A 47,178-nucleotide genomic window follows, 5' to 3' on the forward strand; every position below is an offset into this window, starting at 1 on the left:
GTCTGACGGAGTTGCGTGCACGGCCCCCCGGGCCGGGTACGCAGCTCCGTCAGACGCCGACCTAAAGGCGATCCCGCCCGCGCCGACGAAGTCGGCGCCATCAAATACAGATCCCGCCGCGCCGACGGAGTCGGCGCCAAAGACAAGGATCAAGACATGCGTGTTCTTGGCTACCTGGACGGTTCCGTAGCCGATCCGGACGACCCGGCGATCAAGGTCGCCGACCTCGGCCTGCTCCGCGGCGACGGGGTGTTCGAGACGGTCCTGATCGAGGACGGCGAACCGCGGGAACTGGACCTGCACCTGGACCGTCTCGCCCGGTCGGCCCGGATGACGGAGCTGCCCGAACCGGACGACGCGCAGTGGGAACGGGCCATCCGCGCGGTGATCGACCACTGGCCCGACGACAGCGAAATCGCGATGAAACTCATCTACACCAGGGGATTGGACGCCGAGCCCGACTCCCCTCCGACGGCTTTCGCGCTCGGGCTCGAGATCAGCCCGAGGATGATGCGCGAGCGCACCGAGGGCATCGCCGCGATCACCCTGGAACGCGGCGTCGAACCGGGCCTCGCCGAACGCGCGCCGTGGCTCCTGCTGGGCGCGAAGACGCTGTCGTACGCGGTGAACATGGCCGCTCTGCGCGAGGCTGATCGCCGTGGTGCGTCGGACGTCATCTTCACCGCGACCGACGGTTCGGTGCTGGAAGGCCCGACGGTCTCGGTGGTGCTGGTACGCGGCCGGACGCTGTACACGCCGCCGCCGATCATCGGCATCCTGCCCGGGACGACGCAGGCCGCGGTGTACCGGGGAGCGGAGAGGGCTGGTTTCACCGCGAAGATCGAGACGCTGACCGTGGACGATCTGCTCTCGGGGGACGGGGTTTTCGTCGCGTCGTCGGTGCGCAAGCTGACCCGGGTGCATACCTTGGACGGGAAAGCGCTGCCCGACTCGACCGAATTGCACCGCGAATTGAGTGCGGCTTATGAGTCGGTGTACCGGTGAGGATCTTGCTTGCTCGGCGCGGGAGCGGGCAAGATCGGGAGTGACGATTTCGCTTGCTGGGCATTTCTGGTGGGCGATGGGCGGGGATATTCCGGCGAGCTCGGACGTCGCTTCGGTGTGGTTCTGGCGTTGGTCGCGTCCGGGGGTGGCTCGGGGAGGGGTTCGATGAGCGACGAATCGGTTCTGCTGGCCGGTTCCGGTTCGCCAGGGATTCCCCGGGCGGACGCCGCGTCATGACTGCTCGCCTTGCTTCCTCGGTCCTCGATCAGGACACCCTGCTGCGCGCCGAGCCGATCCTGGCCGTCGGTCCGCCCGTCCCTTATTCGCCGGAACTTCTCGTCGCGGAGGCCACCGTATGACTGCCCGTCCTGCCTCCGCACCTCCCGAACGCGGGAACCCGTTGCGGCCCGCGCTCATTCTCGTCGGCGTTCTGCTGATCGCGACCAACTTGCGTGCCGCGATCACCAGCCTTGGCCCGATCCTGAGCCTCGTTCAAGCTGATCAGGGGCTTTCGTCGGTAGCCGCGTCTGTGCTGGTCAGCGTGCCGCTCATCGCGTTCGCCGGGTGTTCGCCGATCGCGCCCAAGGTCGCCGCGAAGCTGGGGCTCGAGCGGGCGCTCGGTGCGGCGGTGTTGCTGCTCGCGGTCGGGATTCTCTTGCGTTCCACGCCGCCGCAGGTGTTGTTGTGGGCTGGGACGGTGTTGCTCGGGGTTGCGATCGCGATCCTGAACGTCTTGCTGCCCGCGCTGGTCAAACGTGATTTTCCCACTCGGATCGGGCCGATTACCGGGACGTACACGGCGGTCCAGTCCGGCGTCGCCGCGGTTGCCGCCGGGGTGGCGGTTCCGCTGGCTGGGCAGGACGCTGGCGGGTGGCGGTTGTCGTTGGGGATCTGGGCTGGGCTCGCGCTGGTGGCGCTTGGGTTTTTTCTGCCGCAGTTGCGTCGTTCCGCGGCTGTTCCGGCGCTCGCGCGGGCGACTGGCGCGGCGCGGCCTTGGACTAGTGCGTTGGCTTGGCAGGTCACGCTATTTATGGGGCTGCAGTCGCTGGCCTTCTATGTGTTGGTGACCTGGTTGTCCTCCATTGAGCATGCTGCGGGTATCAGTTCGGTGACTGCCGGGTTTCATCAGTTGCTGTTCAATCTTTCCGGGCTGGTCGGGAGTCTGGTTTGTTCTGCGCTTATTCATCGGTTGCCTGATCAGCGGGTCGTCGCTGTTGTTGGCTCGTTGCTGTTGACGACTGCGTTGACCGGGTTGCTGGTCGCGCCTGGGGTTGCGGTGGTGTGGGCTGTTCTCGCTGGGTTTGCTGGCGGGATTACGCTGGCGCTGGCGTTGTCGCTGTTTGGGTTGCGTACTAAGGATTATTCTGACGCTGGGGCGTTGTCCGGGATGGCTCAGTCGGCGGGCTATACGCTTGCCGCGGTTGGGCCTATTGCTATTGGCGCGATTCATGATGTTGCTTCTTCTTGGACGCCTGCGCTGGGGGTGTTGATCGGGTTGGCGTTGGTTCAGACTGTGTTTGGGGGGCTGGCTTCTCGGCCTCGGACTGTTGGGTGATCTTTTCGTCAGCCTTGGTTGCGTGGGGCACCCCGAAGGTTGATTGTGTGAGGTTCCCCCGGTGTGCCGGACACCCTGATCCTTGGCTTCGGCTTGGGGAAGGATGTGTTTGTGTCTGGTTCGTCGAGGTATCCGCAAGAGTTCCGGCGGGACGCGGTCGCGTTGGCGCGGTCGTCGTCGCGTCCGTTGGCGCAGGTGGCTCGTGAGCTGGGGGTGAATCACGAGACTTTGCGTACGTGGGTGCGGGCCGCCGACCGCGCCGACCGGGCCGCCGCAACGGGCGGCGAGGCGGCCGAGGGGGAGCTGCGCGCGTTGCGCAAGCGGGTCGCGGAGCTGGAGAAGGAGAAGGAGATCCTGCGGAAAGCGGCCGCCTATTTCGCGCAGGAGATGGGTCGTTGACCCGCAGCTACCGGTTCATCTCCGCCCACCGCGACACTTTCGGTGTCGCCCGGCTGTGCCGTGTCCTCGGGGTCCGCCGCCCGGGGTTCTACGAATGGCTCGCCGCCGCCCCGGCCCGGCAACAGCGGGCCGCGGCCGAGGACCGACTGGCGTCTGAGATCGCGGGGATCCACGCCGCCCACCGGGGCGCCTACGGCAGCCCGAGAATCACCGCCGAACTGCGCCGCCGCGGCGAGACGGTCAACCACAAGAAAGTCGAACGGATCATGCGCGAACGGCGGATCGCCGGGACCACCCGCCGCCGGCCCCGGTCGCTGACCAGACCGGACAAGACCGCGGCCGCGCCGGACCTGATCGGCCGCGACTTCACCGCCGACGCCCCCGGCAAGCGGCTCGTCGGGGACATCACCTACCTGCCCACCGAGGAAGGCTGGCTCTACCTCGCCACCGTGCTCGACCTGCACACCCGCGAAATCGTCGGCCACGCCCTCGCTTCGCACATGCGCGCCGACCTCGTCTGCGACGCGATCACCCTCGCCGCGGACCGCAGCCTCGCCGGCCCGGGCGCGGTGTTCCACTCCGACCGCGGCACCCAATACGCCTCGGCCGAGTTCCGTGCCGCCCTGGCCGCGCTCGGCGTCCGGGCTTCGATGGGCCGGACCGGGTCCTGCTACGACAACGCCGCCGCCGAATCCTTTTTCGCCACCCTCAAAACCGAGATCGGCACCCGCTCCTGGACCACCCGACACCAAGCCAGGCAAGCGGTATTCGCCTACCTCGCCTACTACAACCACCACCGACTGCACTCCACCCTCGGCTACCGAACACCCCACGAAACCCGCCTCAGCTACAGTCCACGCAACACCCACGCAGCATGAAACCCGGTGTCCGATCCCCGGGGGAAACCTCAGTGACTACGGCGCGGGGGTGCTTGTCAAGGCGGGAAAGATGCCTTGACAAGCGCCCCCGTGCCGTGTTTTTGGCTTCGTATCGGGGTTGGGGGTGGGGTGGGTGCTTTGCTGGGTGGGTGCGTTGGCTGCGGTTCGCGGTGGGGCGGGGCTTGCGCCCCAATGTGGCATTGGGTGCATGTGACGCACCGAATGCCGCATTGGGTGCGTGGGATGCACCGAATGTGGCGTTGGGGCGCATCGCGGCGGGCGCGGGCGGTTCGTGAGGGGAACCCTGAGGGAATCAGAGTCCCTCAGGGTTCCCCTCACGGACTTGGTTCAGGGGAGCAGTGCGGCGATTCCGTCCAGGACTCGTTCCAGGGCGAAGTCTTCGGGGGCGGCGGCTGGGAACTCGCGGGACTCCGCTAGCTCGGCCAGGTGCGGGTAGTCGCCTTCGGTCAGGCGGGGGTGCAGGAACGCTCGCACCTCGGCTACGTACTCGGTCGATTCCGGCGAGTCCGGGTCGGCGACCGTGCGCCGGCGGTCCGCGGTGGCTCGCACTACTGCCGAGATCAGTTCTGCGCACGACAGGGCGTCCACAGTGGACAAACCGGCCTCAACGAAGATCGCTAGGAGCTGCTCGGTCCAGCGGAGGCGGTGTGGGGTCAAGCCCTCGCGGACGTCCAGCAGCCACGGGCGGGCGGCGTATCGCTTGGTCGCTGCGTCGGCCCAGGTGCGGACGGCGGAGCGCCAGTCCAGGCCTAGGGGAGCGGCGGGAGGTGGGCCGAAGCCTGCCTCGGCCAGGAGGATCAGCAGCTCGTCTTTCGAGCTCACGTAGCGGTACAGCGCGTTGGTCGTCAGGCCTAGCGCGGACGCGATGTTCGGCAGTGACGCGGCTGTCAGGCCTTCGGTGTCGGCCAGTTCGACAGCCGCGGCTACCACCGCCTCCACGGTGTGCGACGGCTTCGGTCCTCGGCGGGGACGGGGGGCGTCCAGCCAGGCTGGGGTCAGGCCCGGCGGCAGGGCTCGGGGATCGGGCTCGATCGGCATCTTTCGCTCCGGTACGTCTTTCAGTAAACTGTGCAAGTCTTACACTGATCTGGTCTGGGGGCGAGCCAACGTGAGCGAGACCAACCGGTTCGGGTTCGGGAAGGTCACCGAACTGGATCGGAAGCTGGCGGCTACCGAGGTTGAGCACGCCCGTTCCGAAGGGGTCTGCGACGGGCAGGAAGCGGCCCGCAGGCTGGCCCGGATTCGGCTCGCCGGGTCGCACGCGGCGTTGCGGGCCGCGGTCGAGGGGCGTGCCTCGGCATCGCCGCCGCCGCTGCTCGAGGCCGCGCCGAAGCTCGCGTTCGGGCTTTGGGTGCTGGTCGCGGCGGTCAACACGCTGATCTGGTTCGGCATCGGGGTGATCGGCGGGCAGTGGGATCCGCTGTGGCTGCTCTGGGTCTATCTGGGCGGCGGAGTGCTGGTCGCGGGCGTGTGGAGCGTCCGCGACTTCGACCGGCGGGCGCGGGCCACGGCGGGCCGGGCGTCCTGAGCGAAACCCCTGGGGTTCCCCCATCCGCGGGAGTCCGCTAAACTGTTCAAGCCTTACACAATTAATCCCGACTCCGTCGAAGCCGTATTGGGGGGCCTCATGTCGGAGAGCACCGAGAAGACCCGCTCCGGGAGCGGACTCGCTCGCCGAATCGTCACGATCGCCTGGGCCGCCATCACCGGCGTCCAGTTCGTGATCTGGCTGCTGATGAGCCTCATCAGCATGTCCTTCAAGTCGCCCTTCTGGCTGTGGACGCTGGGCGGGGGCGCGATCGTGCTCGCGGTCTGGTGGTCGCTCGAGCGCCGCGGTTCCGGGAACGGAACGGAGTGAACGACGTGCCCACCACCACTTCCGTGGCAACACCGGTCCAGCTGGACGCGGTGCACAAGACCTACGGCCGCGGCGAGAGCGCCGTCGAAGCGCTCGCCGGCGTGTCCGTCGCCTTCCCGGCAGGCACCTTCACCGCGGTGATGGGCCCGTCCGGTTCCGGCAAGAGCACGCTGCTGCACTGCGCGGCGGGGCTGGACACGCCGACCTCGGGGCAGGTCACCCTCGTGGGGACCGACCTCAAGGGCAAGAACGAAACCCAGCTCACCGAGCTGCGCCGCGAGCACGTCGCGTTCATTTTCCAGTCGTTCAACCTGATGCCGGCGCTGAACGTGGAACAGAACGTCACGCTGCCCACGCTCCTGGCCGGCCGCACGCCGGACAAGGCGTGGGTGGACCAGGTGATCGCGCGCGTCGGGCTGTCCCAGCGCGTGAAGCACCGGCCCGGCGAGCTGTCCGGCGGACAGCAGCAGCGCGTCGCGATCGCCCGCGCGCTCGCGGCCCGCCCGGCCGTGGTGTTCGCCGACGAGCCGACCGGCGCGCTCGACACCACCACCGCGCTCGAGGTGCTCGGCCTGATGCGCGAGCTGGTCAGCGCGGGCCAGACCATCGTGATGGTCACCCACGACCCGGTCGCGGCGTCCCACGCGGACAACGTGCTGTTCCTGGTCGACGGGCGGATCGTCACGCAGATGACCACGCCCAGCGTCGACGCGGTCGCGAGCACCCTGGCGCACCTCGGCGAGCAAGCGAGGAGGCAGCGGTGAGTTCGCGGCGAGTGGTGCTCGCGCTCGCGCTGTCGAGCCTCCGGTACCGCGCGGCGGCGTCGCTCGCGTCGTTCGTCGCGATCTTCATCGGCTGCGGTCTGCTGATCGCGTGCGCCGGGCTGTTCGAGACGGCGATCGTGCTGAAGGCAGCGCCGGAACGGCTGTCCGCGGTGCCTCTCGTGGTCGGCGGATCCGCCGGGTTCAAGCTGCCGGACGAGGAATCCCAGGTCGTCCCGTACGCCGAGCGTGCGGTGCTGCCGGAGGACCAGGTCGCGAAGATCTCCGCGGTGCAGGGCGTCCGGCAAGCGGTGCCGGACGTGTCGTTCGCGACCGTGCTGCTGCACGACGGCGCGCCCGCCGCGTCGGGTGCGTCTGTCCTTTCCGGACACGGCTGGGATTCGGCCTCGCTGGGCGGATACAAGCTCACCGAGGGCGCGGCGCCGAACACGCCGGGGCAGGTGGTCATTGACGCGACCACCGCGTCCGCGGCTGGCCTGCACGCGGGTTCGGCGGTCGACCTGGCGGTGAACGGGCAGCGGCAGTCGTTCCAGATTTCCGGGATCGCACAGCCGTCGCAGACTGTGCGCGCGCCCGCGTTCTTCTTCTCTGTCACCGACGCCCAGCGGTTCAACCCGCATCCCGGCACGGTCGGGCTCGTCGGCGTTTTCCCGACTGACGGGGTCGACGCGGCAGACCTGGCGGGCAAGATCTCCGCGCAGGTTCCCTCGCTCACCGTACTGACCGGCGACGACCGCGGTTCGGCCGAATTCCTCGGCGTGAGCGGAAGCCAGCTGCCGCTGATTCTGCTCGCGGCGGTGTTCGGCGGCATGGTGCTGGTCGTGATGGCGCTGGTCGTCTCCGCGACGATCAGCCTCACCGTCCGGCAGCGGCAGCAGGAACTCGCGCTGCTGCGGGCGACCGGGGCGACGCCGAAACAGGTGCACCGCATGGTCGTCATGGAGACGATGGCGGTCGGCGCGGTCGCCGCGGTGTGCGGGGCGTTCCTGGGCAGCCTGCTCGGGAACTGGATCTTCAGCACCAGCGGCTCGCTCGGCATCGTGCCGGACGAACTCGCCTTCACCCAGGACATCATCGCGTTCGCCGGCGGGATCGTCGTCACGCTCGCGATCACCTTCGGGGCCGCGTGGTTCGCCGCGCTGGCCGCCGCGCGGGCCCGGCCCATCCAGGCGCTGGCCGAAGCGGCGATCCCGGGCGTCAAGGTGAACGCGATGCGCCGCATGGGCGCGCTGATCTGCGGTGCGGCCACGGTTTTGCTGGCCGTGACCACGATCTTCATGCCCGCCGACACGGCGGCGGCGATCGGCGGACCGGCGGTGCTCACCGGGGCGATCGGCGTCGCGCTGCTCGGTCCGGAGATCATCGCCTGGGTGGTGGACCGGTTCGGTCCGTTCGTGCGCCGGGTCGCCGGCCGCGACGCCACGCTCGCGGTCATCAACACCCGGGCGCGGGCGGTCGCGTTCGCGGCGGTGCTCACGCCGATCACGCTCGCCAGCGCGGTCGCGCTCGGCAACGTGTATTCCGAGACCACCGCCCAAAAAGCGCAGATCGCCGCGTACGCCGGGCAACTGAAGGCGGACGCGGTGGTCAGCTCGACCGCGGGCGGGTTCTCCCCGGACGAGCTCGCGCAGATCCGCAGCACGCCAGGGGTTTCGACCTCGTCGCCGCTCGTCACCAGCTCCGGCTGGGTCGAGGAGCCCTACGACGGCAACGGAAGCGACCCGCTGCGGCTGATGGGCGTCGCCGCGCAGGACCAGGGCGGCACGGTACTCGCCACCGAGGTCACCGAAGGCTCGCTGACGCAGCTGCGCGGGAATTCCGTGGCGCTGCCCGCGTCGGTCGCCGAAAAGCTGGAAGTCAAGGTCGGCTCCACCATCAAGATGCGGCTCGGCGACGGGGCGCAGGTCCCGGTGACCGTGGTCGCGCTGCTGGACAGTCCGTCCAGCTACGCGAGCATGATCTTGCCCGCGGATCTCCTGGCCGCGCACACCACCAGCGGCCTGGCGTCGCAGGTGCTCGTGCGGGGCGGGGACGCCGGCGCGATCGTGTCGGCGCTGTCCGACCGGGCGAAGGACTGGCCCGGGGTCACGGTCGGCGACGACAGTGCGCTCGCCGCGAGTTTCCAGGCGAGTGCCGACGTCGAAGCGCTGATCAACTACCTGCTGGCCGTGCTCGCCATCGCGTACGCCGCGATCGCCGCGGTGAACACTCTCGCGGTGGCCGTGCTCGCTCGCCGACGGGAGTTCGGCGCGCAACGGCTCGCTGGTGCGGATCGCGGGCAGATTCGGCGGATGCTGTTCGTGGAAGGCGGGATCGTGGCGGTGACCGGGCTGGTGCTCGGCATCGTGATCTCGCTCTTCACGGTGGTGCCGATGGCGCTGACGACTGGCGAGATCATCCCGTCCGGGCCGATCTGGGTGTTCCTCGGCGTGGTCCTCGCGATCTTCCTGATCGTGTGGCCGGCGACCGCGCTCTCGGCGAGGCTGGCGATGCGCCGCAACGCGATCGAAGCGGTGAAAATGCCCGGCCAGTAACGGTTTCTAGGGGTACGCCGGGTCGGCCCGGGGTGGATAGTCTCGTGACGACTGTCCGCACCGGGCCGACCCGGTTCTTGTCGTATCTGGAGTGATCCCCATGCGTGTACTCCTGGTCGCGCCGTCGTCAACGGCCCGTCTCCACACCCTGGTGCCGCTGGCGTGGGCGCTGCGAAGTGCCGGGCACGACGTGAAAATCGCCGGACGGCCCGCGTTTGTCGAGGACATCCTCCGCACCGGCTGCGTCGCGGTCGAGCTCGAGGACGGCGACGCGGCGCTGACCGAATCCGCGGCGCTGGTCGAGTTCGCGCAATTGTGGCGGCCCGCGGCGGTGATCTCGAATGCCTCCGCCGGAATCGCTGCCGCCCGCGCGGTCGACGCTAAGGCCGTGCGCGTGCTGGGTACGGCTGACGAGCTGGATGCTTCAGCGGACCTCACGCTCGACGTCGTTCCGCCTTCATTGCGGGACTCTCCCGGGCAGCCGCTGCGGCACGTGCCGTACTTCGGTCCGGTCGAGGTGCCGACTTGGTTGCGCCGCAAGGCGCGTCGGGCTCGCATTCTCCTGTCGCTGAACGATCCGTCGTGGTATGAGCCGGTCTTCCGTGCACTGTCCGATGTGGACGCTGAAATCGTCTGTGCGGCGGAGTTGCCCGCTGGTCTCGAATTGCCGCAGAAATTGAAGCTCGTCGACGCCGCACCGCCGGCCGCTGTATTGCCGACCTGTGCGGCGGTAGTGCATGACGGTGACGAGACTTTGGCGCTTGCCGCGGTGGCGTACGGACTGCCGCAGCTGTCGTTGACCGAGTCCGCCTTCGGTACTCGCGTCACGGCGGCAGGTGCGGGGCTTTCCGGTACGGCAGAAGGGATTTCCCGGCTGACGGGCGAAGCGCTTCGTGCCGGTGCGAGCGCGTTGCGTGCGGAGATGGCCGCGTTGCCGGCTCCGCGCGTGGTCGCTGCGGCGCTGGTCAGCTGAATGTGGGGCCGCTAGGGGTGGGGGCGCGCGGGGGCCGTCGGTAGCGTTCCCGACGTGGCACTTTCCACCCTTTTCGCGGTTAGGCGGGGCGATTGGCGTGAGTAGCGACTTCCAGTCCGGCGGCGAGAACGAGCGCAAACTGCTCGCCTACCTCAAACGCGCGACGACCGATCTTCGCGAGGCGAAGCGGGCACTGCAGGAAACGCGCGAGCGTGACGGTGAGCCGATCGCGATCGTCGGCATGGCCTGCCGGTACCCGGGCGGCGTCACGTCGCCCGAGGACCTGTGGAATCTCGTCGCCACCGGAACCGACGCGATCGGCGGCTTCCCGGAGGACCGCGGCTGGCCGTTGGACACCCTGTACGACCCGACCGGCGAACGGCCCGGCACCACGAACACGCGCGAGGCCGGCTTCCTTTACGACGCGGCGGAATTCGATCCGGAATTCTTCGGTATCTCGCCGCGCGAAGCGCTCGCGATGGACGCGCAGCAGCGGATCCTGCTGGAAACCTCGTGGACCGCGCTGGAACGGGCCGGGATCGTGCCGGAAACGTTGCGCGGCAGTGAAACCGGTGTTTTCACCGGCGTCATGTACCACGACTACGCCGGACACGCGGCCGCTGGCAGCGTCGTGTCCGGCCGCGTCGCTTACGCGCTCGGGCTCGAAGGACCGGCGGTGAGCGTGGACACCGCGTGCTCGTCGTCGCTCGTTGCACTCCACTGGGCAGCCCAAGCGCTTCGTCGCGGCGACTGTTCGCTCGCGTTGGTTGGCGGCGTCACAGTGATGGCCACGCCCGAAACGTTCGTGTATTTCTCCGAGCAGCGCGGGCTTTCCGACGACGGCCGGTGCAAGGCGTTCGCCGCCGCAGCCGACGGAACCGGTTGGGGCGAGGGCGCGGGCGTCCTCGTGGTCGAGCGGCTCTCCGAAGCCCGTCGCAACGGCCACCCGGTGCTCGCCGTGGTCCGCGGCTCCGCGGTGAACTCCGATGGCGCGTCGAGTGGTCTGACTGTCCCTAATGGACCCGCGCAGCAGCGAGTGATCCGACAGGCGCTGGAATCGGCCGGGTTGAGCACGGCGGACGTCGACCTCGTCGAGGGCCATGGCACCGGCACGAAGCTCGGCGACCCGATCGAGGCGCAGGCGCTGCTCGCCACCTACGGCCAGGACCGCACCGAGCCGCTCTGGCTGGGCTCGCTCAAGTCGAACATCGGACACACCCAGGCCGCGGCCGGGGTCGGCGGCGTGATCAAGGTCGTGGAAGCGATCCGGCACGGCGTGCTGCCGAAGACACTGCACGTCGACGCGCCCTCGCCGCACGTGGACTGGTCGGCCGGCGAGGTCGAACTGCTCACCGAGGCGCGGACGTGGCCGGAGACCGGACGTGCCCGCCGTGCCGCGGTGTCGTCGTTCGGGATCAGCGGCACCAACGCGCACGTGATTGTCGAGCAGGCCGAGCCGGTCGAGGATGCCGCCGCGCCGGTCGAGGTGCCGGTGCTCGCGTGGCCGCTGTCCGCGGACAGCGTGGACACGCTCGACGCGCAGGTGAACCAGCTCTCGGCGATCGAAGGTTCGCCGACTGATATCGGTTTCTCCTTGGCCACCACCCGGTCCATGCTCGACCACCGCGCCGTGCTCGTCGGTACCACGCGAGACGACCTGCGCGAAGTACGGGGCCGTCGCACCAACGGCCGTACGGCGTTCCTCTTCACCGGCCAAGGCGCGCAGCGGGCCGGGATGGGCAAGGAACTCGCCGCGAAGTACCCGGTGTTCGCCGAGGCCTTCGACGCCGTGTGCGCCGAACTCGACCCACACCTGGACCGTCCGCTGAAGACCGTCCTCGACGATGCCGCCGAGCTGGAGCGCACCGGCTTCACTCAACCCGCGTTGTTCGCGGTCGAGGTGGCGCTGTTCCGGCTGCTGGCGTCGTGGGGGATCAAGCCGGACTTCCTGCTGGGCCATTCGATCGGTGAACTCGCCGCCGCGCACGTGGCCGGGATTCTTTCGCTCCCGGACGCGGCGGCGTTGGTCGGCGCGCGGGCTCGGTTGATGCAGGCGCTGCCGTCCGGCGGTTCGATGGTGGCTCTGCAGGCGACCGAGGACGAGGTCACGCCGCAGCTGACCGACCAGGTGAGTATCGCCGCGATCAACGGTCCGGACTCGGTGGTTCTTTCCGGCACCGAAAACGCTGTCGCCGCAGTGGTGGCGGAATTTCCCACTAGGAAGTCCTCGAAGCTCAAGGTGTCGCACGCGTTCCACTCGCCGCTGATGGAGCCGATGCTCGCCGAATTCGCCGTCGCGGCCGAGAAGCTCACCTACGCGAAGCCGCAGATCCCGATCGTCTCCACAGTCGGGGTCGGCGAGGATCTGTCCACTCCGGACTACTGGGTGCGTCAGGTCCGCGCCGCAGTCCGGTTCCACGCCGGGGTCGAGAAGCTGGTGGACGAAGGTGTCCGGACTTTTGTCGAGATTGGACCGTCCGCAGTCCTCACCGCCGCCGCACAGAACGCGTTTGACGACGACACCCTCGCCTTCATTCCGGCACAGCGCAAGGACCGCGGCGAAGCGGTCAGTGCCGTCACCGCGTTCGCGACGCTGCACGCGCGCGGCGTCCCGGTCGACTGGACCGCGTTCTACCTGGGCGCGCGCCGCGTCGAGCTGCCGACCTACGCCTTCCGCCGCGCCCGCTACTGGCTCCCCGCCGACACGACCGGCGGCGACGCGACCGAGCACGGCCAGCGGCCCGCCGGACACCCGATGCTGAGCTCTGTCGTCCACCTGCCGGAAACCGGCTCGGTGGTGCTCACCGGCCGGTTGTCCACGACCAGCGTCGGCTGGGTCGCCGACCACGTCGTGCTCGGCACGATCCTGGTTCCGGGGACGGCGTTTGTCGAGCTGGTGCACCGCGCCGCTGCCGAGGCTGGCTGCGCGCACATCGAGGAACTCACCCTCGAAGCACCGCTCACCCTCACCGAAAGCGCGGCGATCCAGGTCTCCGTCGAGGCTCCGGACGAGAACGGCCGCCGCACGGTCACCGTCCATTCGCGACACGACAGCGCCGAATCCTGGACCCGGCACGCGAGCGGTTTCGTTGCCCCGACCGCGGAACTGCCGTCGTTCGACCTCGCCGAATGGCCGCCCGCCGGTGCGACGAAGGTCGAGCTGGACGACCCGTACACAACGCTCGCCGCACTCGGTTACGACTACGGCCCGGCTTTCCAGGGCCTGCAGGCGATGTGGCAAGACGGCGATGTCATTTACGCGGAGGTCACGCTTCCCGACGGTGCCGAGGCCCGCGACTATGGCGTCCATCCCGCCCTGCTCGACGCCGCCATGCATGCGCAGCTCCTCGGCCCGGCCCCCGAGGGCGGTGCCGAGCCGATGCTGCCGTTCTCGTTCAGCGGCACGACGGTGCACTCGCCGGGCGCGTCGACGCTGCGAGTCCGAGTCGCCCCGGCGGGTACCGACGCGATCACTCTGCAGATCGCCGACGCCACCGGCGGCCCGGTCCTGACCGTCGAGGCACTCGCCGCGCGAGCGCTCAAGCTGGCTCCGGCGAAAGACACGCTGTACCGCGTCAAGTGGAAGTCTGTCGAGAACATCGGCGAACAGCAGGACTTCCAGATCCTCGAAGTGTCCACTTCGGAGCGTCGAGTGCCGGAAGCAGCGCGCGCAGTCGCGGCGAAGGTGCTCGCCGCCATCCAGGAAACGCTCGACGGCGACGGTCGCCTCGCGGTCGTCACGCGCGGAGCGGTGTCCGTCAACGGTGAGGACGTCGATCCAGCGCTTGCCCCGGCCTGGGGGCTGGTCCGCGCCGCTGCTGCTGAGAACCCCGGCCGCTTCGCACTGGTCGATGGGGACCCGGAGACAGCGCTGGCCACCGGTGAGCCGGAGACTGCGGTCCGAGACGGCCAGGTCTTCGCCCCTCGATTCGCCACCGTCACCGCGGAACCGACCGAACTGAATTGGGACAAAGTCCTGGTCACTGGCGGTACCGGCGGACTCGGCGCAGTCGTCGCCCGGCACCTCGTGACCAAGCACGGCGTGCGCAACCTCGTCTTGACCAGCCGTCGGGGAGCGGACGCCCCCGGTGCGGCCGAGTTGCGCGACGAGCTGATCTCCCGAGGTGCGACGGTCGCGATCGAAAGCTGCGACGTCACCGACGCGGCGTCCGTGCGGAACCTGCTCGAAACCGTCGGCCCGCTCTCCGCGGTGATCCACGCGGCGGGCGTGCCGTCGGCCGGACGCGTCGAGACGCTCACCGAGGAAGAAACCGCCCGTGTCTTCGCGCCGAAGGTCGACGGAGCCTGGCACCTGCACGAGCTGACGAGCGACCTCGACGCGTTCGTTCTGTTCTCGTCGGCCGCCAGTACGGTTCTCGCGGCTGGTCAGGCTGGATACGCCGCAGCCAACGCGTTCCTCGACGAACTGGCCGAACACCGTCGCGCACAAGGACTTCCGGCGACCTCGCTGTGCTGGGGCGCGTGGTCCGAAGACGGCGGCATGGCGGGAGAACTGTCCGAAGCGGACTTCCGCCGTCTCCGCCGTCTGGGCACGCCGCCGATGGCGACCGCCGAAGCACTCGCCCTCCTGGACGCCAGCCTCGCGTCGACCGAACCCGTGCTCGCGCCGGTTCGCCTGGACCAAGCCGCACTGCGCAGCCGGACCGACGACCTGCCGCCGGTCCTGAGGAACATGGTTCGCCGCCCAGTCAAAAAGGCACCGGCCGCGACCCGGTTGGCGACCGTGCCTGAGGCCGAACGCGAGGAGTACCTGCTGGGCCTGGTGTCCGAGCAGGTCGCGGCGATCCTCGGCTTCGCGAACGCCACGGCGGTCGAGCCGGAGCGCGCGTTCCAGGAGATGGGCTTCGACTCGCTCACCTCCGTCGAACTGCGCAACCAGCTCGGCGCGAGGACCGGGCTGAAGCTGACCGCGACCATCGTGTTCGACCATCCGACCCCGGCCGCGCTGGCCCGGCGGCTGCACGAGCTGCTCGGCGTCGGCCGCGGTCCGGCCGAACCGCTGCTGACCGAGATCGACCGGCTGGAAACCCTCCTCGGGGGCGCGGCCGGAACGCTGAACGGGTCGACCGCGAAGGTCACCGCCCGGCTGGACGCCTTGGTGCGCAAGTGGGCCGACGCGCACGCCGGGGCCGAAACCGAAGCCGATCTGGACGAGGCCACCGACGACGAGCTGTTTGCCGTCTTGGACGACGAATTGGGCATCTCATGAACGGGCAGACCATGAGCAACGAGGACAAGCTCCGCGACTACCTGAAGCGTGCGACGGCCGATCTCAAGCAGGCCCGCCGCCGGCTGCACGAGCTGGAGGCGCGCGAGCGCGAGCCGATCGCCATCATCGGCATGAGCTGCCGCTACCCCGGGGGCGTGCGCACGCCCGACGACCTGTGGGCCCTCGTCGACGAGGGCCGCGACGCGATCGGGGAGTTCCCCGCCGACCGCGGCTGGGACATCGAGGGCGTCTACGACCCGACCCCCGAGCGGCCCGGCAAGACCTACACCCGGCACGGCGGTTTCCTCTACAACGCAGCGGATTTCGACGCCGAGTTCTTCGGCATCAGCCCGCGCGACGCCCGCCGCGCCGACCCGCAGCAGCGGATCCTGCTCGAAGCGTCCTGGGAGGCGTTCGAGCGCGCCGGGCTCGACCCGCACGGGCTCAAGGGCAGCTCGACCGGCGTCTACGCCGGCGTGATGTACCACGACTACAGCGGCGGCAGCCCTGACGGCAGCCTGGTGTCCGGCCAGGTTTCCTACACCCTCGGCCTCGAAGGACCGTCGGTGTCGGTGGACACCGCGTGCTCGTCTTCGCTGGTCGCGCTGCACATGGCTGCGCAAGGGCTGCGTCGCGGCGACTGCTCGCTCGCGCTGGCGAGCGGCGTCGCGGTGATGGGCACGCCGGAGATGTTCGTGGACTTCTGCAGCCGTCGCGGTCTCGCGGCGGACGGCCGGAGCAAGTCGTTCTCCGACGACGCCGACGGCACTTCGTGGGCGGAGGGCGTCGGCGTGCTGGTCCTGGAGCGGCTTTCCGACGCACAGCGCAACGGGCACCGCGTGCTCGCGCTGCTGCGCGGTTCAGCGGTCAACCAGGACGGAGCCAGCAACGGCTTCTCCGCGCCGAACGGTCCTTCGCAGGTTCGCGTGATCGAGGCCGCGCTCGTTGACGCTGGGCTCTCGGTGTCCGATGTGGACGCTGTCGAAGCGCATGGCACCGGGACTGCCTTGGGCGACCCGATCGAAGCCCAGTCCCTGCTGGAGACCTACGGCCAGCGCAGCAGCGGTGCGCCGTTGCTGCTCGGCTCGATCAAGTCGAACATGGGGCACCCGCAGGCCGCTGCTGGCGTCGCGGGCGTGATCAAGATGGTGCAGGCACTGCAACACGCTCGGCTGCCGAAGACGCTGCACGTCGGGACGCCGTCGAAGCACGTGGACTGGACGTCCGGCGCGGTCGAGCTGCTCACCGAACCGCAGGCGTGGCCCGAGGTGAACCGGCCGCGGCGGGCGGCGGTGTCGTCGTTCGGCGTGAGCGGGACGAACGCGCACGTGATCCTCGAACAGGCCCCGGTCGCCGAGGAATCCGCAGCTGCGTCGGCACCCGTCTATCCGCTGGCCTTGTCGGCGAAGACTCCGGCCGCGCTTGCGGAGTCCGCCGGACAACTGGCTCAAGTGGACAGTGACCTCGCCGACGTCGTGCACACGCTCGTCGCCGGTCGCGCACCGCTGGACCACCGTGCGGTCGTCGTCGCGCAAGATCGCAAGCAGGCTGAGGAAGCCTTGCGCGCCTTGGCTTCCGGTGCTTCCCGTCCGGACGTGATCACTGGCACCGCTGACGTGCGTGGACGCACTGTCTTCGTCTTCCCCGGCCAGGGTTCACAGTGGACGGGCATGGCGCTCGACCTCATCGAGCAGTCTCCGGTCTTCGCCGCCCGAATGTCCGAATGCGACACTGCGTTGCGGAAGTTCACCGATTGGTCGGTCATCGAAGTCCTGCGCGGCGAACCGAACACGCCACCGGCCGACCGGGTCGACGTCGTGCAGCCGATGCTGTGGGCGGTCATGGTTTCGCTGGCCGCGCTGTGGCGTGCGCACGGTGTCGAGCCGGACATGGTCATCGGCCACTCGCAGGGCGAGATCGCCGCCGCGACTGTCTCAGGTGCACTGTCGCTTGAGGACGGTGCGCTGGTGGTTGCGCTGCGAAGCAAGGCGATCGGCGACATCCTCGGCGGACGCGGCGGCGGCATGCTCGCGGCAGGCCTCCCGGCGACTGAACTGGAAGAGCGGCTCGGCGCGTGGGACGGCCGGATCTCGGTCGCCGCAGACAACGGCGCGACCTCCGCAGTGCTGTCCGGCGACACCGAAGCGCTCGAAGAGCTGCGCGATCAGCTGATGGCCGAAGGCTTCCGCGCGAAGCTGGTCCCGGTGGACTACGCGTCGCACTCGGCACACGTCGAGCACCTCTCGGACCGGCTGCTCGCCGATCTCGGCCCGATCCAGCCGAGGCGCGGCGACGTCGCGATGACCTCCACGGTCACCCTCGACGCCGTCGAAGAGTCCACTGTGGATGCCGCGTACTGGTTCGCCAACCTGCGTCGCACGGTCCGGTTCGCACCGGTCGTCGCGCAGTTGGCCGAGGCGGGCTACACGCGGTTCATCGAGATCAGCCCGCACCCGGTGCTGGCGATGAGCATCCAGGAGACGCTGGACGAAACCGGGCACACCGGCTCGGTCGTCGGCACCCTGCGCCGCGACGAGGGCGACCTGACCCGGTTCGCGACCTCGATGGCGGAGTACTCGGTCCGCGGCGGTTCGGTCGACTGGCTCTCGCTGGTCCCCGGCGGCCAGATCGTCGATCTGCCGACCTATCCGTTCCAGCACAAGCGTTTCTGGCACGAAGAAGAAGCCGTCACGGCGGAGGCCGCGACCCCGGTGGCCGACCAGGAGTTCTGGCAGGACGTGACCGGCGGCGACGTCGACGCGCTCGCCACGAGGCTCGGCGTCGGAACCGGCCCGCTCGCCGAGGTCGTCCCGGCGCTGGCCGCCTGGCACAGCCGCCGCACCGAACTGTCCACTGTGGACTCCTGGCGGTACCGCGTGTCCTGGGCCCCGCTTTCCGGCGTGACCAGCGGACTCGCCGGCAGCTGGCTGATCGTCGTCCCCGCCGGGGATACGCAGGCAACCGACCTGGCGGATGCACTGGCCGAACAGGGCGACGTCGTCCGCCTGGTCGCCGCCGACTACACCCGCACCGCGTTGGCCGAACTTCTCGGCGAAGCAACCGCAGTCCGCCCCTTCGACGGCGTGCTGTCGCTGCTCGCCTTCGACGAGAACCCGACGCTCACCACGATCGCACTGCTGCAAGCCCTGCGGGACAACGAGATCGACGCTCCGGCCTGGGTCGTCACCCGAGGCGCCGTCGCAGTCGACGCCTTCTCCGACGCGGACCCCGAAGCCGCTTCGGTCTGGGGCCTCGGCACCGTGGTCGCCCTGGACCAGCCTGGCAGCTGGGGCGGTCTGGTCGACGTCACGGACGCATCTGACGCTGCGAAGCTGACCGCCGTCGTCTCCGGCGTCAACGACGAGGACCAGGTCGCGATCCGGCCGTCCGGAGTGTTCGCCAAGCGGATGGTGCACGCACCGCTCGGCCCGGACGTCGCCGAGCCGTGGCAGCCGCGCGGCACCGTGCTCATCACCGGCGGCACCGGCGCGGTCGGCGGCCACGTCGCGCGCTGGCTCGCCGGGCGAGGCGCGGAGCACCTGGTGCTGACCAGCCGTCGCGGCCTCGAAGCCGAAGGCGCGCGCGAGCTGGTGGAGGAGCTGTCCGGTACCCGCGTCACCGTCGTGGCCTGTGACGTTGCCGACGAGACAGCTGTGGCCAAGCTGCTCGCCGAGCACCCGCCGACCGCTGTGGTGCACGCCGCCGGAGTGCTGACCCGCGAACCCGCGCTGGCCGACGTCACGCCGGAGGAATTCACCGCCGCGATCCGCGCGAAGGTCACTGGTGCCGAGCTGCTCGACCGGCTGCTCGGCGACACCGAACTCGACGCGTTCGTCCTGATGTCCTCCGGCGCCGCGGTGTGGGGCACCTCCGGCCAGCCCGCCTACGGCGCCAGCAACGCCTACCTCGACGCACTGGCCCGCCGCCGTCGTGCCGCCGGGCGTACCGCGGCCGCGGTGGCCTGGGGTTCCTGGGGCGGTGGCGGCATGGTCGACGCGGACGCGAGCGATCTGTTGCACCGCATGGGATTGGCCGAAATGGACCCGCGGCTGGCCGTCGAAGCACTCGGCCAGGCACTCGACCACGACGAGTCCCAGCTGGTCGTCGCGGACATCGACTGGGCCGCGTTCGCGCCGGTCTACCAGCTCGCCCGGCCCCGCCCGCTGCTGCGCGGCATCCCCGAGGCGGCGGCCGACCAGACCGACGCCGAACCGGCGGACGCGGGCGACCTCGGCGCCCGGCTGGCGTCGCTCAGCCCGGCCGAACAGCGCCGGACCGTGCTGGACCTGGTGCGTGGGGAGGTCGCCGCAGTCGCCGGATACGACGACGGCGGCGCGATCGAACCCGCGCGGGCCTTCAAGGAACTCGGCTTCGACTCGGTGACCGCGGTCGACCTGCGCAACCGGCTCGGCGCCGGCACCGGACTGAAGCTGCCCGCCACGGTCGCGTTCGACCACGTCAACCCGCAGGCGCTGGCCGAGCACCTGTGGAGCCAGCTGTGCGCGGGCGAGACGGAGGTCCCGCTCGAGGCCGGGCTCGACCGGCTCGAAGCGGCGGCCGCCGCGCTCGACGCCGCGGAGATCGACCGGTCCCGCATCCTGCCCCGGCTGCAGGCGGTCGTCGCCGCGCTGCACCAGACGCTGTCCGGGCGCCAGTCCGGCTCCGAAGCGCTCGAAGCGGCCACCACCGACGAACTGTTCGCCCTCATCGACGACGAGCTCGGCGCCTGACCCGCACGGCCAGCCCACTACACCGCGACAAGAGGTTCTCCAGATGTCTGACGAAGCCAGGACCGACGAAACCAAGCTGGTCGACTACCTGAAGCGGGTCACCGCCAACCTGCAGGAGACGCGGGCGCGGCTGCGCGCGGTCGAGGCCGCCGAATCCGAGCTGATCGCGATCGTCGCGATGGGCTGCCGCTACCCCGGCGGCGTCCGGTCCGCCGACGACCTGTGGGAGCTGGTCGCCAACGGCCGCGACGCGATCGGGGAGTTCCCCGCCGACCGTGGCTGGGCGCTGGACCGGCTGTTCGACGCCGACCCGGACAGCCCCGGCACGAGCTATGTCTCCGAGGGCGGGTTCGTGCACGACGCGGGGCAGTTCGACGCGCCGTTCTTCGGCATCTCGCCGCGCGAGGCGCTGGCCATGGACCCGCAGCAGCGGATCGTTCTTGAGCTGGCGTGGGAGACCTTCGAGCGGGCCGGCATCGCTCCGCACTCGCTGGCGAAACAGCAGGTCGGCGTGTTCGTCGGCAGCGGCGGGCAGGACTACTACGACGAGCTGCCGCCGTCCGTGCTCGCCGGCGAGGTCGAGGACTACCTGAGCACCGGCAACGCCGGTTCGGTCATTTCCGGCCGGATCGCGTACGCGCTCGGCTTGGAGGGCCCGGCCGTCACGATCGACTCCGCGTGCTCGTCTTCGCTGGTCGCGCTGCACTTGGCGGTCCAGTCGCTGCGCCAGCGGGACTGCTCGCTCGCGCTGGCGGGCGGCGTGATGATCATGTCGCGCCCGGGTCCGTTCCTCGCCTTCAGCCGTCAGCGCGGTCTTGCCGCCGACGGTCGGTGCAAGGCGTTCTCCGACAGCGCGGACGGCACCGGTTGGGCCGAGGGCGCGGGAACCCTGTTGCTGGAACGGCTTTCCGACGCCCAGCGCAACGGACACCAGGTGCTCGCGGTGGTGCGCGGCTCGGCGGTGAACTCCGACGGCGCGTCCAACGGCCTCACCGCGCCGAACGGTCCTTCGCAGCAGCGGGTGATCCGCCAGGCGCTGGCCAACGCCCGGCTGTCGGCGTCCGATGTGGACGCTGTCGAGGGTCACGGCACCGGCACCACGCTGGGCGATCCCATTGAGGCGCAAGCATTGCTGGCCACCTACGGCCAGGACCGCACCGAACCGCTGTGGCTCGGGTCGATCAAGTCGAACATCGGCCACGCGCAGGCGGCGGCGGGCGTCAGCGGCGTGATCAAGATGGTGCAGGCGATGCGGCACGGGCTGCTGCCGCGCACGCTGCACGTCACCGAACCGTCCACAGAGGTCGATTGGACCTCGGGCGCGGTTGAGCTGCTGCGCACCGAGCGTCCGTGGGCGGCTGGGGAACGCCCACGGCGTGCGGGTGTTTCGTCGTTCGGCGTGAGCGGCACCAACGCGCACATCATCCTGGAGGAAGCGCCTGCGGTGGAAGCCGCCGCGCCGGTCACGCCGAGCTGGCCGGAGGGCGTCGCGGTCCCGCTGCCGCTGGCTGGCCACGGCAGTGCGGCGCTGCGGGCACAGGCCGCGCAGCTGGTGTCCTCTGTGTATCCGACGCTTGACCTGGGCTTTTCGCTCGCCACCTCGCGGTCGCCGCTGTCGCACCGCGCGGTCGTGCTCGCCGAGGACCCGAAGCAGGCCATCGCCGCGCTCGCGGACGGTGTCGCCACTCCGGACGTCGTCACCGGCACGCAGGTGGAGGGGCTGACCGCGTTCCTGTTCTCCGGTCAAGGCGCGCAGCGGGCCGGGATGGGGGCCGCGCTGGCCGCCGCGTTCCCGGTCTTCAGCGCGGCGCTGGACGAGGTCTGCGCCGAACTGGACCAGCACCTCGACCGTCCACTCAAGACAGTCCTGTTCGAGAAACCGCGGCTGATCAACCAAACCGGCTACACTCAGCCCGCGCTCTTCGCGATCGAGGTCGCGCTGTTCCGGCTGCTGGCGTCGTGGGGGATCAAGCCGGACTTCCTGCTCGGCCATTCGATCGGCGAGCTCGCCGCCGCGCACGTCGCCGGGGTTTTCTCGCTGGCCGACGCCGCTACCTTGGTCGCCGCTCGGGCTCGGTTGATGCAGGCCCTCCCGTCCGGCGGTTCGATGGTGGCTCTGCAGGCGACCGAGGACGAGGTCACGCCGCACCTGACGGACGAGGTCAGCATCGCCGCGATCAACGGTCCGGATTCCGTCGTGCTTTCCGGTGCCGAGGACGCCGTCGCCGCCGTGGTGGCCGCGTTCGACGGGCGGAAGTCCTCGAAGCTCAAGGTGTCGCACGCGTTCCACTCGCCGCTGATGGAACCGATGCTCGCGGAGTTCGCCGCCGTGGCCCGTGGCCTGACCTATAGCCAGCCGGAAATCCCATTGGTCTCCACGGTCGGCCCCGATGTCGACCTGTCCACTCCGGACTACTGGGTGCGCCAGGTCCGCGCCGCGGTCCGATTCCACGACGGCGTCGGAACCCTTGCCGCGCAAGGTGTTGGACGGTTCGTCGAGGTCGGCCCGGACGGTGTGCTGTCCGCGCTGGTCCGCCAGACGTCCGACGCGCTCGTGGTCCCGGTGCTCCGCAAGGACCGCGAAGAACCGGCCGCCGCGCTCACCGCGTTGGCCGAGCTGTTCGTCAGCGGCCTGAACCCGGACTGGGCGGCGGTCTTCGCCGACCGTGGTGCCCAGCGCGTCGACCTGCCGCCGTATGCGTTCCAGCGCAAGCGGTATTGGCTCGACGCTCGCGCCAACCGCGACGAGGTCACCGCCGCCGGGCTGACGTCCGCCGGGCACCCGCTGCTCGGCGCGGCCGTCGCGCTCGCCGACACCGACGGCGTCGTGCTCACCGGCCGGCTGTCCGTCGAAACGCACCCGTGGCTGGCCGAACACCAGCTCGGCGACGCGGTCACCGTGCCTGGAACCGCGTTCCTGGAACTGGTCGTCCGCGCCGGAGACCAGGTCGGCTCCGGCCGGATCGAGGAACTGACCCTGGGCAGTCCGCTCGTCCTGCCCTCCCGTGGCGGCATCCAGGTGCAGGTCACCGTCGGTGCGGCGGGGGAGCGCGACATCCGCTCGGTGACTGTCCACTCGCGACCCGAGGACGACGACGCCGACTGGACCCTGCACGCAAGCGGCAGCGTCGCTCCGCAGTCGGCCAGTGGCGGCACTGCGCTGACCGAGTGGCCGCCCGCTGGCGCTGAGTCGGTCGCCATCGACGGTCTGTACGACGACTTCGCCGACACCGGTCTGACTTACGGCCCGCTTTTCCGTTCCCTGAAAGCAGTCTGGCAGCGCGACGGCGAGATCTTCGCCGAGGTCGCGTTGCCGGAGGACAGTGACGCCGACCGCTTCGGCCTCCACCCGGCCGCGCTCGACGCGTGCACCCACGCGCTGCGCGTCGCCGGTGGCGGGGACGGCGGCGTCGGCCGGGTTCCGTTCTGCTGGACCGGAGTCGAGTTGCACGCCACCGGTGCGTCCGCGCTGCGTGTGCGGTTCACGCCGACCACAGAGGACGGTTTCACCATCGCCCTCGCCGACCCGACCGGCGCTCCGGTCGCGACGGTCGCCGAGACGGTGTTCCGCGCGTTCGCCGCGCCGGTCGCCGAGCAGGCCGCGCCGCTGTACCGGATCGAATGGCAGCGTTCGGCGGACGTCGAGACCACTGTGGACACTGCCGACGTCCAGATTCTCGAGTGCATCGGCGAAACCGGCACCGCAGAGGAGACCCATGAACTCACGCACCGCGTGCTGGCCGCGCTTCAGGCCTGGCTGGCCGAGGAACACCCCTCGCAAGCCCGGCTCGTAGTGGTCACGCGCGGCGCGGTCCCGGCCGCCGGAGACGTCACCGACCTCGCCGCCTCCGCGGTCTGGGGCCTGGTCCGCTCCGCTCAGGAGGAGAACCCGGACGCCTTCGTCCTGCTCGACCTCGACGCCGAAACCACTCCGGAAGCAGTGTTGCCGCAGGTCCTGGCCTCGGGTGAGGCGCAGGCGGCGGTCCGGCTCGGCACCGTCCTCGTGCCCCGGCTGGTCCGCACGACGCCCGAGCTGGAGCGGCCGTACTTCTGCCCGCACGGCACCGTGCTGGTCACCGGCGCGTCCGGCGCGCTGGGCGGGAAGCTTGCCCGGCATCTGGTCGCCGAGCACGGCGTCCGCCGGTTGCTGCTGCTCAGCCGCCGGATCACGCCCGCTCTCGACCAGTTGGCCGCCGAACTGCGGGAAAGCGAGGTCGACGTCCGGCTGGAGCGTTGCGACGTCGCCGACCGCGAGGCACTGGCCAGCGTCCTGGCGTCGCTGCCCGAGGAGAATCCGCTCACCGCAATCGTGCACGCCGCTGGCGTTCTCGACGACGGTGTCGTCACCGCTTTGACCCCGGAGCGGGTCGACGCCGTGCTCGCGCCGAAGGTCGACGGCGCGCTGAACCTGCACGAACTCACCCGCGAGATCGCGCTGTCCGCGTTCGTGCTGTTCTCGTCGGTCTCCGGTGTGCTCGGCGCGCCTGGCCAGGGCAGCTACGCCGCAGCCAACGCGTACCTGGACGCACTCGCGTCGCACCGTGTCGCGCACGGTCTGCCGGGTCTGTCGCTGGACTGGGGTCTGTGGGGCGAGGTCGGCGGCATGGGCGGCACGCTCACCGAAGAGGAGGTGCAGCGGCTCGCGGCCAGCGGCATCGTGCCACTGTCCACTGCGGAGGGTCTGGCGATGTTCGACCGCGCCATCGCCGTCCGCAAGCCGACCGCTGTTCCGGCGAAGCTCGACCTGCCGGTGCTGCGCAAACTCGACCGGCTCCCGCGCACGCTGGAGCAACTCGTCGGACGCACCACGCGCCGGGTCGCCGCCGCTGCCGAGTCCACGGTGGACTCGTTCGGCGCACGGCTGCTGGGCCTGCCGGAAGAAGACCGTCGCGACGCGGTGCTGGAACTGGTGCGCAGTCACGCGGCCACCGTGCTCGGTTACCGTGCGGCACACGAGATCGAGCCGTCGGCACAGTTCCAGTCGCTCGGCTTCGACTCGCTGACCGCGATCGAACTCCGCAACGGCCTCACCGCGGCTACCGGTCAGCGGCTGCCCGCGACGCTGATCTTCGACCACCCCACGCCGACCGCCCTCGCCGCGCACCTGCTCGACGAACTGGCTGGCGCTTCACCAGAGATCGCCACCGTGTCCACTAAGGACAGCTCGGACGAGCCGATCGCGATCGTCGGCACGGCCTGCCGTCTGCCCGGCGGCGTCACCTCGCCGGAGCAGCTGTGGGAACTCGTCGCCGAGGGCCGCGACGCGATCGGGGACTTCCCGGCCGACCGCGGCTGGGACATCGACGGCCTGCTCGACCCGACCGGCCGCCGTCCCGGCACGACCTACGTCGCGCGCGGCGGATTCGTCTACGACGCGGGCGATTTCGACCCGACGTTCTTCGGCGTCTCGCCGAAGGAAGCGCCGATGATCGACCCGCAGCAGCGGTTGCTGCTCGAAGCGTCCTGGGAAGCGTTGGAGCGGTCCGGGATCGACCCGGTCTCGCTCAAGGGCAGCCCGACCGGGGTGTACGCGGGCGTCCAGTACCACGACTACGTGGGCGCGAACAGCGCTGGCTCGATCGTCACCGGCCGGGTTTCCTACACCCTCGGCCTCGAAGGCCCGGCAGTGTCCGTCGACACCGCTTGCTCGTCTTCGCTGGTCGCGATGCACATGGCAGCACAGGCATTGCGCGGCGGCGACTGCTCGCTCGCGCTGGCCGGCGGCGTCACGGTGATGGCCACTCCGGAGACCTTTGTGGAGTTCAGCCGTCAGCAGGGCCTCGCCGCCGACGGCCGGTGCAAGGTGTTTTCCGACGACGCCGACGGCACCACCTGGTCCGAAGGCGTCGGCGTGCTGGTGCTGGAGCGCCTTTCCGATGCCCGCGCCAACGGCCACCCGGTGCTCGCGGTCCTCAAGGGCAGTGCGGTGAACCAGGACGGCACGTCGAACGGCCTGACCGCGCCCAACGGTCCCGCGCAGCAGCGGGTCATCCGCGCCGCGCTCGCCGACGCCGGACTGGAACCGTCCGATGTGGATGCCGTCGAAGCGCACGGCACCGGCACGAAGCTTGGCGACCCGATCGAAGTCCAGGCGCTGCTGGCGACTTACGGCACGCAGACGTCGGCGGACCGTCCGTTGTGGATCGGTTCGGTGAAGTCGAACATCGGGCACACGCAGGCCGCCGCCGGTGCGGCGGGCGTGATCAAGATGATCGAAGCGATGCGGCACGGCGAACTCCCCGCGACGCTGCACGTGGGCAAGCCGTCGAGCGAGATCGACTGGTCCACTGGCGCGGTGCGAGTGCTCGCCGAGCCGGTGAAGTGGCTGCCGAACGGCCACACCCGCCGCGTCGGCGTCTCGTCCTTCGGCGTGAGCGGCACGAACGCGCACGTCATCCTGGAGGAAGGCGACCGTCGCGAGGTCACCGCCTCGACTGGTCCGGAGCACGACGGTCCGGTCGCCTGGCCGGTCTCGGGTCGCGGCGCGGCAGCGTTGCGGGCCAAGGCCGAGCAGCTGATGTCCTATGTGGACGAGGACCCGGAAGGCAGCCTCGCCGACATCGGCCTCTCGCTGGCGACCGCACGCAGTGCGTTCGACCGCCGCGCGGTGCTGATCGGCAGCCGTTCGCCGCAGTTCGTGCGCGGTCTGGCGGCCTTGGTGGACGAGGAGGACGCACGCGGCGTCGTCCGTGGCACCGCCACCGGTAGCGGCCGTACCGCATTCCTGTTCGCAGGCCAGGGTTCGCAGCGGGCGCAGATGGGCACGCAGCTGGCCGCGCGGTACCCGGCCTTCGCCGAGGCCTACGACGAGGTGTGCGCCGAACTCGACAAGCACCTCGACCGGCCGCTGCGCGAAGTGATCGACAGCGGCGACGGCCTCGACGAGACCCGCTGGACGCAACCCGCGCTGTTCGCCCTGGAAGTCGCGCTGTTCCGTACGGTCCGGTCCTGGGGCGTGAAGCCGGACCTGCTGGCCGGGCACTCGATCGGCGAACTCGCCGCCGCGCACTGCGCTGGCGTCTTCTCGCTGGCCGACGCCGCGAAGTTGGTGGTCGCCCGTGGCAAGCTGATGCAGGCCTTGCCGACCGGCGGCGCGATGGTCGCGATCGACGGGACACCCGAGGCGGTTCGCGAAGCCGCTGGGGACACTGTGGACATTGCCGCAGTGAACGGCCCGACCGCGGTCGTCATCTCCGGTGCTGCGGAAGCGGTCGCCGAAGTGGCGGCGAAGTTCGAGCGCACCAAGAAGCTCCGCGTCTCGCACGCATTCCACTCGCGACTGATGGACCCGATGCTCGCCGAGTTCCGCACTGTCGCGGAAGGACTGTCCTATGCGGAGCCGAGGATCCCGATCATCTCCACAGTCACTGGTGAGCCCGCCGACAACCTGACTTCGCCGGAGTACTGGGTAAACCAGGTCCGCGAAGGCGTCCAATTCCGCGACGCCGTCACCCGAGCTGCTGCGGACGGCGTGACCCGGTTCCTCGAACTAGGCCCGGACACCACGCTCACCGCGATGGCCGACGCCAGCCTCGACGAGCGTCCGGACGGTCTCGTGCTCGCCTCGCTGCTGCACAAGGAGCAGGACGAGGCGGTCGCCGCGCTCACCGGTGTCGCGCAGCTGCACGTCAGCGGCGTCGACGTCGACTGGTCGGCCATCTACGCGCCGACCGGTGCCCACCCGGTGCCGGTACCGACGTATCCGTTCCAGCGTCAGCGTTACTGGCTGGAGAGCACTGCCGCCGCGCCGGGCCAGGAAGACCACCCGCTGCTCGGCACCGCGACGGAGCTGGCTGGCGCGGAGGGCCTCCTGTTCGCGGGACGGCTGTCCGTCGGCACGCACCCGTGGCTGGCTGACCACGTCGTCGGCGGCTCGATCCTGTTCCCCGGCACCGGTTTCGTCGAGATGGCGATCCGCGCCGGTGACGAGGCCGGGTGCCCGCGCCTGGACGAGCTGACGCTGGAGTACCCGCTGGTGGTACCGGAGCGGACCGGCGTGCGCGTCCAGTTCGCGCTCGATGCCGCGGAGAACGGCATTCGCGCCTTCACTGTCCACTCGCGACCGGAAGGCGCAGCGGACGGCGTCCCCTGGACCCGCCATGCCACTGGACGCCTTGCGAAGGCAGGGAAGTCGGAGAAGTTCGACCTCTCCGCGTGGCCGCCCGCCGCCGAGCAGGTCCAACTCGAAGGCACCTATGAGGAACTGGCTGCCGACGGTCTCGCGTACGGCCCTGCTTTCCGCGGTCTCGTCGCTGCCTGGAAGGGCGATGGGGAAGCGTTCGCGGAGATCCAGCTGCCCGCCACGGTGTCCGATGTGGACTGTTACGGCATCCACCCGGCCGTCCTCGACGCCGCCTTGCACACCATCGGCGTCTCTGGCGCGGTCGGCGACGAACCGGCGCTGCCGTTCGCGTGGGAAGGCGTCCGGCTGCACGCAGTCGGCGCGACGACGCTGCGGGTACACGTGAAGCAGATCGGTTCGGGTGCAGCGGCGCTGAAGATCGCCGATGCCACCGGTGCGCCGGTCGCTTCGGTGGATTCGCTGCTGCTGCGCCCGATGTCGGCACAGCCACAGGCCGCCGAATCCGGTGGGATGGAGTCGCTGTTCCGCCTCGCGTGGGAGCAGACCGACCTCGACGCCGTCGCCGAGGTCACCGACTGGACTGTGGTCGGCGACGACCCGTTCGGCCTCGCCGATGCCCTCGGTGCCACCGCCGTGACCAGCATCGACGACGCTTCCGGCCTGGTCGTGCTGCCCGCCGCCGGCGAGGACGTGCACGCGGAACTGCACCGGGTCCTCGGCGAACTGCAGACGTTCCTCGCCCGTCCGGAGGGCTCGCTGCTGGTGGTCACCCGAGGCGCGGTCGCGGCCGACGCCGAGGAGAGCCCCGACCCGGTCGGAGCCGCGGTGGCCGGACTGGTCCGTTCGGCGCAAGCCGAGCACCCGGACCGGATCACCCTGATCGACCTCGGCACCGGAACCCCTAGCGGCCGCACCCTTGCCGCGGTGTCGGCATCGGACGAACCCCAGGTCGCTCTCCGCTCCGGTGCGGTGCTGGTGCCGCGGTTGCAACGAGCCGCCGACGCCGCTGCCGCGCCGGTCTGGGACTCCGAAGGCACGGTGCTGATCACCGGCGCGACCGGCGCGCTCGGCGGTTCCGTCGCCCGGCACCTGGTGACCGAACACGGCGTGCGGAACCTCCTGCTGGTCAGCCGTCGCGGTGCGGACGCACCGGGCGCGACCGAACTGCGGGACGAACTCGCCGGTCTCGGCGCCGAAGTCACGCTCGCCGCCTGCGACGTGGCGGACCGCGCCGCGGTTTCCGCCCTGCTGGACGGAATCGACCTGCGCGGAGTCGTGCACGCAGCCGGTGTCCTTGACGACGGTGTCCTGACTTCCCTTACCCCGGAACGTCTCGACCACGTCCTGCGCCCGAAGGTCGACGCCGCGGCGACGCTCGACGAGCTGACCCGCGACCGCACCCTGACCGCGTTCGTCCTGTTCTCCTCGGCCGCCGGCGTGCTCGGCGCACCGGGCCAGGGCAGCTACGCCGCGGCCAACGCCTACCTCGACGCGCTGGCGGTCCGCCGTCGTCGCGAAGGTCTCGCGGGCTCGTCGCTCGCCTGGGGCCTGTGGGGCGGTGGCATGGGCGCGGCGCTGGAAGACGCGGACGCCCACCGCATCGGCGAAACCGGCATCACCGCGCTGTCCACTGAGGACGGTCTGCGACTGCTGGACGCGGCAGCGGGTTCACCCGAGCCACTGCTCGTTCCGATCGCGCTGGACACCCGTGTACTGGCGTCCTCGGGCGACGACGACCTCCCGGCCGTCCTGCGCGAACTCGCCGGCACTCGCGGCCGTCGCGCGGCACAGGACGCCGTGGAGGACACCGAATCGCTGGCGCAGAAACTCGGCGCGCTCCCGCCGGGCAAGCGGGTGCCGACCGTGCTCACCCTGGTGCGCACGCACGCGGCGACGCTGCTCGGGCACGCCGGTCCGGAGGCGGTGGAAGCGGACCGCTCGTTCAACGAGGTCGGCTTCGATTCCTTGTCCGCCACCGGGTTCCGCAACAAGCTCAGCCTCGTCACCGGCCTGAAGCTGCCGGTCAGCCTGATCTTCGACTACCCGACGCCGCGGATCCTCGCCGAGCACCTGGTCACCGAGCTGGCCCCGGCCGAGACCGAGCCGGAACCGTTGTCGGACCAGGGAATCCGGGACGCGCTGTCAGCGATCCCGCTGGAACGGCTGCGTTCGGCGGGCCTGCTCGACGGGCTGCTCGAACTGGCGGGCATTCAGCTCCCGGCACAGGCTGTCGCCGAGGAGGAGCTGGAATCGTCCGCAGTGGACGAGGACACGATCGACGAGCTGGACACCGACGCGTTGATCAGCATGGCGATCGGGGGTGGGGACGACGATTAGCCCACCCCTATCGGGCCCGGCCGGTATTGCCGCTCTCGCGGCCGCTGTGGCCCACTTGATCCCGACAGTTTCCCCGCTTGACCGAACCGAGGAGAGGTAACCCGATGGTCACCGGCTACGCAATCGAAGCACGGGGGCTGCGCAAGTCCTACGGCGATGTCGACGTCCTGGAGAGCGTCGACCTCAGCGTCGAGCGGGGCACGATGTTCGCGCTGCTGGGCCCCAACGGCGCCGGCAAGACCACGACGGTGCGGATCCTCAGCACCCTCCTGGAGGCCGACGGCGGCACCGTGACCGTCAACGGGCACGACGTCGCCAAGCGCACCCGCAAGGTCCGCGAGCAGATCGGCCTCACCGGACAGAACACCGCGGTCGACGAACTGCTCACCGGCCGCGAAAACCTGGAAATGATGGGGCGGCTGTTCCGCCTGCCGATCGCGCGGGCGAAGGAGCGGGCCACCGAGCTGCTCGCGCAGTTCGACCTCGAAGAAGCCGCCGGCCGTCCGGTGAAGACCTACTCCGGCGGCATGCGGCGCAGGCTCGACCTCGCGATCAGCCTGATCACGTCGCCGCCGGTGCTGTTCCTCGACGAGCCCACCACGGGTCTCGACCCGCGCAGCCGCTCGGCGATGTGGGATGCGATCCGCAAGCTGCTCGACGGCGGCACCACGGTCCTGCTCACCACGCAGTACCTCGACGAGGCCGACCAGCTCGCCGACCGGATCGCGGTCATCGACAAGGGCCGCGTCGTCGCCGAGGGCACCGCCACCGAGCTGAAGCGCCGGGTCGGCACCGAACGGCTCAAGCTGACCTTCGCGTCGGTCGCCGAAGCGGGCCGCGCGCAGCAGGTCACCGGCGGCGTGCTGCTGGACGAGACGGTCAGCGTCCCGATCGACCACCCCGGCCAGGTGCGCGCGACGCTCAACCGGGTCGCCGACGCCGGGCTCGAGCCCGCCGGGATCGAGCTGTCCGAGCCGACGCTCGACGACGTGTTCCACACCCTCACCTCAACCGCGGGAGCGAAGTGATGACCCAGACCTTGTCCAGGGAAACCGAGGGGGCGCGGATCCCCGCGGCGCCCGAAAGCGCCGGGCTGGCCTCGGTGCTGTCCGACTTCCGCGTGCTGATCGGGCGCAACGTCAAGCACATCACGCGGAACCCGGAGATGCTGCTGCAGGCGGTGTCGCTGCCGATCGTGCTGCTGCTGCTGTTCCGCTTCATGTTCGGGCCCGCGATCAACGTGCCCGGCATGGCCTACGTCGACTACCTGGTGCCCGGTCTGCTGGCCATCAGCATCGGCTTCAACTCGACGACCACGGTCGTCGGCGTCGCCGCGGACCTCACCCAGGGCCTCGTGGAACGCTTCCGCTCGATGCCGATGTTCGGCCCGGCCGTGCTCGTCGGCCACGTCGTCGCCGGGATGCTGCGCAGCCTGGTGTCGTTCGTGATCATGGTGGCGATCGGCTTCGCGATCGGCTTCCGCCCCGGCGGCAGCGCACTGGGCTGGCTCGCCGCGATCGGCCTGCTGGTTCTGTTCGCGGCAGGCGTCTTCTGGCTGGCCGTCCTGCTCGGCTCGATCTCGAAGACGGTTGAGGGCGCCGGCGGCCTCGGCATGATCCTCGTGTTCGTGCCGTACGCCTCCAGCGCTCTCGTGCCGACCCAGGCGATGCCCGGCGTGCTGCGCGTGATCGTGGACAACCAGCCGTTCACGGTCCTGATGGACGCCGTCCGCGCCCTGATGAACGGCACCCCCGCCGGCGGTACGGCGTGGCTCGCCCTTGCCTGGTGGGGCGTGATCACCGCCGCCGCCTCGTTCCTCGCGGTGCGCAAGTTCAACCGGCGCACCAAGGGCTGAACCACTTTTCACCGCTGAAGGGCGACCCGCGTGCCGCGGGTCGCCCTTCAGGCTTGCCTAGGGGACCCCGATTCCGCTAGGTCCGCTTTAGATCGGTCCGGCACTCTCTGTGGAGTAGAGAGGACCACTGCGTGAAGTGAGGTGGCGACATGCCGACCCAGGTGATGGAAAAGCCGGTCGATCCCGTGGCCGCGTGGCTGGCCCCGCTAGCCGACGACCCCGCGGGCGCCGTCGCGTTCCTCTCGGAAGTAACCGACCGGGTATCGAGGTCGCACGGCTCCGGCCGGATCCTGGTCCCCGGCGGCGGCCCGGTAGCGGACGCACTGGCCGGAGAAGGCTATGAAGTCCACCTGGAACCCGGCCCCCGCTTCGACGCGGGATACCTGGGCGCGGACGTGCTTTCCCGCCTGCCAGACCAACGGGATCAGCTGCGCGCCATCGGCCGCTACAGCCGCCTCCTGCGTCCCGGTGGCGCCCTGGTAGTACAGGGCCGCCACCCAGACCCGGCCTGCTGGACCGCAGACGCCCGCGTACGGGCCGTAGACGACGTGCGGCAGATCGTGCACTTGGCCGACGCCGCGTTGCCGTTGCGGTACGTGTGGCCCGCTGAACTGGACTTGATGGCCGAGCTGGCCGGTCTGGCGTTGGACAGCCGCTGGGGCGGCTGGTACGGAGAACCGGTTACGTGCGGCGGTTTCGTAGTCTCGGTCTACCGCAGCTAGGGGTGTCGTGAGGGGAACCCTGAGGGACTCTGCGTCCCTCAGGGTTCCCCTCAAGGCTTTTCCCGCAGCCAACTCCTCGCACAAAAAGGACCCGGCCTCCCGCCGAAACGGAAGACCGGGCCACCCCCACGACCAAGCTCAAACAGCGTCGGACATCTCCCCGACAAGAATGCTGTGATGCAGCTTCCGCAACGAGCTCCCAGGCTCAATCCCCAGCTGCTGCACCAGGTTCTGCCGCGCGGACGCGAACGTCTCCAGCGCCTCGGCCCGCCGGTTAGACCGAGCCAGCGCAGTCATCAAGTACTCGGTAAACGTCTCCCGAAGCGTATGCTCCTTGGCAAGCGCCGACAGCTGCCCGACAACCTCACGATGCCGCCCGATGAGCAGCTCCGTTTCCATCAGCAGCTCCAAGCAGCCAAGCCGACTCTCCTCGAGCAGCGTGGCGTAGGCCTGAACATCGGGGGAGTCGGTGAAGCCGCCGAAAGCCGCCCCACGCCACAAGTTAGTAGCCTCCCGCAACACCTTCGCAGCCTGTCCATAGCCACGATCCCAGTGCAACGCCCGCCCCTGCTCATACAGCCGCGTGAACCGATCAGCATCGAGCTCATCGATCCCCACGTGCAGCGAATACCCTCGCGGACTTGTCACAACAGGATTGTCTTCCGCGCAATCACCGCTGCCCCGCAACAGTTTCCGCAGTTGCGACACATACACGTACAGCGCCGCACTAGCCCGTGCGGGCGGATGCTCGCCCCAGATCTCGCCGATCAAATGCTCAGCGGTCACGACCTGGTTGTTCTTGGCCAGCAACACGGACAGCAAGGTCTCGATCTTGCGAGCCCGCGGGGCGCAGACGCCGGGCCGGCCGCTCACTCTGATCTGTCCGAGAATTTCGTAGTTCAGCATGACTGCCCTCCGGTGTCTCTCGCGCCGGACCCGCCCGGCGGCGCCCCCAGCGCCGCTGCCTGCCGGTCCGAGCCGGGTCCACCACTGGACCATAGCAAACCGGGAGGTCGGTTTTCAAGACAAAACCGGGAGGTTGGTCTGTTTTGATCTTGAATTCCCGGCGGGAGCCAGGTAATCGGCCGGAATCTCTGGTAAACCGGGCGGTCGGTATGTCATGATTGGGCGGTCGGGACGCACACCGTGCCGTTCCCGGCGCGAGACGATGGGGAAGACGGTGACGAAACAGGCCCGTGCGGAGCTCACCAGGCTCTTGCTGCTGGACGCCGCCGCGGCGCTGCTGCACCGCGACGGCTACGCGGCCACGAGCATGGTGGACATCGCGCGCGAAGCGGGCGTGACCAAGGGCGGCCTGTACTTCCACTTCTCGTCGAAGGACGAGATCTGCGACGAGGTGCAATCGGCGGCGGTCGCGGTCCTGCACGGGCACGTCGCGCGAGCGCGCGGGCGCCGTCCGCATCTGCGCAGGCTGGCCGACCTGAGCCGGGCGCTGATGGGCTGGCTCGCCGAAGACGCGAAGGTGGGCGCGAGCTTCCGGCTCGCCCGCGAAATGGGTTCGAACGACCCGCGGTTCGTCGCGTTCGTCCGCGCGTGGCTCGGCCAGGTGCGCGCGCACATCGCCGCCGCGCACGGGGCGGGGGAGCTGAGCCCGCACGTCCGCCCGGACATGGCGGCGCTGCTGGTCGTGGTGACCTGCGTCGGCCTGGAATCGGCGGCGGCGAGCGGGACGATCCCGGCCGGCACGGACCTGGCGAGCACGCTTTCCGAGCTGTGGCGGGTGATCGAGGCGGCGCAACCGGCGGATTCGACCACCGCTGAGGCGACCGGCGCCTGAGCGACGGCTCTGCCGGGTCGATCTCCGCGACGCGCGGCGATCGTGCCGTAACACAGTCAGGCTCGAAAACCGACCGCCCGGTTCAGGTCCGCGACCCCGGATCTCACTCGGCGTCGGGGGGAAAGGTCCCGGCCGGATCGAACTTGTGCAGCCGCCGGGGCGGGACGACCGCGTTCAGGATCGTCTGCCACATGAACGTGGCCCGCTCGTGCAGGTCGGTCCGCCCGGTCAGCACCTGCGAGCTGAGCTGGGTGCCGGTGAACGACGAGACCACGTACTGCGCGAGATCGTGTGCGTTGATGTCTTTCCGCACGTCACCGGCCGCTTTCGCGGCGAGCAGGCAGCCGTGGATGGTGTCGATCCACTGCTTGTACGCGCCCGCGGCGGGCGTGACGAACGAACCCTGCTCGATGACCAGCCGGATGCTGGCGCGCACGCGGACGTTCTTGCGCAGGCTGTGCCCCATGTTCTGGGTCAGGTCGATGACCGTCTGCAGCCCGGGGCTCTCGATGTCGGCCAGCGGGTCCCACACGGTGAACTGCTCGTTGATCAGCGCGTCCGCGAGTTCTTCCTTGGACTTGAAGTGGAAGTACAGCGCGCCCTTGGTGACTCCCGCCTCGGCGAGGATGTCCGACAGGCTCGCGCCAAGGAAGCCGACCGCGTCGAACCTGGACGCGGCAGCGTCGAGGATGGCATTGCGGGTCTGCTCCGCGCGTTCCTGGCGAGCCACTGTGACTCCTCTCGGGGGGATCGCGGGCCCGATCCGGGCCACGCTGACACACCAGTCTACCGCCGCGCGGCCCGCGGAGCCAGAGAAAAAAACCGGTAGGTAGGTATGGTTTTGTCCGCTCGTTTCCGCTAAAAATGTTGTGGGGGTACTGGGGAAGTACTTTTTTTCTGGGAGGACCGACATGGTCGGTACGCTGTTAGAGGAGTCTGTCGGAAGAACCTTCATCATCAACGGCGAAAGTTCGCCGGGCGGAAGCCCGGTCGACTTCCAGCAGACGATCCCGCGCAATCTCGTGCACCGCGCGGCCGTCTCGGAAGTTTTCGTCACTGATCTGAACATCGTGGGCGAGGACCGATTCGAAGTCGGCGCGCAGTGGCCGCGCCGGCACGGGTTCTTCGGCCCGCGCACCCCGGGATCGCACGATCCCATGCTGTACCTGGAGACGTTCCGCCAGGCGATCATGCTGGTCGCGCACCGCGCGTACGGCGTTTCGCTCGGCACCGTGTTCGTCGGCGGCCGCAAGACCAGCGCTATCACCCCCGAAGGGCTGGTCACCGCGGGCAGGCCGATCGATGTGGTGCTGCGGGTGAGCGTCCAGGACGTGATCCGCCGGGGCAACAACGTCGGCGGCATGCGGTTCGAGTTCGGCTGCTTCCGCGACGGGGAGCTGATCGGCACCGCTTCGGAGACCATTCGCTGCGTGTCCCCGGCGGTCTACCGCCGGTTGCGCGGCGATCACTTCGCGGCGACGCCGTTCCAGGCCATCGCGCTGCCCACCGTGGAACCGGTGCTCGTCGGCCGGGAACGCGAGGAGGACGTGCTGGTCGCGGAGACCGCGACGCCCGGAACCTGGTCCCTGCAGTTCGATCCGGACCACCCGGTCCTGTTCGACCACTCGGTGGACCACGTCCCGGGCATGGTGCTGCTGGAAGGCGCGCGTCAGGCGGCGTTGCTGACGCTCGGCGACCCGTACGCACTGCCGTTGCGCACGGACTTCGATTTCTCCGTCTACGTCGAGTTCGACTCGGAATGCCTGCTGGTGGCGGAAGAAATCGGCGTCGACGCGGACGGGTCCCGCCTGGTGCGCGTGGTGGCGGAGCAGAAGGGCCGTCCCGTGGCGAGCGGCACCCTGGCGATGCGCAGGTCATGACTGCCGGCCTGGGGGCGGACAGTACGACCGGGGAAATCCTCGTCACCGGGGCGACCGGGTTCATCGGATCGGCGGTGCTGCGGGCGTTGCTCGCCCGCGGCGCCGCGGTCCGGGTGCTGGCGCGCGGTGCGGTGCCGGAGTGGATCACGCGATCCGGCGCGCGGATCCACGAAGGCGATCTCACCGACGCTGCCGGGCTGGCCGGGGCGTGCACGGGCGTTGCGACGCTCGTGCACGCCGCGTCCCGGATCGGCGGCACCGAAGAGGAATGCGCCGAGGTCAACGACCGCGGCACGGCCCGGCTCCTCGCGGAAGCGCGGCGGGCGGGCACGCGCCGGATCGTGTACCTGAGCACCTGCGCGGTCTACCGCGACGGCGAGCATCGAGGCGCGCCCGAGGACACGCTCGACCTCGGGCCCGCCTCGGCCACCAGCCGCACCAGGTTGGCCGGGGAACAGCAGGTCCGTGCGGCGGGCGGGATCGTTCTGCGGCCGCACCTGGTGTACGGCGACGGCGACCGGCACGTGGTCCCGGCGCTGGTGAAGTGGCTGCGTGCGGTGCCGGCGTGGGCCGACGGCGGCAGGTCCCGGACATCGGTGGTCTCGTCGTGGGATCTCGCTGCCGTGCTCAGCGCGTTCGCACTGGACCCGGCGCTGGGCCGCCCCGGCGAGGTGTTCCACGTGGCCGACCCGGAACCGGTGCGGATGCGCGAGCTGCTCGAAGCCGTCTGCACCCTGCTTGACCTGCCGATTCCCAGCCGCGACCGGCCGCTCGCCGAGCACCGGGCCCGCACGCCGTGGCTCAGCGAGCACCAGCGGTCGCTGCTCACCCGGGACCATTGGTATGCCAGCGAAAAGGTCTGGAAGGTCACCGGAGTTTCTCCCGGGCCGGGACTAGGCGTCCGAATGGCTCAGTCCCGGAACTGGTATCGGGAAACGCTGGCAATTCCCGAGGCCGGGTGAAGATCGAATTCGCGGAAAGTGATCGAACGAATTCAACCGGCAATTATTCGCGGCGCGCGGCCGTCCGGGGAATTTCATCCCGGACGGCCGCCGCTGTTTCCGCGGAGTTCATTTCGGTGGCGTCGGACCCGGGAGCGGCGCGAAGATGATCGTCATGTCCCGACGCGAGCTAGTCGTGCTGGGGTCGGCGAGCCAGACGCCGACCCGGCACCGCAACCACAACGGCTACCTGCTGCGCTTCGACACCGACGGGGTCCTCTTCGATCCGGGCGAAGGCACCCAGCGGCAGATGATGTACGCCGGCGCGACGGCGAGCGAACTCACGCACCTGTGCGTCACCCACTTCCACGGCGACCACAGCCTCGGCCTGGCCGGCATCATCCAGCGGCTGTCGCTGGACGGAGTCGCGCACCCCGTGCGCTGCCACTACCCAGCGTCCGGCCAGGAGTACTTCGACCGCCTGCGGCACTCGACGTCGTTCCACGAACGGGCCGAACTGGTCCCGCTGCCGATCACCAAGCCGGGCCCGCTGGGCGGTGCCCTGTCGGCGTACCCGCTGGAACACCGCATCGACTGCTTCGGCTACCGCTACACCGAACCAGACGGAACCCGAATGCTGCCGGACGCACTAGCCGCCGCGGGCGTCCAAGGCCCGGCAATACGAAAACTCCAGGCCGACGGCGTTTTCGAGACAGCAGACGGCGTGGTCCGCCTGGAAGACGTAAGCGTGCCGCGCCGGGGCCAGGTGGTCGCGTTCGTGATGGACACCCGCCTGTGCGCGGGCGCGTTCGCCTGCGCACAAGAGGCGGACCTGCTGATCGCCGAATCGACCTTCCGCGCCGACGACGCCGACCTGGCCTACCGCTACGGCCACCTGACCAGCACCGACGCCGGCCGGCTAGCCGCGGAATCGGGTGCCCGGGAGCTGCTGCTGACGCACTTCTCGCAGCGTTACCCGTACGACGAGGCGGACCGGTTCCGCGACGAGGCCGCGAAGGTGTTCGACGGAGAGATCCACGTGGCCCGGGACTTGGACGTGGTGCCGCTGCCTCCTCGACGGTGAAGCACCTGCGCGGCGGCGAGGCACCTGCGCGAGGCTGAGACACCTGCGCAAGACTGAGACACCTGCGCGAGGCTGAGGCATCTGCGCGAGGCTGAGGCACCTGCGCAAGGCTGAGACATCTGCGCGAGGCTGAGGCACGTGCGCGACTGTGAAGCACCTGCGCGGCGGTAAGGCATCTGCGCCGCTGAGCGGTGGCCGCATCCGGCAGACTCGCGGAATGCCGCACCCGGTCCCCGCCGACCTGCTGGAAATCGCCGAAACACTCGTCCCCGGCTTCGCCGCTGGCCCCGCCCGCCTCGCCGCTCAGGGAAACATGCACCACGTCGTGCTGCTACCCGGCGTCGCCGCCGTGCGAATCACCAAGCGCCCCGACGCCGCCGCCGAACTACCGCACCGAGCCGAGATCCTCCGCACCGTCGCCGCAGCCGGACTGCCCTTCGCCGTGCCAGAGCCGCTGACCCCAGTGACCAGGTTCGGAGACCGCGCCGCCGTCGCAGTCTCCTGGATCGACGGCGAGGGCCTGCCAGAAGGCGTCGGCGACCCGGCGGCGTTCGGCCCGCTCTTGACGGCACTGCGCGAGGTTGAGCTCTCACCGAAGCTCGAAGCCGTCCTCCACCGCCCGCGCACCTACGCCAACGGCCTGGGCTGGGCGGAGATCTTGGAGGACGTCATCCCGCGCCTGCCAGAAAAGTGGCAGCCTCGAGTCCAGCAGCGACTGGACACGCTCCTGGCCCTGGACGAGGCACCCGCCCGACTCGTGCACGGCGACCTCAGCGGCAGCAACGTCCACTTTGACGCCAATGGAAAGCTCACCGGCGTCCTCGACTGGGACCTGGCGATCCTGGCGGACCCAGCCGTAGACGCAGCACTAGCCGCGACCTGGCACGGCTGGGACGTCCTCCGCGGCGCCGTCGACGAGGAGACCTTCCGGCGCGCGCAGGCTTGGAACGACCTGATCGGCGTCGAGCATCTGCACGCTGTCTTCGCAGGCAAACCCCTATCGAACGTCGATGGCTTCGTCCGAGCCGTCGTCACCTGGCTAGAGACACGCGGCTAGCGACTCCTCGGCGCGAGACGGCGCGTCGGAGGAGGCCCGCCGGAACGGGTTCGCGCGCGGGGGACCGGCAGCCACGAGCCCGTGGCGTCCACCAACGAGGCTGGCTCTGCTTGCCTGTTCGGCCCACCGCCGCCACTTGCTCTCAGCCGAGGGGCGGTTAACCGCTCCGGCTGGCACTCAGCCTCCCGAAGGGCGGTTAACAGCTCCGACTGGCACTCAGCCTCCCGAGGTGCGCACGTGCCGGTGCCCGCTGACCGGAAAGTCCGGAGGCGCGGGCGGCAGCAGCCCGTCGAGGACGTAGCCGCACTTCTCCGCGACCCGACAGGACGCCGGGTTGTCCTCGGCATGCAGCAAGTCCAGTCGGCTCAACGAAACGAACCGCTGCGTGCCGAGCGCCCACCGCGACGCGACTTCCAACGCCCGAGCAGCGATTCCCCGACCCCGAGCCTGGGCGGCAATCCAGTACCCGACCTCAGCGGCCCCAGCGTCCCGAACCTTCACGACGATGTGCCCGAGCGGCATGTCGTCGTCAGCCGCCACCGCGAAACTGAACTGTGTCGCGGACTCCCTGCCGGATACCTGGGCGTCCAACCACCGCCGGGCATCGCCGTCCTCGGTGAGAGGGGTCATCAACCGGCGGCGCAACAGCGGATCGCGATGCGCGGCGACCAGCGCCTGCCGATCCTCCGACCGCCACGGCCGCAGCCGCAAGGCTGCCTCGGATTCGGTTCGGGGCAGGGAAAGGATGACCGTCACGACCGCCCATTCTGCACCCGTCGAGACTTGTCCCGCCCGGAGTTTGCCCAAAGTCCTTACCCGACACAGGCTTCGAGCGCGATCCCCGAGAAACTCAGCACGGGATGCCCAGGCAGTCAGGTAAACTCGCGACATGCTCATCGAGGTGGACAGAGGCTAGCCGCCGGGTTCTCGGCGGCGTACCGGCCGACGAGTGCCTTGGCAGCAACTCTTTCCACCACCACTCTCTCCTCGCGCGCTCCGACGCGTGCGCTCAGCCATGCGCCGATACGCGACGAGGGGACCGATGACGCTCAGGAGCACTCATGACGCAGGAAATGCCGCGTCCCCCTTTCGATCCAGAACTAGCAGCGATCCTGCCGACCCTCGACGGCGGCGTACCGGTCGGCATGACAGCAGACCAGCTGCCGCACTACCGAAGCCTCCCTTTCCCCACCATCGAAGAACAAATCGCCGACCGCCCGGTCCGCTGCACACACCACACGATCCCCGGTTACGGCGGCGTGGCGATCGAGGTCTCTGTCCTTGCGCACGCGGACCACGGCACCCCAGACGTCGGCATCTACCACCTGCACGGCGGCGGAATGGTCATGGGAGACCGCTTCGCCGCCGCAGACCCGCTGATCGACTGGGTGCTGAAGCACGACGCAGTCGCCGTCACCGTCGAATACCGGCTGGCCCCGGAACATCCCGACCCAGTACCCGTCGAGGACTGCTACGCGGGCTTGCGATGGATGGCCGCCAACGCCGACGCCCTGCGCTTCGCCCCCGACCGCCTGATCATGTTCGGCGGCAGCGGCGGAGGAGGTCTCGCCGCCGGAACCGCGCTACTGGCACGCGACCGCAACGGCCCGCCGCTGCTAGGCCTGCTGCTGCAATGCCCGATGATCGACGACCGCAACGAGACAGTGTCGTCCCGCCAGTACGACGGCACCGGCGTCTGGGACCGCACAAGCAACCTGACCGCATGGACAGCAGTCCTAGGCGACCGCCGCGGAACCGCCGACGTCTCGCCCTACGCAGCAGCCGCCCGAGCAACCGACCTGAGCGGCCTCCCGCCAACCTTCATCGACGTCGGCGCGGCGGAGGTCTTCCGAGACGAGGACGTAGCCTTCGCAACCTCCATCTGGGCCTCCGGAGGCGACGCAGAACTCCACGTCTGGGGCGGTGCGTTCCACGGCTTCCACGACCTAGCACCACAATCCGCCCTGGCCAAAGCGTGTGTCACGGCGCGCGAGTCCTGGCTCGAGCGATTGCTCAACCGCCCGACGCCGTAGCGGATGGCGCGCCGCCCTGCCGAGACTGTCGGGGTGGCGCGCACCTCGCGCGACGACATGGCCGACAACGCCGCTCGCCTCGCGCAACGACATGATCGACGACGCCGCTCGCCTCGCGCAGCGACATGATCGGCAACGCCGCTCGCTTCGCGCGACGACATGACCGGCAACGCCGCTCACCAGCGGGTTCCACGACCTCGCGCCAACGCCCGCTCTGGCAGAGACACGCGTCGGCGCCCGCGAGCCTGGCTCGGCGATTGCGCGGCCGTTCCACGCTGCCATCCGCATCGCCGCCGACGGCGCTCCTCCCCGCCGCAGTCACCGGGGGCGGCGCATTTCGCCGGGCAGCATGGTCGACTGCGCTACCCGCCAATGGGCTCAGGTCTCCACGACCTGGCACCCAGGTTCGCGGCACCCGAGGCAGGTTTCGTCCATGAGTCCAGACTCCGTCGGTCGCCAGGTCGCCAGGTCGCCAGGTCGCCAGGTCGCCAGGTCGCCAGGTCGCCAGGTCGCCAGGTCGCCAGGTCGCCAGGTCGCCAGGTCGCCCAGCCACCTCGGTGGCCAGGTCGCTCAGTGGCCAGGCAGTTCCGTGCCGTAGCGAATCGCGAGTCGCCTGCCGAGTTCGCCCGGACGGTGTGCACCCCGCCGAACGACACGACCAACCCCGCCAGCTCGCAGATCACCAAGAGCTACTCAGCGCAGACTCCAAACGAGAGCCACCTCCGATCAACCGCACCACGTCAACCAACCGCACCACGCCCGTCTAACAGCATCACCTCAGACCAACCGCGCCACCCGCGACCAACCCACACCACGTCAGGCCAACCGCGCCACCCGCGACCAACCACACCACCTCAGACCAACAGCGCCACCAAGCCCACTCTCATCCCCTCACAACCTCCGCTCCAGCACTCACCTCCACCTCCTCAGCTCCCGCTCCTGACCACCTCAAGATCATCCCACCCACCACCGACAATTCCGGGCGGCGTGTCGCCACCCCGCCTCGCAAGGGGTCACCATCGCGCGTGACAGACTGCCGGGCGATGTACACGCCGTCTGATCTCGCTGACCTGCTCGAATGCGAGCACCGGAGCATCCTCAAGCAGGCGCTGGCGGCGGGGATACCCGGCGCGCCGCGGCCCAGTTCCGCACCCGATCGGCTGGCGGTGAAGCACGGGCGCGCGCACGAGGCGGCCACGCTGAGCCGGTTGCGCGACGAGCGGACGCAGGTCGTCGAGATCGAGGAGCACGATCCGGTCGTCGCGGCGAAGGCCACCGAGGAAGCGTTGCGCGCGGGCGCGCCGGTGGTCTACCAGGCGGTGTTCCACGACGGCGAGTTCTCCGGACGCGCCGATTTCCTCCTGCGCGACGACCAAGGCCGCTACGAGGTCTACGACACGAAACTCGCCCGGCACGCCAAGCCGTCCGCGGTCGTGCAGCTCACTGCGTATGCCGACGCGCTGCGCCGCGGCGGCTGGCCCACTGGACCGGAGATGCACCTGCTGCTCGGCGACGGCAGCACGCGCAGCCTCCGCGTTGACGACTTCCTCCCGCTCGTGGACCGCCTCCGCGACCGGTTGCAGGACCGTCCGCCGCAGTTGCCGGACCGGGTCTGGGCCGACGAGCGTCCGGCGTGCACTGGATGTGCGTTCGCCGACCACTGTTCGTCCGCGCGCGAGGCCGACCGGGACCTGTCGCTGGTCGCCGGGATGCGCAGCGAGCAGCGGCGCAAGCTGGTGACCGCCGGGCTCGGCACCATCGACGCGCTCGCCGGCTCCGAACCCGCCGACCGTCCGCGCGACATGTCCGAGGGCACGTTCGCCTCGTTGCGCGCGCAGGCCGCGATCCAGGTCCGCCAGGACGAAACCGGTGAGTTGGCCTACGAAATCATCGCCCCGGACGCGCTCGCCGAACTGCCCGAAGCCAGCCCCGGCGACGTCTTCTTCGACATGGAAGGCGACCCGTACGCCGTGGCTGGCACCGGCCTGGAGTACCTCTTCGGCGCGGTCACCCCGGACGAGCGCTTCACCCCGTTCTGGGCGCACTCGCGCGCGCAGGAGAAACGGGCGTTCGAGGAGTTCATCGACTTCGCGACCGCACGGCTCGCGGAACACCCCGACGCGCACGTCTACCACTACGCGCCGTACGAGGTCACGGCGATCAAGCGGCTCGCCGCCGTCCACGGCACGCGGGAGGAAGCCGTGGACGAGCTGCTGCGCAGCGGCGCGATGATCGACCTGTATGCCGTGGTACGCAAGGCTTTGCGGGTAGGACAGCGGTCGTATTCGATCAAGTATTTAGAACCACTGTACATGCCGGAAGCCCGCGACGGCGAGGTAAAAACAGCAGCGTCGAGCATCGAGGCATACGAGGACTACCTGACGCTCTCCTCCGCCGGGAACACCGAACAGGCCGACGAAATCCTGCGCGGCATCGCGGACTACAACGAGTACGACTGCGTCTCCACCCTGCGCCTGCACGAATTCCTCCACCGCGTGCGCGCCGAGGCCGGAATCGACCTGGCCGAACCGGACCCCGAGTCCGAAGTGGACGCTCTCCTCCGCCGCACCGAAGAAGAGGAAGCCGCCCAGCGCCGGGCCGAACGCGCCGCCGCGATGGCGGCTTTGGTCGACCCGCTCCTGGACGGCCTCCCTGAAGACCCCGCGGATTTCACCCCCGACGACCACGCCCGCGCGCTGCTGGCGGCGTCCGTCGGCTACCACCGGCGCGAGACGAACCCGGCGTGGTGGGAGTTCTTCCGGCAGCTGGCCGCCCCGCTCGGCGACCTCGAAGTGGACACGACCTGCGCGGTCCCGGTGTCGGTGACCGCGGGCGAGTGGGTGCCGCCGTCCGGCCGGCTGCGCACCGCGAAACGCACGCTGGCCGTGCGGTGCGACCCGGACCGTCCGCATCCGTTCGCACCCGGCGACGACGTGCGATTGCGTTACGGCGCCGATGCTCGCGACGCGAAAGTCGTGTCCGCGACGGCCGTCGAAGTGACCCTGGAAGAGAGCAGCGCCCCGGATCGGACGTCCAACGACCTTCCCGCCGCGGTCCTGCCGGGCAGCCCCGTCCGCCCGTCGCCGAAGGACGAGGCGGTAGCCGATCTCGCCCGGCTGGTGGGGGAAACGCTGCCCGCGCTGCCGTCACACCCCGGCGTCGACCTGCTCCGCCGCGTCCCCCGGTTGCGCGGCGGTTTGCCCGAACCGGGGGAAGATCTGGTCGCCACGGTGATCACCGCGGTCGATCAGCTCGACGGTTCCGTACTCGCCGTCCAAGGTCCGCCCGGAGCCGGAAAGACTTACCTGGCCGGGAAACTCATCGCGCACCTGGTGCGTTCGGGCCGGACGGTCGGCGTCACGTCGAACAGTCACAAAGCGGTCGAGAACGTGCTCTCGGCGGCCATGGAGAACGCGCCGGAGATGGCCTGCGCCAAGCGCGTGAAGCGGACGCCAGACCCGGAATTGCCTTGGGAACAACCGAAAAACAACAACGCGCTGGTGCGGTGGCGTGAAGAACACGACACCGGTCACCTGGTCGGCGGCACAGCTTGGACGTTCGCCAACGCCGCCGTGCGCGAAGAACCCTTCGACGTCCTGGTGATCGACGAAGCCGGCCAATTCGCCCTCGCGGACGCGCTGGCGGTGTCGATGTGCGCGAAAAACGTTGTGCTGCTGGGGGATCCGCAGCAGCTGCCGCAGGTGGTGCAGGGCACGCACCCGGCAGGCGCGGAGGCGTCCGCGCTCGGCCACTTGATCGGCGACGCGGACATCATTCCGCCGGAACTGGGATATTTCCTCGACCTGACGCGCCGCATGCACCCCGCCGTGTGTGCGCCGGTTTCGAACCTGTCGTACGCCGGTTTGCTGCACTCGCATCCCACTGCGGAACGTTCGGTCGACGGCTTCCCGTCGGGTCTCTATCTGGCGACGGTCGAGCACAGCGGGAATACCACGCGTTCGGTGGAGGAAGCCGAGGAAGTGGTCTCGGTGATCAAGTCGCTGCACGGCCGTTCGTGGGAGGGCCGACCGCTCACGGACGCTGATTTCCTAGTCGTAGCCCCGTATAACCTGCAGGCGCGAGTAGTGACGCGCGCCCTGTCCGACGCTGGTTTCGGCGACGTCCGGGTCGGCACCGTCGACCGGTTCCAGGGGCAAGAAGCACCCGTTGTGGTGACGACAATGACGTCCTCTTCGGCGGTAGACTTGCCGCGAGGCCTTGATTTCTTGTTGTCCCGCAACCGGTTGAATGTCGCTCTCTCACGCGCGCAGTCCGTCGCGGTCCTGGTGTGCTCCCCGAAGCTGCTCGAGGCGGACATCAGAACGGTGGACCAGATGCGGCTGGTCTCCGGGATGCTCGGGTTGCTGCGGGATGCCCGCGAGTGGATCGACTGACCCGCGCCGAGTGACCCGTGCTCACTGACCTGCGCCGACTGAGCTGCGCCGAGTGGCCTGCACCGACTGAGCGGTGCCGATTGACCCGCACTGATTGACCCGCACTGATTGACCCGCGCCGACTGAGCTGCATCGACGGACCCGGCGTCGAAGGGGCTGGCCTTGGGGGTGCCCGCCCCGGCCGGTTCGGTCGGGATCCGGCGGCCGGGCGGGCACATGTCCCCGCTCGCGCGACCGTGGGGGAGGGGTGGCGCGGCGAGCGAGGTGGTCTGAGCGCCCCGCGCGTCCGGCTTGCGGGAGCCGGAGCGGGGGCGCGGGATCCCCGTCCGCGCGGGGCACTGGGGGAGATGCCGCAACGGACGGGGTGGCTGGGAGAAACCGGTGTGTTCGGTGCGGACAGTCCCACCTGGACCGTCCCGCGCACCGACGGCTGACCGGCGGACTCGGCTCGGTTGTCAGTGTTGCCGCTCTTCGGTACAACTCGTTGCGGGCCAAGAACATTCCCGCGGCCGGGGGTGTGCTCCCGCTCTCCTCCGGACCGGCTGGGGGTTACCAGGCCGGCGGGAGCAGGAGCACCGGATCCCGTTCCGCGCCTGGGGGGAGCAGTCGCGCGGAGCGGGTAGTTCTGCGCCGGTACGGGGGCCGCCTCGCGGCGAGTGGCACGACCAGGCTCCGGCCGGACCGGTATTCCTGGAAGGCAGAAGGTGAGGCCCGGGGGCACCTCCGTACCGACACCCTGTACAACGCGCCAGCCGCGCGAATGTTCCGGCCCCATAAGGTGATCTGGATCGCCACCAATCGAGTGACCGCTTGGTCGGCTCGGGTAGCCGAAGACGGCTGACCCTCGATCAGGTTGCGCCGCTTGGCGAATCGTTGTGCATTCGCCGCCGAGTCAGCTTGCCGAAGCTGTTCCTCGACTGGATCATCCGCTGCCCGCTGCCCGCTGCCCGCTGCCCGCTGCCCGCTGCCCGCTGCCCGCTGCCCGCTGCCCGCTGCCCGCTGCCCGCTGCCCGCTGCCCGCTGCCCGCT

26 protein-coding genes are annotated in these 47,178 nt (G+C 69.9%); 22 read left to right on the plus strand and 4 right to left on the minus strand.

Annotated elements, in window-relative coordinates:
• Positions 1-156 precede the first annotated feature (156 nt).
• From ABZX37_RS29555 to ABZX37_RS29570, 4 genes are all read left to right on the plus strand, one after another.
• The gene (locus tag ABZX37_RS29555) at positions 157-1,005 is read left to right on the plus strand and encodes an aminodeoxychorismate lyase (protein WP_354744992.1); all 849 of its coding nucleotides are present in this window, start codon (positions 157-159) and stop codon (positions 1,003-1,005) included.
• Between the two features lie 233 nt (positions 1,006-1,238).
• Complete coding sequence (locus tag ABZX37_RS29560; RefSeq protein WP_354744994.1) at positions 1,239-1,364, plus strand: hypothetical protein; 126 nt, start codon at positions 1,239-1,241, stop codon at positions 1,362-1,364.
• Positions 1,361-2,560 carry an MFS transporter gene (locus ABZX37_RS29565; protein ID WP_354744996.1) on the plus strand — a complete coding sequence of 400 codons (1,200 nt, stop codon included), beginning with the start codon at positions 1,361-1,363 and terminating at the stop codon, positions 2,558-2,560. The genes ABZX37_RS29560 and ABZX37_RS29565 overlap by 4 nt, the downstream gene beginning before the upstream one ends.
• A 111-nt stretch (positions 2,561-2,671) precedes the next feature.
• A protein-coding gene (locus ABZX37_RS29570; protein WP_354744998.1) for an IS3 family transposase occupies positions 2,672-3,837 on the plus strand; the annotation gives its coding sequence in 2 pieces (ribosomal slippage) (positions 2,672-2,885 and positions 2,885-3,837; 1,167 coding nt in all).
• A 348-nt stretch (positions 3,838-4,185) separates the two neighbouring features.
• Here ABZX37_RS29570 and ABZX37_RS29575 read toward each other — a convergent pair.
• Complete coding sequence (locus ABZX37_RS29575; RefSeq protein WP_354745000.1) at positions 4,186-4,896, minus strand: TetR/AcrR family transcriptional regulator C-terminal domain-containing protein; 711 nt, start codon at positions 4,894-4,896, stop codon at positions 4,186-4,188.
• A 70-nt stretch (positions 4,897-4,966) separates the two neighbouring features.
• On the opposite strand from ABZX37_RS29575, the gene ABZX37_RS29580 reads away from it, so the two are divergent.
• The 11 genes from ABZX37_RS29580 to ABZX37_RS29630 all read left to right on the plus strand — a co-directional run bounded on the left by ABZX37_RS29580 (position 4,967) and on the right by ABZX37_RS29630 (position 32,962).
• Positions 4,967-5,386, plus strand: a complete 420-nt coding sequence (locus ABZX37_RS29580) for a hypothetical protein (protein WP_354745002.1) — start codon at positions 4,967-4,969, stop codon at positions 5,384-5,386.
• 99 nt (positions 5,387-5,485) lie between these two features.
• Positions 5,486-5,716: a hypothetical protein gene (locus ABZX37_RS29585; protein ID WP_354745004.1), complete on the plus strand. Its 231-nt coding sequence runs from the start codon at positions 5,486-5,488 to the stop codon at positions 5,714-5,716.
• Positions 5,713-6,480, plus strand: coding sequence for an ABC transporter ATP-binding protein (locus ABZX37_RS29590; RefSeq protein WP_354745006.1), 768 nt, complete (start codon positions 5,713-5,715; stop codon positions 6,478-6,480). The genes ABZX37_RS29585 and ABZX37_RS29590 overlap by 4 nt, the downstream gene beginning before the upstream one ends.
• On the plus strand, positions 6,477-9,032 hold the full coding sequence (locus ABZX37_RS29595; protein WP_354745008.1) for an FtsX-like permease family protein: 2,556 nt from the start codon (positions 6,477-6,479) through the stop codon (positions 9,030-9,032). Before ABZX37_RS29590 ends, ABZX37_RS29595 begins: the two co-directional genes overlap by 4 nt.
• Before the next feature lie 100 nt (positions 9,033-9,132).
• Entirely contained in the window at positions 9,133-10,005 is an 873-nt protein-coding gene (locus ABZX37_RS29600) for a nucleotide disphospho-sugar-binding domain-containing protein (protein ID WP_354745010.1), read from the plus strand.
• Positions 10,006-10,102: 97 nt separating this feature from the next.
• Entirely contained in the window at positions 10,103-15,235 is a 5,133-nt protein-coding gene (locus ABZX37_RS29605) for a type I polyketide synthase (RefSeq protein WP_354745012.1), read from the plus strand.
• Between the two features lie 11 nt (positions 15,236-15,246).
• Positions 15,247-19,965, plus strand: coding sequence for a type I polyketide synthase (locus ABZX37_RS29610; RefSeq protein WP_354745014.1), 4,719 nt, complete (start codon positions 15,247-15,249; stop codon positions 19,963-19,965).
• Between the two features lie 43 nt (positions 19,966-20,008).
• Complete coding sequence (locus ABZX37_RS29615; protein ID WP_354745015.1) at positions 20,009-30,385, plus strand: type I polyketide synthase; 10,377 nt, start codon at positions 20,009-20,011, stop codon at positions 30,383-30,385.
• Between the two features lie 104 nt (positions 30,386-30,489).
• Positions 30,490-31,413 carry an ATP-binding cassette domain-containing protein gene (locus tag ABZX37_RS29620; protein ID WP_354745017.1) on the plus strand — a complete coding sequence of 308 codons (924 nt, stop codon included), beginning with the start codon at positions 30,490-30,492 and terminating at the stop codon, positions 31,411-31,413.
• Complete coding sequence (locus tag ABZX37_RS29625; RefSeq protein ID WP_354745019.1) at positions 31,413-32,240, plus strand: ABC transporter permease; 828 nt, start codon at positions 31,413-31,415, stop codon at positions 32,238-32,240. Before ABZX37_RS29620 ends, ABZX37_RS29625 begins: the two co-directional genes overlap by 1 nt.
• Positions 32,241-32,389: 149 nt before the next feature.
• On the plus strand, positions 32,390-32,962 hold the full coding sequence (locus ABZX37_RS29630) for a hypothetical protein (RefSeq protein WP_354745021.1): 573 nt from the start codon (positions 32,390-32,392) through the stop codon (positions 32,960-32,962).
• A gap of 138 nt (positions 32,963-33,100) precedes the next feature.
• Here the strand turns inward: ABZX37_RS29630 and ABZX37_RS29635 are convergent, their stop codons facing one another.
• Entirely contained in the window at positions 33,101-33,868 is a 768-nt protein-coding gene (locus ABZX37_RS29635) for an AfsR/SARP family transcriptional regulator (RefSeq protein ID WP_354745023.1), read from the minus strand.
• A gap of 274 nt (positions 33,869-34,142) precedes the next feature.
• Between ABZX37_RS29635 and ABZX37_RS29640 the strand changes: the two genes are divergently transcribed.
• Positions 34,143-34,760 carry a ScbR family autoregulator-binding transcription factor gene (locus ABZX37_RS29640; protein ID WP_354745025.1) on the plus strand — a complete coding sequence of 206 codons (618 nt, stop codon included), beginning with the start codon at positions 34,143-34,145 and terminating at the stop codon, positions 34,758-34,760.
• A 103-nt stretch (positions 34,761-34,863) separates the two neighbouring features.
• Here the strand turns inward: ABZX37_RS29640 and ABZX37_RS29645 are convergent, their stop codons facing one another.
• Positions 34,864-35,490: a ScbR family autoregulator-binding transcription factor gene (locus tag ABZX37_RS29645; protein WP_354745027.1), complete on the minus strand. Its 627-nt coding sequence runs from the start codon at positions 35,488-35,490 to the stop codon at positions 34,864-34,866.
• A gap of 181 nt (positions 35,491-35,671) precedes the next feature.
• Here ABZX37_RS29645 and ABZX37_RS29650 point away from each other — a divergent pair, with 181 nt between their 5' ends.
• From ABZX37_RS29650 to ABZX37_RS29665, 4 genes are all read left to right on the plus strand, one after another.
• Positions 35,672-36,640: a ScbA/BarX family gamma-butyrolactone biosynthesis protein gene (locus ABZX37_RS29650; RefSeq protein WP_354745029.1), complete on the plus strand. Its 969-nt coding sequence runs from the start codon at positions 35,672-35,674 to the stop codon at positions 36,638-36,640.
• The gene (locus ABZX37_RS29655; RefSeq protein WP_354745031.1) at positions 36,637-37,602 is read left to right on the plus strand and encodes an NAD(P)-dependent oxidoreductase; all 966 of its coding nucleotides are present in this window, start codon (positions 36,637-36,639) and stop codon (positions 37,600-37,602) included. The genes ABZX37_RS29650 and ABZX37_RS29655 overlap by 4 nt, the downstream gene beginning before the upstream one ends.
• A gap of 154 nt (positions 37,603-37,756) precedes the next feature.
• Positions 37,757-38,665, plus strand: coding sequence for a ribonuclease Z (locus ABZX37_RS29660; protein ID WP_354745033.1), 909 nt, complete (start codon positions 37,757-37,759; stop codon positions 38,663-38,665).
• A 217-nt stretch (positions 38,666-38,882) separates the two neighbouring features.
• Positions 38,883-39,722 carry a phosphotransferase gene (locus ABZX37_RS29665; RefSeq protein WP_354745035.1) on the plus strand — a complete coding sequence of 280 codons (840 nt, stop codon included), beginning with the start codon at positions 38,883-38,885 and terminating at the stop codon, positions 39,720-39,722.
• Positions 39,723-39,938: 216 nt separating this feature from the next.
• Here the strand turns inward: ABZX37_RS29665 and ABZX37_RS29670 are convergent, their stop codons facing one another.
• Positions 39,939-40,478 carry a GNAT family N-acetyltransferase gene (locus ABZX37_RS29670; protein ID WP_354745037.1) on the minus strand — a complete coding sequence of 180 codons (540 nt, stop codon included), beginning with the start codon at positions 40,476-40,478 and terminating at the stop codon, positions 39,939-39,941.
• 305 nt (positions 40,479-40,783) lie between these two features.
• Between ABZX37_RS29670 and ABZX37_RS29675 the strand changes: the two genes are divergently transcribed.
• Both ABZX37_RS29675 and ABZX37_RS29680 read left to right on the plus strand, forming a co-directional pair.
• Entirely contained in the window at positions 40,784-41,755 is a 972-nt protein-coding gene (locus tag ABZX37_RS29675) for an alpha/beta hydrolase (protein ID WP_354745039.1), read from the plus strand.
• Positions 41,756-42,798: 1,043 nt separating this feature from the next.
• On the plus strand, positions 42,799-46,149 hold the full coding sequence (locus tag ABZX37_RS29680) for a TM0106 family RecB-like putative nuclease (RefSeq protein ID WP_354745041.1): 3,351 nt from the start codon (positions 42,799-42,801) through the stop codon (positions 46,147-46,149).
• Positions 46,150-47,178: the final 1,029 nt, after the last annotated feature.

Source organism: Amycolatopsis sp. NPDC004079 (genome assembly GCF_040610415.1).
In the GTDB taxonomy this organism is placed as follows: domain Bacteria; phylum Actinomycetota; class Actinomycetes; order Mycobacteriales; family Pseudonocardiaceae; genus Amycolatopsis; species Amycolatopsis halotolerans.

What these genes read in the sequence shown, in the direction of transcription:
- ABZX37_RS29630 (WP_354745021.1), top strand. Translation starts at nt 32,390, where the DNA reads ATGCCGACCCAGGTGATGGAAAAGCCGGTCGATCCCGTGGCCGCGTGG.
- ABZX37_RS29560 (WP_354744994.1), top strand. Translation starts at nt 1,239, where the DNA reads ATGACTGCTCGCCTTGCTTCCTCGGTCCTCGATCAGGACACCCTGCTG.
- ABZX37_RS29610 (WP_354745014.1), top strand. Translation starts at nt 15,247, where the DNA reads ATGAGCAACGAGGACAAGCTCCGCGACTACCTGAAGCGTGCGACGGCC.
- ABZX37_RS29575 (WP_354745000.1), bottom strand. Translation starts at nt 4,896, where the DNA reads ATGCCGATCGAGCCCGATCCCCGAGCCCTGCCGCCGGGCCTGACCCCA.
- ABZX37_RS29660 (WP_354745033.1), top strand. Translation starts at nt 37,757, where the DNA reads ATGTCCCGACGCGAGCTAGTCGTGCTGGGGTCGGCGAGCCAGACGCCG.
- ABZX37_RS29625 (WP_354745019.1), top strand. Translation starts at nt 31,413, where the DNA reads ATGACCCAGACCTTGTCCAGGGAAACCGAGGGGGCGCGGATCCCCGCG.
- ABZX37_RS29565 (WP_354744996.1), top strand. Translation starts at nt 1,361, where the DNA reads ATGACTGCCCGTCCTGCCTCCGCACCTCCCGAACGCGGGAACCCGTTG.
- ABZX37_RS29665 (WP_354745035.1), top strand. Translation starts at nt 38,883, where the DNA reads ATGCCGCACCCGGTCCCCGCCGACCTGCTGGAAATCGCCGAAACACTC.
- ABZX37_RS29635 (WP_354745023.1), bottom strand. Translation starts at nt 33,868, where the DNA reads ATGCTGAACTACGAAATTCTCGGACAGATCAGAGTGAGCGGCCGGCCC.
- ABZX37_RS29615 (WP_354745015.1), top strand. Translation starts at nt 20,009, where the DNA reads ATGTCTGACGAAGCCAGGACCGACGAAACCAAGCTGGTCGACTACCTG.
- ABZX37_RS29555 (WP_354744992.1), top strand. Translation starts at nt 157, where the DNA reads ATGCGTGTTCTTGGCTACCTGGACGGTTCCGTAGCCGATCCGGACGAC.
- ABZX37_RS29655 (WP_354745031.1), top strand. Translation starts at nt 36,637, where the DNA reads ATGACTGCCGGCCTGGGGGCGGACAGTACGACCGGGGAAATCCTCGTC.
- ABZX37_RS29675 (WP_354745039.1), top strand. Translation starts at nt 40,784, where the DNA reads ATGACGCAGGAAATGCCGCGTCCCCCTTTCGATCCAGAACTAGCAGCG.
- ABZX37_RS29600 (WP_354745010.1), top strand. Translation starts at nt 9,133, where the DNA reads ATGCGTGTACTCCTGGTCGCGCCGTCGTCAACGGCCCGTCTCCACACC.
- ABZX37_RS29585 (WP_354745004.1), top strand. Translation starts at nt 5,486, where the DNA reads ATGTCGGAGAGCACCGAGAAGACCCGCTCCGGGAGCGGACTCGCTCGC.
- ABZX37_RS29620 (WP_354745017.1), top strand. Translation starts at nt 30,490, where the DNA reads ATGGTCACCGGCTACGCAATCGAAGCACGGGGGCTGCGCAAGTCCTAC.
- ABZX37_RS29650 (WP_354745029.1), top strand. Translation starts at nt 35,672, where the DNA reads ATGGTCGGTACGCTGTTAGAGGAGTCTGTCGGAAGAACCTTCATCATC.
- ABZX37_RS29680 (WP_354745041.1), top strand. Translation starts at nt 42,799, where the DNA reads ATGTACACGCCGTCTGATCTCGCTGACCTGCTCGAATGCGAGCACCGG.